50 protein-coding genes and 1 pseudogene are annotated in these 57,602 nt (G+C 56.4%); 29 read left to right on the top strand and 22 right to left on the bottom strand.

The features are described 5' to 3' along the window. The 3 genes and pseudogenes from WNY61_RS18900 to WNY61_RS18890 all read left to right on the top strand — a co-directional run. Positions 1–159: ATP-binding protein (locus WNY61_RS18900; protein WP_342852991.1), on the top strand; the 159-nt coding region annotated here is incomplete at its 5' end. Positions 160–287: 128 nt separating this feature from the next. Then, a pseudogene (locus WNY61_RS18895) lies at positions 288–491 on the top strand (UDP-glucose 4-epimerase GalE); the annotation flags it as partial. A 305-nt stretch (positions 492–796) separates the two neighbouring features. Next, the gene (locus WNY61_RS18890; RefSeq protein ID WP_342852989.1) at positions 797–2,713 is read left to right on the top strand and encodes a hypothetical protein; all 1,917 of its coding nucleotides are present in this window, start codon (positions 797–799) and stop codon (positions 2,711–2,713) included. 4 nt (positions 2,714–2,717) lie between these two features. On the opposite strand, the gene WNY61_RS18885 is transcribed toward WNY61_RS18890, so the two are convergent. The 7 genes from WNY61_RS18885 to WNY61_RS18855 all read right to left on the bottom strand — a co-directional run bounded on the left by WNY61_RS18885 (position 2,718) and on the right by WNY61_RS18855 (position 9,539). Further along, entirely contained in the window at positions 2,718–3,107 is a 390-nt protein-coding gene (locus tag WNY61_RS18885) for a GtrA family protein (protein WP_342852988.1), read from the bottom strand. Beyond that, entirely contained in the window at positions 3,107–4,090 is a 984-nt protein-coding gene (locus tag WNY61_RS18880; RefSeq protein WP_342852987.1) for a glycosyltransferase family 2 protein, read from the bottom strand. The genes WNY61_RS18885 and WNY61_RS18880 overlap by 1 nt, the downstream gene beginning before the upstream one ends. A gap of 228 nt (positions 4,091–4,318) precedes the next feature. Then, on the bottom strand, positions 4,319–4,792 hold the full coding sequence (locus tag WNY61_RS18875) for a hypothetical protein (protein ID WP_342852986.1): 474 nt from the start codon (positions 4,790–4,792) through the stop codon (positions 4,319–4,321). Positions 4,793–5,224: 432 nt separating this feature from the next. Then, on the bottom strand, positions 5,225–5,695 hold the full coding sequence (locus WNY61_RS18870; RefSeq protein ID WP_342852985.1) for a hypothetical protein: 471 nt from the start codon (positions 5,693–5,695) through the stop codon (positions 5,225–5,227). A gap of 248 nt (positions 5,696–5,943) precedes the next feature. Further along, positions 5,944–6,294 carry a type II toxin-antitoxin system YhaV family toxin gene (locus tag WNY61_RS18865; RefSeq protein ID WP_342852984.1) on the bottom strand — a complete coding sequence of 117 codons (351 nt, stop codon included), beginning with the start codon at positions 6,292–6,294 and terminating at the stop codon, positions 5,944–5,946. 159 nt (positions 6,295–6,453) lie between these two features. Next, on the bottom strand, positions 6,454–7,878 hold the full coding sequence (locus tag WNY61_RS18860) for a TolC family outer membrane protein (RefSeq protein WP_342852983.1): 1,425 nt from the start codon (positions 7,876–7,878) through the stop codon (positions 6,454–6,456). 230 nt (positions 7,879–8,108) lie between these two features. Beyond that, entirely contained in the window at positions 8,109–9,539 is a 1,431-nt protein-coding gene (locus tag WNY61_RS18855; RefSeq protein WP_342852982.1) for a glycosyltransferase family 1 protein, read from the bottom strand. Positions 9,540–10,078: 539 nt separating this feature from the next. Here WNY61_RS18855 and WNY61_RS18850 point away from each other — a divergent pair. The 8 genes from WNY61_RS18850 (at position 10,079) to WNY61_RS18815 (ending at position 21,776) form a co-directional block, all read left to right on the top strand. Then, positions 10,079–10,942 (top strand): glycosyltransferase, encoded by an 864-nt coding sequence (locus tag WNY61_RS18850; RefSeq protein ID WP_342852981.1) that lies wholly within the window; start codon positions 10,079–10,081, stop codon positions 10,940–10,942. Positions 10,943–10,950: 8 nt separating this feature from the next. Beyond that, positions 10,951–12,774, top strand: a complete 1,824-nt coding sequence (locus tag WNY61_RS18845) for an ABC transporter ATP-binding protein (RefSeq protein ID WP_342852980.1) — start codon at positions 10,951–10,953, stop codon at positions 12,772–12,774. A 37-nt stretch (positions 12,775–12,811) separates the two neighbouring features. Then, complete coding sequence (locus WNY61_RS18840) at positions 12,812–13,225, top strand: cytochrome c (protein WP_342852979.1); 414 nt, start codon at positions 12,812–12,814, stop codon at positions 13,223–13,225. 388 nt (positions 13,226–13,613) lie between these two features. Further along, a complete protein-coding gene (locus WNY61_RS18835; protein WP_342852978.1) occupies positions 13,614–13,862 on the top strand; it encodes a helix-turn-helix transcriptional regulator in 249 nt (82 codons plus the stop codon). Position 13,863: 1 nt separating this feature from the next. Next, a complete protein-coding gene (locus WNY61_RS18830) occupies positions 13,864–15,198 on the top strand; it encodes a type II toxin-antitoxin system HipA family toxin (RefSeq protein ID WP_342852977.1) in 1,335 nt (444 codons plus the stop codon). Between the two features lie 569 nt (positions 15,199–15,767). Further along, the gene (locus tag WNY61_RS18825; protein WP_342852976.1) at positions 15,768–19,661 is read left to right on the top strand and encodes a hypothetical protein; all 3,894 of its coding nucleotides are present in this window, start codon (positions 15,768–15,770) and stop codon (positions 19,659–19,661) included. A gap of 28 nt (positions 19,662–19,689) precedes the next feature. Continuing rightward, complete coding sequence (gene galE / locus WNY61_RS18820; protein WP_342852975.1) at positions 19,690–20,823, top strand: UDP-glucose 4-epimerase GalE; 1,134 nt, start codon at positions 19,690–19,692, stop codon at positions 20,821–20,823. 14 nt (positions 20,824–20,837) lie between these two features. Next, the gene (locus WNY61_RS18815; protein WP_342852974.1) at positions 20,838–21,776 is read left to right on the top strand and encodes an endo alpha-1,4 polygalactosaminidase; all 939 of its coding nucleotides are present in this window, start codon (positions 20,838–20,840) and stop codon (positions 21,774–21,776) included. A gap of 67 nt (positions 21,777–21,843) precedes the next feature. Here WNY61_RS18815 and WNY61_RS18810 read toward each other — a convergent pair whose 3' ends face one another. Together WNY61_RS18810 and WNY61_RS18805 are read right to left on the bottom strand one after the other, a co-directional pair. Next, positions 21,844–23,082 (bottom strand): hypothetical protein, encoded by a 1,239-nt coding sequence (locus WNY61_RS18810; RefSeq protein ID WP_342852973.1) that lies wholly within the window; start codon positions 23,080–23,082, stop codon positions 21,844–21,846. Then, the gene (locus WNY61_RS18805) at positions 23,082–23,597 is read right to left on the bottom strand and encodes a hypothetical protein (RefSeq protein ID WP_342852972.1); all 516 of its coding nucleotides are present in this window, start codon (positions 23,595–23,597) and stop codon (positions 23,082–23,084) included. Before WNY61_RS18805 ends, WNY61_RS18810 begins: the two co-directional genes overlap by 1 nt. Before the next feature lie 1,652 nt (positions 23,598–25,249). On the opposite strand from WNY61_RS18805, the gene WNY61_RS18800 reads away from it, so the two are divergent. The 10 genes from WNY61_RS18800 (at position 25,250) to WNY61_RS18755 (ending at position 36,276) form a co-directional block, all read left to right on the top strand. Then, positions 25,250–26,461, top strand: a complete 1,212-nt coding sequence (locus WNY61_RS18800) for a polysaccharide biosynthesis/export family protein (protein ID WP_342852971.1) — start codon at positions 25,250–25,252, stop codon at positions 26,459–26,461. Continuing rightward, positions 26,458–27,468 (top strand): hypothetical protein, encoded by a 1,011-nt coding sequence (locus WNY61_RS18795; protein ID WP_342852970.1) that lies wholly within the window; start codon positions 26,458–26,460, stop codon positions 27,466–27,468. Before WNY61_RS18800 ends, WNY61_RS18795 begins: the two co-directional genes overlap by 4 nt. Positions 27,469–27,502: 34 nt before the next feature. Continuing rightward, positions 27,503–28,171 carry a hypothetical protein gene (locus tag WNY61_RS18790; RefSeq protein ID WP_342852969.1) on the top strand — a complete coding sequence of 223 codons (669 nt, stop codon included), beginning with the start codon at positions 27,503–27,505 and terminating at the stop codon, positions 28,169–28,171. Further along, positions 28,168–29,676 carry a GT4 family glycosyltransferase PelF gene (gene pelF / locus WNY61_RS18785; RefSeq protein WP_342852968.1) on the top strand — a complete coding sequence of 503 codons (1,509 nt, stop codon included), beginning with the start codon at positions 28,168–28,170 and terminating at the stop codon, positions 29,674–29,676. Before WNY61_RS18790 ends, pelF begins: the two co-directional genes overlap by 4 nt. Next, complete coding sequence (gene pelG, locus WNY61_RS18780) at positions 29,673–31,091, top strand: exopolysaccharide Pel transporter PelG (protein WP_342852967.1); 1,419 nt, start codon at positions 29,673–29,675, stop codon at positions 31,089–31,091. Before pelF ends, pelG begins: the two co-directional genes overlap by 4 nt. Positions 31,092–31,346: 255 nt before the next feature. Then, a complete protein-coding gene (locus WNY61_RS18775) occupies positions 31,347–32,072 on the top strand; it encodes a response regulator transcription factor (RefSeq protein WP_342852966.1) in 726 nt (241 codons plus the stop codon). Between the two features lie 166 nt (positions 32,073–32,238). Continuing rightward, positions 32,239–33,189 carry a glycosyltransferase family 2 protein gene (locus WNY61_RS18770; protein ID WP_342852965.1) on the top strand — a complete coding sequence of 317 codons (951 nt, stop codon included), beginning with the start codon at positions 32,239–32,241 and terminating at the stop codon, positions 33,187–33,189. 402 nt (positions 33,190–33,591) lie between these two features. Continuing rightward, a complete protein-coding gene (locus WNY61_RS18765) occupies positions 33,592–34,353 on the top strand; it encodes a methyltransferase domain-containing protein (protein WP_342852964.1) in 762 nt (253 codons plus the stop codon). A 92-nt stretch (positions 34,354–34,445) separates the two neighbouring features. Next, positions 34,446–35,810 (top strand): hypothetical protein, encoded by a 1,365-nt coding sequence (locus WNY61_RS18760; RefSeq protein WP_342852963.1) that lies wholly within the window; start codon positions 34,446–34,448, stop codon positions 35,808–35,810. 289 nt (positions 35,811–36,099) lie between these two features. Continuing rightward, the gene (locus WNY61_RS18755; RefSeq protein WP_342852962.1) at positions 36,100–36,276 is read left to right on the top strand and encodes a hypothetical protein; all 177 of its coding nucleotides are present in this window, start codon (positions 36,100–36,102) and stop codon (positions 36,274–36,276) included. 40 nt (positions 36,277–36,316) lie between these two features. Here WNY61_RS18755 and WNY61_RS18750 read toward each other — a convergent pair whose 3' ends face one another. Further along, the gene (locus WNY61_RS18750; protein ID WP_342852961.1) at positions 36,317–36,571 is read right to left on the bottom strand and encodes a hypothetical protein; all 255 of its coding nucleotides are present in this window, start codon (positions 36,569–36,571) and stop codon (positions 36,317–36,319) included. Positions 36,572–36,629: 58 nt separating this feature from the next. Here WNY61_RS18750 and WNY61_RS18745 point away from each other — a divergent pair, with 58 nt between their 5' ends. Continuing rightward, complete coding sequence (locus WNY61_RS18745; RefSeq protein WP_342852960.1) at positions 36,630–36,806, top strand: hypothetical protein; 177 nt, start codon at positions 36,630–36,632, stop codon at positions 36,804–36,806. Between the two features lie 696 nt (positions 36,807–37,502). Here WNY61_RS18745 and WNY61_RS18740 read toward each other — a convergent pair. From WNY61_RS18740 to WNY61_RS18720, 5 genes are all read right to left on the bottom strand, one after another. Beyond that, positions 37,503–37,991 carry a hypothetical protein gene (locus tag WNY61_RS18740; protein WP_342852959.1) on the bottom strand — a complete coding sequence of 163 codons (489 nt, stop codon included), beginning with the start codon at positions 37,989–37,991 and terminating at the stop codon, positions 37,503–37,505. 1,233 nt (positions 37,992–39,224) lie between these two features. Further along, positions 39,225–40,031 (bottom strand): hypothetical protein, encoded by an 807-nt coding sequence (locus WNY61_RS18735; RefSeq protein ID WP_342852958.1) that lies wholly within the window; start codon positions 40,029–40,031, stop codon positions 39,225–39,227. After that, entirely contained in the window at positions 40,024–41,589 is a 1,566-nt protein-coding gene (locus WNY61_RS18730) for an acyl-CoA synthetase (protein ID WP_342852957.1), read from the bottom strand. The genes WNY61_RS18735 and WNY61_RS18730 overlap by 8 nt, the downstream gene beginning before the upstream one ends. Continuing rightward, entirely contained in the window at positions 41,589–42,758 is a 1,170-nt protein-coding gene (locus WNY61_RS18725) for an acetyl-CoA acetyltransferase (RefSeq protein ID WP_342852956.1), read from the bottom strand. The genes WNY61_RS18730 and WNY61_RS18725 overlap by 1 nt, the downstream gene beginning before the upstream one ends. Beyond that, positions 42,758–43,588, bottom strand: coding sequence for an IclR family transcriptional regulator (locus tag WNY61_RS18720; RefSeq protein WP_342852955.1), 831 nt, complete (start codon positions 43,586–43,588; stop codon positions 42,758–42,760). Before WNY61_RS18720 ends, WNY61_RS18725 begins: the two co-directional genes overlap by 1 nt. Positions 43,589–43,718: 130 nt before the next feature. On the opposite strand from WNY61_RS18720, the gene WNY61_RS18715 reads away from it, so the two are divergent. From WNY61_RS18715 to WNY61_RS18700, 4 genes are read left to right on the top strand one after another with little or no spacing between them, the layout of a single operon-like run. After that, complete coding sequence (locus WNY61_RS18715) at positions 43,719–44,720, top strand: DctP family TRAP transporter solute-binding subunit (protein WP_342852990.1); 1,002 nt, start codon at positions 43,719–43,721, stop codon at positions 44,718–44,720. Positions 44,721–44,773: 53 nt separating this feature from the next. Beyond that, the gene (locus WNY61_RS18710; protein WP_342852954.1) at positions 44,774–45,265 is read left to right on the top strand and encodes a TRAP transporter small permease; all 492 of its coding nucleotides are present in this window, start codon (positions 44,774–44,776) and stop codon (positions 45,263–45,265) included. Further along, positions 45,258–46,574 carry a TRAP transporter large permease gene (locus WNY61_RS18705; protein ID WP_342852953.1) on the top strand — a complete coding sequence of 439 codons (1,317 nt, stop codon included), beginning with the start codon at positions 45,258–45,260 and terminating at the stop codon, positions 46,572–46,574. Before WNY61_RS18710 ends, WNY61_RS18705 begins: the two co-directional genes overlap by 8 nt. Beyond that, a complete protein-coding gene (locus WNY61_RS18700; protein ID WP_342852952.1) occupies positions 46,571–47,323 on the top strand; it encodes an SDR family oxidoreductase in 753 nt (250 codons plus the stop codon). The genes WNY61_RS18705 and WNY61_RS18700 overlap by 4 nt, the downstream gene beginning before the upstream one ends. Positions 47,324–47,907: 584 nt before the next feature. Here the strand turns inward: WNY61_RS18700 and WNY61_RS18695 are convergent. Continuing rightward, a complete protein-coding gene (locus tag WNY61_RS18695; protein ID WP_342852951.1) occupies positions 47,908–49,356 on the bottom strand; it encodes a mannose-1-phosphate guanylyltransferase/mannose-6-phosphate isomerase in 1,449 nt (482 codons plus the stop codon). Between the two features lie 436 nt (positions 49,357–49,792). On the opposite strand from WNY61_RS18695, the gene WNY61_RS18690 reads away from it, so the two are divergent. The 3 genes from WNY61_RS18690 (at position 49,793) to WNY61_RS18680 (ending at position 52,715) form a co-directional block, all read left to right on the top strand. Beyond that, positions 49,793–50,941: a DUF4214 domain-containing protein gene (locus WNY61_RS18690; protein WP_342852950.1), complete on the top strand. Its 1,149-nt coding sequence runs from the start codon at positions 49,793–49,795 to the stop codon at positions 50,939–50,941. A 259-nt stretch (positions 50,942–51,200) separates the two neighbouring features. After that, a complete protein-coding gene (locus tag WNY61_RS18685) occupies positions 51,201–51,464 on the top strand; it encodes a helix-turn-helix domain-containing protein (RefSeq protein WP_342852949.1) in 264 nt (87 codons plus the stop codon). A gap of 3 nt (positions 51,465–51,467) precedes the next feature. Continuing rightward, positions 51,468–52,715, top strand: coding sequence for a type II toxin-antitoxin system HipA family toxin (locus WNY61_RS18680; protein ID WP_342852948.1), 1,248 nt, complete (start codon positions 51,468–51,470; stop codon positions 52,713–52,715). A gap of 177 nt (positions 52,716–52,892) precedes the next feature. Here the strand turns inward: WNY61_RS18680 and WNY61_RS18675 are convergent, their stop codons facing one another. The 6 genes from WNY61_RS18675 to WNY61_RS18650 all read right to left on the bottom strand — a co-directional run bounded on the left by WNY61_RS18675 (position 52,893) and on the right by WNY61_RS18650 (position 57,056). Then, positions 52,893–53,189, bottom strand: coding sequence for a hypothetical protein (locus WNY61_RS18675; protein ID WP_342852947.1), 297 nt, complete (start codon positions 53,187–53,189; stop codon positions 52,893–52,895). 454 nt (positions 53,190–53,643) lie between these two features. After that, positions 53,644–53,907, bottom strand: coding sequence for a hypothetical protein (locus WNY61_RS18670; protein WP_342852946.1), 264 nt, complete (start codon positions 53,905–53,907; stop codon positions 53,644–53,646). 2 nt (positions 53,908–53,909) lie between these two features. Next, positions 53,910–54,182: a hypothetical protein gene (locus WNY61_RS18665; RefSeq protein WP_342852945.1), complete on the bottom strand. Its 273-nt coding sequence runs from the start codon at positions 54,180–54,182 to the stop codon at positions 53,910–53,912. Beyond that, the gene (locus tag WNY61_RS18660; RefSeq protein ID WP_342852944.1) at positions 54,133–55,431 is read right to left on the bottom strand and encodes a hypothetical protein; all 1,299 of its coding nucleotides are present in this window, start codon (positions 55,429–55,431) and stop codon (positions 54,133–54,135) included. Before WNY61_RS18660 ends, WNY61_RS18665 begins: the two co-directional genes overlap by 50 nt. Further along, a complete protein-coding gene (locus tag WNY61_RS18655; RefSeq protein WP_342852943.1) occupies positions 55,425–55,766 on the bottom strand; it encodes a hypothetical protein in 342 nt (113 codons plus the stop codon). The genes WNY61_RS18660 and WNY61_RS18655 overlap by 7 nt, the downstream gene beginning before the upstream one ends. A gap of 810 nt (positions 55,767–56,576) precedes the next feature. Beyond that, positions 56,577–57,056: a CIA30 family protein gene (locus WNY61_RS18650; RefSeq protein WP_342852942.1), complete on the bottom strand. Its 480-nt coding sequence runs from the start codon at positions 57,054–57,056 to the stop codon at positions 56,577–56,579. Positions 57,057–57,602 lie beyond the last annotated feature (546 nt).

Genomic DNA, 57,602 nt, shown 5'->3' with positions numbered 1-57,602 from the left:
AGCGTGTTCGGTGATGCCAAGATGACCACCGCGCTCCTCGACCGCCTCACACATCGTTGCCACATTCTCGAGACCGGAAATGACAGCTATCGGTTCAAGGCCAGCTCGGCGACTGCCAAACAGAAACGAAAAGAGAAAGCAGCATTGACGCCATCATAAAGCAAAGAACATAACAACTGGGTGGGTCAAGTCTCGGTGAAAATGCCGGGTCAGTTCTCGGTGACAATCAACATCTCGTCTTATGAGAGAGAACAATTATGCTGCGGAGCATGTTCGACCTTGGCAGCGGCAGCGGCAGCGGTTTTTCGGTGCGCGTGGTGCTGGATCACAGCCGCGCTGTAACCAACCAAGCGGTGCCGCATAAGATCGGCGCGCGCCGTCCAGGTGACTGCACCAAACTTGTGTCAGGCTCTCCTCGCGCAATCAAAGAACTGGGCTGGCAACCTAAGCGCTCAACTTTGGAACAGATGATCGCCGACGCTTGGCAGTAGCAGAAATCCGGCCATTACGAGCACTGACCCCTTAGGCAGGCGCATCCAATCTCTATCATCGCATATCCATTGTCAGAGCGTCCCCCGCCGCCTACACATTTGAGACAAAATACGGGGGAAGTGCATATGTGGAATTCGAGGTACGTATCCGAGATTGATTATACGTTCGGTCATTTTCCCCTTTTGTCCCCGGACAGCCTAAAGCCCGCAGCCCTGCTGGCGAGCGACAAGCATTCCGTTCCAGAAAGTCCCACAGATCTGGAGCTGGACGCATGCAACATTTTGAGTAGCAATTAGGGCTCTTGATGCGACCAGATTATCTGCATGGTCTTTTTGACCGTCCTCATATGCGCAAAACAGTCCTTTATGTTCTGATATTTCTACTAGCACTGTGGCATGGACATTTTTTCCTAACCGGTTACCGGCTGTCAGCTGACGATGTCTATTTCACCTATATTGCGCTGCAGGGACCCAAAACCGTTCTGGAAACGGCCCGCTGGATTGCCGAAGGGCAAGGACGGGTCGGATTTCTCTATCTTCAGCCCATCAATATGTTCGCGGCGCTGATGTCTGAGGTATTTATCTGGCGCCTCGTGTTCGTCACGCTCTACTTCTCCACGGTCTGGCTGATCTTTGTCTATGCGGGCAAGGTGCTCAAACTTTCCATCGCACCGTTTTCTTTTCTTATTTTCCTCGCTCTGCATCCCTTGGGTTTTGAACATCTTCCACCCACCACCTACCCCTTACAGAACACTCTGCCTTTTCTGGTATTGGTCAGCTGTCGCCTTGTTGCCCTGTCTTACGGAGAACGGGGGGGCTGGAGCGTACTGAACCGCTTGCTTCAGTTCGGGGCCATGCTGGCCACCGAATTTGCTTTGCTTTTGGGCATCGTCATGGTTGCCGCAGAGGTATTTGCCAACCACCCCTTGTCCCTGCGCCGCCCTCTGTCCTGGCTGCGCGCTCTTGTGAAAGATGTACGCGTCTGGATTGAGATCGTCACTCTGGGTTTGGTAGTGGGCGTCTATATTGCATATCGGCTGGCGCATCCTTCAGGGTATGAGGGAAACTCTCTCGCAGGGATCGGCAATCTCAGCGCTCTGATCGGCACCACCTGGCACCATATCAATGATGGGTTGGTGCTGCCGCGCTTCAGCAGCCGCTTTCTAAAGGTGCCGCTCTCGGTCTGGACCGGGACTGCCCTGTCAGGCCTGGCCATGTATGCCGCCATCCTTTTGACCCTTCGTATCCCCTTTGGCAAAAAAGTCTCTTTGGCAGCAGTCGCGGCGTTTCTGCTGATCAGCATGATCTTTGTAACGCTGCCTGTCAGCGCGTCGCTAAAGCAGCAGGGCTGGTGTCAAGGAACAGGCCATTGCGCCTATCTCGACAGCCGCACCAGCATTCTAGGGGTGGTCTTGCTCTTGGCCGTCGCCGGGGTAACCGCCTTACAGCACAGCCCACACAGAAGGTTCGGGGAGCTCCGGCGCCATCTGGTGGCCTGCGTAACTGCAGTGATCTTTGCTCTGGGCGGCCTGCACCACTGGCATGTCGCCCAAGACATGCTGCGCTACGATAGAGTTTGGAAAAGCGCTCAGCTCTTGGCCTGTACGCCAAACTTAGTTCCCGAAACGCCCGCCCAGCTTTATGATCTCATCGACCCCGGTCATGTGGTTCCTTTTCACGAGGACGAGGCCCCCCTGCGGTTCTGGCCCCTCTACCTCGAGACCGTCCGCCGTCAAAGTGACTGTTCAGGCACGCAGGTGCTACAGCGCAGCCTCGCGGGGAGCTACCTCCCTAATTTAAGGCCGGAAGATCTGCAGAATATTGGCGGGGATGAAGGGTCGAGGTATTTAGGAGCTGGCTGGTCTGAAATCGAGGATTGGGGCGTCTGGAGCCACGCAGAAAAAGCGGAGCTGATCATCATCCCAAAAGGGTTAGAGCCCGGGGATCAGGCAAAATTGCAGCTCGATGCGCATATGTTTCTGGGCCCAGACCGGAGCGCGCAACGCCTTATCGTCACACAAAACGGCCAAACACTTTGGGAAGGCACGCGCGGCTCAGAAGGCCAATCCCCTGATCCGATCTTCCGCCTCCTGCCTCACGATCCTGCACAGGAGACCATCACCCTGACGCTCATATTGCCAGATGCCCATGCGCCCCCAACTGGCGGGGATACCCGCACGCTTGGTATTGGTTTAAAAGGACTTCTCCTACATAGGCCCTGATAGATTATCGGGGCGCGTAGACCCAGAATTTAAGCAAAAGAAACGTGATGCCAGGGGTTACACAGGCGATAAAAAACCCGGCCCAGCCTGATGCCCATCCCAACCCTTCTGTGACCAAGGCCACCCAGAATGCATTGAGCACGTAGCCCACCGCCACCACCACGGCAAAACGTAGCGCCAGCCTGCGGCCCGTCCCCGCCTGCTTGGAAGACCCCGCGAAACTGAACCACGTATGCCCCACATACGACAGGCCGACGCCGACTAAAAACCCTATAGCGTTGGCGACTTGAGGCGATACGAGTGAAAGCATGACAAGGTAGGTGCCTACATGCACCCCGGTGGCCAATGCCCCTACGCCTCCAAAGCGCAAGATTTCCCCAAGAAGATGGCGCATTAGGGTTTATGTTCCTCGGCGTCTGCCGTCTCAAACTGAATCTGCTCGCGCACCAAATAAATAGGCCGTGCCTTCACCTCGGTGAATATGCGCGCTAGGTATTCGCCAATAATGCCTAAGTTGATCATGATCAGCCCGTTGAAGAACAACAGCACCGTGGCGATCGTGGCAAAGCCGGGCGTATCGCGACCGAACAACAATGTATCAATCAAGATATAGAGCATGAACAAAAGGGCCGCGGCCGCGACCATAAATCCCACATAGCTCCACATTCTGAGCGGCACGGTGCTGAAGGAGATGATCCCCTCCATCGCCAATTGGAACAGTTTTCGAAACCCGAACTTACCGCTTCCCTCTTGGCGCGCGGGGCGCACAAAATCGATCGTGGTTTGGCGAAAACCAAGCCAGGCAAATATTCCCTTCATAAAGCGGGTGCGTTCTGGAAGGCGGTGCAAGGCATTCACCACCTCACGGTCCATCAAACGGAAATCTCCGACATTCTCTGGGATTTCCACATCAGACATTATTCGAAGCAAGCGATAGAACATACGGGCCGAGCCGCGCTTAAACATCGTATCCGAACTGCGTTCAGCCCGGCGCGCCAACACAACATCAAACCCATCCTGCCAATGCGCCACCATTTTTGGCAACAGCTCAGGCGGCTCTTGCAGATCCGCGTCGATTGGGATGACAGCGGCACCGCGCGCCAGATCCAGCCCGGCGGTCAACGCTGCCTCTTTACCGAAGTTCCGCGTCAAGTCGACGACCCGCACGCGCGGATCTTTCCGTGCAATACCTGTCAGTGCAAGAAGCGTGGCATCGCGCGACCCGTCATTGACACAAACGATCTCGTAGGGGAGCCCAATATCATCCAGTATCGGACGGACCGTGTCGAAAAAACGCTGAATTACGTTTTCCTCGTTGTACATAGGCACAACGAGGGACAATTCCGGGGCGCCCATGCTGTCTGGAGTGTTGGTCATTGAGAACCTAATGTCTGAATACGGTCACCCAAGGCAACACGCTGAATGCTAAACTTCCCCGACAGGCTTAACAAAACCACACCCCCAACATCTATAAATAAACGACCCTAACCCACCACATCCCCTCAGGAAGGAAAGAAGCTCTCTGTTTGGAAGGCACGTGGGGGCCGCGTCTTGCGTCACGATGAGGACGGATGCGCTGTACCGCTATGGTCAAGCACTTGGGTATCAGCTGACTGGCAGCTGGGCCGTCAACCTGGAAATAACCTTATCTGCCAGAATGATGAGCAACCTCTCACTGGCGTCATCCTGTGCTGCAACAGACAACGTTCCTTCGGAAGAGTAGGATGTGAAAGAGTCTACTTTTCCAGAGGTAATCACATCCCCATTCGTCTCATCGATCAACTGATAGCTCACATTTCCTACTTTATGAGAAATGTTCATGTCGCTCACATCTAAGCCTTGATCATATATCGAAATATTATACCGCAGGGTTGTGCTGGCACCCAGATTGCGGCCCAGGCGCCGCTCAAAACTGCGGGTAAAAATATACTCCTCCCGGTTTGTAGGCGCCACCAACTTAATATTTTCAAGATCTCGACCCAGCTGAGAGCCAGAGGCATAGGTCGGCTCAAACCCACAGGCCCCGAGGCCCAAAATCATGAAAATGGCTATAAAATAATAGCTTACCCGACTTCGCATTTTATCACTCCTGTGCAGAATAGCCCGTTCGTGTAAGCGTCGAGGCTAAAGGAAACTCTTGCCTTTCCAAACGCCTAGGCCTTTTTGGGGCATGCATTCACCTTCTGTCTAAGCAAACTCACAATGTGATGACAGCGCAAAACACCCCCGGCTATAGGCATGGGGTCCCTGCAGTCTCGGTCTGCACTGATGTTCGAACCTATCTCTCGGCAGTCTAAGCGCGCACCTTTGGCGGCTCTTCAACGCGCAAGGCCGGCGGCCCCCGAAGAATGACAAAGTCCTTCAGAGGGCAGAGGCAAATCTAGCGGAGCTCCAAAGCCAGCTCGAAACCTTCCAAAAGCACCGGCACTCTCCCGCATCGCTTTGGGATGACTTCCAAGCAAAGCAACATAGACCTTACGTATGAAGACCCGCTGGAGGTATAGAGACTGCTCAGGGTTCCAGGGGGTCTTTGGCAGCGGCTTCGCGCGGGCGGGGGTCATAGAGCGGAATAACATTCGCCGCACGGCTTGGAACGATGCGGCGCCGAAAATTGGCATAGCGTTGGGCAGCATAATTTATCCCGAGGCCCAGAATGGATCCCAACCCAATGCCCGCCAAATCCGCGATAAAATCGAGAAAGTCACCTGATCGTCCGACAAAGGGCTGTATGATTTCAATAAGAGCGCCATAGGCTGTGGCCCCCAGAATTACCCGGGAAAGCCCCTGAGGATAGAGAGCGGCGCAAGGCAGGACCAAAGCTGCGAAGGCCAATATATGGTGATCCTTATCGCTGCCAGCCACATCCGGAAGGCCCAGGGGAAAGAGCGTCAGGACACCGATGCAAATCATCAGGCTCGTCGTCAACCACAAGACAATTGGGCGGCGGGACGGGGTCAGAGCAAGCGCGCGCAAACTGGACATGAAAGCTCAACCTATCGTTAAAAAGCGCCGGGCTGCGGCAACAGTGCGTCTTCACGCGGGAATGACGGCGCATATGAGCGCCTTTAAGCCTCCGTATTTATCACGCAGGTGTTGAACTTTACAGCCACGGGAGAGACACTCGGCAATTGCACGCTATATTGTGTGGTTCAGCTCTGCCCATGTATCATAAGCCAAGAACCAAGCACGCCCATGGAAACTGGTGCCCTCGCAGGCCAGCGTTGCATACGCTAAGGGTCAGGTGCCCCCTTAAGAGCTTCCGCGAAACGCTCCGCTGCCCCCATGGCTTCTTTCATGAGCGCATCGAATGTCTCTGGTTGGTTTCCACCGTCCAGCATCCCTCTAAAGGTTGCATCGGCATCAATTTTGCGACCATACGCCCGCAAGGTCTTCTCATCGTTCACCCATGCAAGCACGATAACCTTTGCATCACTGTTGAACCAGTAGAACAGCCAATACTGCTGAAAGAATTTTGATCGAAACCAATGCATTCGGTGATCGTCGAGAGTACCTCCCTGTCGGAAGACCTGGGTGCCCGGATCGATTGATCGGCCCGTCGCTTCATCTCTGAAGACAAACACATTGCAAACAGGATCCTACCGACCTCGCGGCCGGCAGGATCGCAAGCTACATACCCTCCAGCGCGCAATCGTCCTCCCAAAAAATCCTTTGGAGGCGTTCTGATTGCGTGGTTTTGTGGCCGTGGCCCAAGCCCAACCCTAAGGGTCTGCCCTTAGACTTCAGTTCTTTTGAATTGCCCGCAGCACTCGGTCGAGCGCTTTGCCCTGCTTGGAATATTTGGCGGGGCCGTCCTTGACCAGATTGTAATAGGCCGCAGCATCATAAAGCTGCACGGGCAGGCGCAGATCTCGCGCCGTGAGCTGCCCGGTGGCGGCCAAGACGGCATAGGCCGCGATATAGAGATTGGCGCGTGCAGTGACCCGCGTCGATTCCGCGTCCAGCAACACTTGCTCGGCATCCAGAACATCCAATGTGGTCCGGGCGCCTAGCTTTGCTTCTTCCCGCACCCCCTCAAAGGCGGTCCGTGCCGCGCGGATCTGCCGGTCCGAGGCTTCAAGTTGCGCCCGTGCCGAGGTCAAAGACGCATAGGCATTGCCAACTTCCTGAGAAACCTCGCGGCTCACAACATGAAGATTGGCGCGCTGCGCATCCTGCTGGGCCATGGCCCGCCGTACGGCTGAGGATAAAGCGCCACCTTGATAGATCGTCTGACCGGCCTCCACCCCAACACTGCCACTGCGATTGTAGCGCTGACTGTCAAATGTCTCGGAAAGACCGTAGTTCCCTTGCAGCGTCACCCGAGGCTGCATCGCGGCCTCGTTTGAACTGACCGCCAACCGTGCGGCCGCAACTTGATGCTGTGCTGCCAAAACGGCGGGATGGCGGCGGACCGCCAGCGCCTTGGCAGCCTCGATATTGCCACCCACATTGGGCAGCTGCGGTGGGGGGCTGAGATTGCTGGGTCTGCGCCCGACCACATTAATGTATTCCTCGACAGCGCGCAGCAAGGCGCCCTCGGCCCCTGCCAACCCGCTGCGGGCCTGTGCCAATTGTGCTTCCGCGAGAGCGACATCCGTGTTCGTCACCTCCCCCACTTCAAAACGGTCGCGCGCAGCACGCAACTCTTGGGTCAAGAGACGTAGGTTGTTGTTGCGCAGCGCCACAACATCCGAGGCCTCAATGACCCCCATATAAGCAGCCACGGCGCGCAGCAGCACCCGCTGTTCGAGGTCAAGCAACGTCTGGCGGGTGGCCAGCACCGTCTCTTTTGTCGCCTCAATCCGGTATTGGCTTGCGCCAAAATCATACAGCAGCAGCTCCCCGATCAGATTGATCGACGCGGTCAGAGCGTCCGTGGACTGCGAGGGCGCGAGACTGGAAGCCCGCGTGTTGCCAAAGCTCTGCGTCAACGCTCCGGCCCACCGCAGCACCGGCTTGAGCGCGGCTTTGGCGCTGGCCACATCTTCATCAGCGGCGCGCAACAAAGCGCGGTTTTGATCCAAGAGCCCCGAATACTCATAGGCGCCGACCAGAGCGTCCGCCAAGGTTTCGGCCCATAGGGGACGCGGCATCAACAGCGCCAGCGTGAGGGGCAAAGCGACAACTGCGCGTCGCAGGGACCGTTTGAAATGAGGTATGTTCATTGCTCGTTTTGCCTTTTGTTTGCGCGCAATCACGTTTTCCTTAACGGGCGGATGCGCTTTTCTTGCCCTGATCGTTCACAATTAAGGTCCTCAAAGGTCCGGCTGCCGCTGTCAGTGTGCTGTGCCGTGCCTTCACGTCCAAGTAATGAGAGGTGATGTGACGCCAGTGATCTTGGGAAGGACTATGCCATATCTGCGGAAAGTTTGCATTTGATATCTGTTGCGTCGCCTCAGCCATTCTTGTGGTTCAACACGGCCTCAACGTCATGCGCCACATCATCCCAAGTGCGCAGCGCGCTTGTGCTGATCTTCTGCTCCAGAACGCGCCGGTGCTCAGGGTCCGCGATGAGCCTGTGGCAGGCTTCATAGATGCTGCTGATGGACTGGGCATCGCAATATTCCACCAAATCTCCACCGACCTCAGGCATGGAGGAATTATCCGCCACCACCGCGGTCTTGCCAAAGGACAGGCTTTCACCAATCGGCAGGCCCCAGCCTTCGTAAAAGCTGACGGTCGCTGTAAAAAGGCAGTTCTCATAAAGAAACCCAAGCTCGGTATCGCTGGGACGTTTGGCAAATTGCACCCATCCCCCTAGGTTGCCGGTGGCCGTCATCAACTCTTCAAAGTCGTCATTATACCAGCCCGGCTTGCCCGCGAAAACAAGCTTGGGCACATCAAGCCCCGGGGTTTGAATAAGGCGCTGCCAGGCTTGCGCGAGACGCCAAAGGTTCTTGCGCGATTCCATCGTGCCCACGACCAAGACAAAGGGTGTCTTGGTCAAGTTCAGCACAGATTGCTGCAACCCCTGCAAACTGCTGAGACGCGATTTGAACGGCTTTGCAGGATCCCTTACCCGGTTGGAATGCACCACGTTGAACTTTTGCGCCAAGGGCACCACGTCAATGGGGCGTTGCTGCCCGACTTCATCCATAAAGCGCTGCAGGTCGCGGGCCGTGTTTTGCGAATTCGCAATGAAGCGGTCGCAATACCCCAAAGATGCCAGCAACCAATGGTAAAACTCGCCCGAGAAATCCGCCGCAATATGCTCAGTCGCAATGATCGGGATCAGATCATGTACCAGCTGGTAGATCTCAAGGCTCTTGTCGTCCTTCAAGCGCTGCAGGGCGGGCTCCAGCCCATCGATGTTCCAAATCGCGCCTAGAATAATCAGTTGATCGCCTGGCTTCGCGGTCTGGCTCACGTCCTCTCGAGAGAGCTCTGCCGCCCCCTGTGTTTGGAGCGGCGCGCGCCGCGTTTTGAAGGTCTCCCATTCTTCAATGCTCGAGCCCATCTTGGCAAAGTAGCGCTCATGTCCACGCGCCGCGTGATACGCACGCACCTTATGATAAAACCAGTACTTTAGGGGCCTGTTGCGATAGCGCACCAAGGTGGGCGCAGCATCATGCTGAGAGCGTGCCTTCTTGCCAAAGAAAACCCGCCCCAAATCATCGGGAGAAAACTCTTCCATGTCCCTAATAAAGCTGGAATCGATGGCGACATAGGCGCGCCGCGCCCGGTCCCAATAGCTCAGCCGCACATTGTCGGCCCCCAAGCGGGCGACCATGCGGCGGATGACCTCAAAAGAAACCCTTTGAATGCCCGACACTGTGGTCTCTTTCTCCACGTAGATCAGAATGTCGGTCATATCAAAATAGTACATGTCGGGTTCTCTTCCTTGACTCTGGTGCTTAACGCCCAAGAAAGGTAGAGCACCGCCTTAGTGACGCTCAGTGAAGAACAAGTTAAAGTTCCTCAACCCCAGGGACGATGTTAAGAGGACTTATGAGCCCAATATACTATGACCTTTCAGAACAATTTCTCTCTTCTGGCGTCAAGTTCAAATATTACGGCATTGCGAGAACCGTGATGGAAGTGGGGTATGAGCTCGCCCGCTCCTCGGCTGACATACGCTTTGTGGTCTTCTCGCCGGCACATGATCGCTTCTTTGAGGTCGATCCAAACATCGGTGCGGCCTCTGAAACAGGCGTCTGCGATCCTAATATCCCGGCCGCCGCAAAGCCCATGCGCATTCGCTATAGTTTTCCCGAGCCTCATCCGCTGCGCGATGCAATCTACCCGCTTGTACGCACAGTTATAAAACGTATCTGCCTCAGCAGATGGCGCCGCGCGGTCCCCGAAGGCAGTCTGCGCGAAGTTGATCTCTCAGACCAAATCCTCGTGTCCCTCGGGCGGCCTAAAATGATGGCAGATTACCTCGTCGCGTTGGACAAGCAGAACATCCGCCCGCGGTTCTATCCGCTGATCCACGATATGATCCCGCTGCATGAGTTTGCGCACCCGCGTCAAAGCATGTTTGCGCGTAATTTCGCCCATGACAATCGGATCGTCATCAGTCACGCCGAGAAGGTGATGACCAATTCCCGTTTCACAAAGACAGAAATCGAAGAATTTTCTGCCTCCGGCCATCTGCCCGACCTCCCTCCCGTTGTGCCCGTCCCCCTGCCACATGAGCTGCGCGAAACAAACGAGACGGTCGATATCGACATCCCCGATACCCCCTATTTTTTAGGCGTCGGGGTGATGACGGGACGTAAGAATCTTGAGTGCATTCTGCAGGCGATGCTTCATCTGCACAAAACAGGCCGCCCTGTGCCGCTGCTTGTCTTGGCCGGCGCCCATAGAAAGAGAACTGTCGCATATCTCGACAGGCCAGAGGTGGCACCGATCAAAGATAAAGTGCGCCTCCTTTTGAACCCGAACCAAGCGAGCTTGCGCCTTCTTTATCAAAAAGCCCGCGCGTTGATTATCCCAAGCCACATGGAAGGCTTCGGTCTGCCCTTGGGTGAAGCCCTATGGCTGGGAACCCCCGGCCTGTCCGCCACGGCCCCGGCGTTGCGTGAAGTGGGGGGAGATTTGGCAGAATACTTTAATCCAAACGATCCCACAGCGCTCGCGGCCCTTATCGACAAAATGCAGACTGATCCCGCGGCATATGCCGCAGCAAAAGACAAAATTCTGCGCAACCATTCCTCACTCCGGACCTGGAACAACGTTGCGACAGATATCATCGCCACGGTATCCGCCGGCTCCCAAGAAGCCTGAAGCATACCATGACCGACCAAGATCATACCGCAGCAGCGCAAACCGACACGGCGAAAGCAGCGCCCAAAGCCAAAAAACGTGCGCCGCTCTTCAACGACCAAGATAAGGACAATATCTCCTGGTTCTGGTCCACCTATCTTAAACAACGCGCGCCTTGGTTGGGCCTGGTCATGGCGATGATCCTCGTTCAGGGCTTTGCCTATCAGCAGTTTATCGCCCTCACTGAAAGCGGGTTAAGGGTGATCTTCGATGAAGGCACTGTCGCAGGGCTGGTAAAAGTCTGCGGCATGGTGCTGGCGATTTTTTTCCTCCGCGCAGTGATGTCTTACTGGGTTCCTAGGCTCTCAGCCTGGCTGGCCAGCGACGCGGTGTTCAAGATGCGGCGCGATCTGATTGATCACATGATGACATTGGATCTGGCGTTTTTTGAGCGGACAAAATCGGGCGATATCATCTTGCGGCTGGTCAATCAGGCGCAGGATCTGTCGGGCTTCATTGGCCAGACCACAGTTAACGCGGTACGCGATACTGTGACCATCATCGCCGTCTCAGGGTATCTGATCTGGAAAAACCCGGCTCTTTTCATGCTGGTGATCATCGTCATGCCCACCATCACCATTGTGGTTCGGCGGATCTCGCAGGGCATCAAAGGCACACAAGCAAACGCCGAGAATGCGATGGGCAACTACATGTCCGGGATCGAAGAGATGACGAACGGCATGCGCACCGTCAAAATCTCCAACCAAGAGCCCGTGGAAAAAGCCCGCCTCAACAAAGCGACCGGTGAAATCAGGGACCTCTCCATTCGTCTGCAAAGACTGCAGGCGATGATGAGCCCCACCGTCGATGTGTTGGCCGCGATCATCTATGTTTTGATCATCGGGGTGGGCGGCTACATGGCCCTCAGCCCAGGATTTGAGATGGATGGCGCTGGCATCATCGGTTTTATGATTGGCATGGCATTGATTTTTGACCCTGCGCGGCGCCTCACCGCCTTCTTTGTCAGCATGCAAGCCAGCTTGATCATTCTCGACAGCCTGCGCTCTCTTTACCGTGAAGTGCCCAGCATCACCAATGCGCCGGATGCCAAAGAGACATTTAACGCTGCGGGCGATATCATTCTGGATGATGTCACCTTTCAATACTCTGAAAAACACCCCCTGTTTTGCAACGTGAACATGGTCTTTGAGGGCGGCAAGGTCACCGCCATCGTCGGGGCAACCGGATCCGGTAAAACCTCGGTTCTAAGCCTCATCGCCCGGCTTTACGATGTCAACGAAGGGGTCGTCACCATCGGCGGCGCGCCCGTCAAAGAGTTGCGCGTCGACAAGCTGCGCCAATCGTTTTCTGTGGTGGCCCAAGACATCGTCATCTTCAACAGCTCGATCTGGGAAAACATCCGCTACGTCCGTCCTGAGGCCACCGATGCAGAAATCTGGCGCGCAGCTGAACTTGTGGGTATCGACCAGTTAATGCGCGATCGCGGCGACGCGCCCTTGGGCCCAAAAGGCTCCCAACTCTCAGGGGGTCAGAAACAACGTATCGCCATCGCGCGAGCGTTTCTGCGCTCGGCCCCAATCTTGCTGCTCGATGAGGCCACATCCGCGCTTGATCAGCGCACCGAAGAAAAGGTGCGCGACGCCATTCGCGAGCTCAGCAAGGATAAAACCACCATCCTCGTTGCCCACCGCCTCTCAACCGTGACCCATGCCGACAATATCTATGTGCTCGATGAGGGACGGGTGGTCGAAGAAGGCACCCATGCGGAACTGATGGCCCAAGAAGGCCTCTATGCCGCTATGTTCAATGCGCAGCGCAGTAGTTATGGTTGAGCGAGCTTCGTTTGCTTCGCCACGTAAAGGAATAGATATGCCATCGTTCAAACTGCCTCTATTCCTCTTGTCGAGTGCTGGTATCGCGCTCGCAGCCTGCGCAATACCTTCCATGCCAGAAGCACCCGATGGCGCTAAATTCTACGCGGAAAACTGCGTTTCGTGTCATGGAGCCTCAGGAAAAGGAAACGGGGCTTTAGCGGCGGATCTTGATTCAGCTCCTGCAGACTTGACCCTCCTGGCCCGCAAGAACGACGGCACTTTTCCCCGCGCGTGGGCACTCAGCTATATCTATGGGCACCCAGAGCAGCGCAACATGGAGCGCACCATGCCACAGTTCGGGGGAGCGATGGCACATGATACGGTGCCGGTCGAAATAGACGGCATTCTTACACCAACACCGCGTGAGCTGGCAGGATTGCTTGTCTATCTGGAAAGCATCCAGCGTTAAGGAAGCAATCGGGCTGACACGCACCGTGAGCGCCCCGCATCTCCAGCTGTCGTCAGAATTCGGATAAAACAGTCATCAATCCGCTGCGGAATTGCCGTTGGTGTGTAGACGCTGCCAATGATGCCGCGGGCCGACGTCTCAGCCGACCCACGGCATCCTCGTCTTTTATCACCCTGTCAGTCAGAAGAGCATGCAAGTTCATGAAGGTCATTCGGTCTGGGCCAACGTGTTCAGGAGCCTTGGCGATCATTTCGCTGGCCGATTTGAGATTGAGGAAATGAGATAGCTTATGGGCTATAAAAATAACTTATAGTCTATAGGCGATATTTACATATTTTAGCTTAGGAGCTATAAATTGGCAATATCGCCTTGGAGCTTTCAAAATACCATGAGCAATACATCCGCATATCCCGTCCGCAGTCTGCGGCAGGCAGGCACAGCTTTGCGCGCGCGGCGGACTGCGCAGGGCATGAGTCAAAAGCAATTGGGCAAAATTACAGGCACTGCTCAATCCACCATTTCGGACATTGAAAACGGCGTTGTGGCAGCGAGTCTCGATGTTTATTTGCGCCTACTGGAAGCCATGAGCGCTGAGCTTTCGGTGTCAGACCGTCTGTCCGGTCGAGACATAAACTGAAATGGCGCACATTCCCCGCACCGGTCGCACCGGTCGCAACAGACGCCAAAGTAAAACTGCTGTATGGTACGAGAGATCCAAAGTCGGAACACTGACACGGGGAGCGGATGGCGCAATCGGCTTCACCTATGATGTCGACTGGCTGGAATCCGACACCGCCTTTCCTGTTGCCAGCGTACTGCCGCTGTCTAAGGCAAAATGGCATGGCAATCCGGTGGTTGCAGCTTTCGACAACCTTTTGCCCGATGCAGAAGGAGATCTGCGGGAGAAGATCGCCGCACGCGTCGGCGCTGCCGGACAGGATGTATACTCACTACTGTCGGTATTGGGGCGCGATTGTGTGGGGGCGCTTCAGTTTCTACCGATAGGGGAGGACCCAGCAGAACAAGACATGTTGTATCGCATCATCTCGGAAGAGGAGATGGTAGCGGACCTCAAGAACCTCGCAGCAGCGCCACTCGCACAGGGCGTCGACGATGATTTTCGGATTTCCATCGCCGGTGCGCAAGAAAAGACAGCCTACCTTCAAGTGGATAGTCAGTGGGCCAAGCCGCGCGGCATCACACCGACAAGCCATATTTTTAAGACGCCTATGGGGGTGCTCCCTGGTCCGGACCAACTCGACCTAAGCGACAGTGTCGAGAATGAATTGTTTTGTATGACCCTCGCACGCGAAATCGGGTTGCCTGCCGCGCATGTCGAAAAGATCACCCTTCCCGACCAGCTGGCTCTGTCGGTTGAGCGCTTTGATCGGGATTGGCGAGGGGACAAACTAATGCGTCTGCCCCAGGAGGATATCTGCCAGTCATTGGGGTATCCCTCCGCAAGAAAATATCAGAAGGCCGGTGGCCCTGGTATCGGGCAGATAATGGAGTTGCTGCGGGAATCCGATACGCCCATCGAAGATCGAGAGACATTCTTTCGAGCGCAAATCTTCTTTTACCTGATCGGTGCCTCGGATGGGCATGCCAAAAATTTCAGCCTCCATCTCGGGCGCCAAGGGCGTTTTAGGCTGGCGCCTCTCTATGATATCTTGAGCATCGCCCCGATCGTGCGTGCAGGGCGATCACAACGGAAACGCTATCGGCTCGCCATGTCGATCGACGGCCACTACGGTATCGACGAGATAGTACCTCGCCACTATGAAGCCGAAGCGCGCGCTGCCGGACTGCCCAAAGGCCGCGCTTTGGAGCTATTGTATGATATGGCAGAGCGGCTTGACGCCGCGCTGGATCGGACCCGGCTCAAGCTTGGAAAACTGGTGCCGGGCACTGTCAGTGATCCGATCGAAAGTGATGCCATGGAGCGAGTCACGCAAGTCAGGCAGCTGCTTTAAGGAACGAGGCTACATCGAATCTGGAGACCGTTGTTTCCCCTGATGCGGCCAAAGAACTCTGCACCCGGTTTCTCAACTCGACGAACAAGGCAGCTTTTCTCCGGCACGTGAAAATATGCATTTCCAATGCAGTTTCGCCCGAAGGTGTCTGGACCTGTCGCAAAGGACGCATCGTGGTGCCTGAGAACCTCATGTATTTTTGAACCTGAATACTGTGATATGGACCCGCTTTATGCTGGAGGACCCGTTCCATCTGTACGCGCTCTTCCAGCGGTGTGGGGTTGCTCTCACCTAGGGTCGGAAATCATTTTGCCATTGTTCAAGTTCAAGCGGCGTGGGTGACCAAACCTCTCCAGGGTGTTCTTGAACCCGAAGACAGACATCAAAAGGAGGATAGCCTGCGCACCAAAGGGTGCATTTCTTCAGCAAAATCCCCCTTTGTGATAAGATTGCCAGCTTTGCTCTAAGCCCTCTGCACAATTGCGCCTCAGACATCCTCCGGCGGATAATAAGTAAAACCCCAAGGCGCCTACCTACAGGGCGCCATCACCCCGCTAGGAGACAGCAAAATGTCAGTTCAGATCGGCTCAAAAACCGTCAACGGAGACATGGGTGATTGGACCGGCAGCAGGCCCCTGTTTACTGAATCAAGGTCAGGTGGGTATTCTCTTTACGGCGAGACTTGGCCTGATGGTGTGATCTTCGCAATCAGTGGCACCGCCCCCATTGGAGCAAACACCACAATCTGGCTTGATACCGATCTTGACCGATCAACCGGCCACCAAATTTGGGGGTTCACGGGGGGGGCCGAATACAACATTCAAATCGCGTCAGACGGAACGGCGGCACTCTACTCGGGCGGCGCAGGCGAGACCTTTGTTGCCCCGCTCGAAGTGCAGTACAACTCCGACAGAACCGTGATGGAAGTTGCACTCCCTTCTTCCGTGTTGGCATTGCAGGAGTATCTGCGCGTCTTTGCAGATGTAAATGATCAGTATTTCCTTCCCAATGACTATTCAAACATCGACCTGATCGTCGGACCAGGCGAGCAGTCCGGGCCTGCGCCTGTTGCTGCAGGGCAGTTCACGCTAGACGGCGACTTGGCCGATTGGACCGAGAATGCGCCGCTTTATACTGCAGACGATGGCACAGCACTGCATGGAGCGATCTCAGAAAGCTACGCTGTCTTTGCAATCAATGCCCCCGTTCAGATTGGCCAGAGCACGACGATATGGCTCGACACAGACCTTGATCCTTCCACCGGATATCAGATCTGGGGCTTTGCAGGCGGTGCAGAATATAACATTGAGATTGCTGCAGATGGCTCTGCAGCTCTTTACAGCGGTGGCGCGGGGGAGGTCTTTGTGAGCGATCTCGACCTGCGTTACAATGCCGACCGCACCATCGCAGAAGTGGCTGTGTCCTTGGCCGATGCAGGTATCACCAATGCGGTTCGTGTCTTAGCGGACGTGAACAATTCGGTTTTTCTGCCGGGGGATTATTCAAACACAGACCTTATTGTGGGTGACACCGTTTCACCGGCTCCTGTCGTCTTTGGGCCCTATGTAATTGACGGTGTTTTGTCCGAACACCCGGCCTCAAATTTGCTCTATGCAACGGACGACAATGGCGCACAGATTTTTGCCGATGTTGTGGAGGAAGGGGCCGTTATTGGCCTCACGTCAGACACAGGGATCGGGGCTGGCACAACCATTTGGCTGGATACCGACTTAAGCCGGTCTACAGGTCATCAGATCTGGGGCTTTGCGGGCGGCGCGGAATATAACATTGAGATCGCTCAGGACGGGACTGCGGCTCTTTATACTGGGGGGGCCGGCGAGGTGTTCGTCTCAACCCTCGATATCCGCTATGCCGAAGGTGGGCGCTCAGCTGAAATTGCCTTGCCGCGCAGTTTTGCCAGCTTTGAGACCCAAATTCGCATATTTTCCGATATCAATAACTCTGTGTATCTTCCAGGGGACTATGCAAACGGAAATCTAATTGCCGGCACGCCCCCCAGTTTCCCAGGTACGCCTGATGTTCGCGTTGGCATTGTCTATTCAGAAACAACGGCTGCGAACTATTTTAACATTACGAATTATGGACAATTGATCATGTCCGCCCAAAACCAGGCCATGCAGTCAGGCATTCCCTTCGATCTTCTGGACGAAACCGCCCTGACCGATGCCGCACTTCTAGCGCAATATGATGCTTTGGTCTTCCCCAGCTTTGCCAATGTCCGCGCCGATCAGGTTGATGAGATCACCCAGGCGTTAAGCCTTGCTGCACAAAGCGGCACTGGCCTAATCGCTGCAGGCAATTTCATGACCAATGATGAGACCGGTGCTGCGCTGGCCGGAAACTCCTACGCACGGATGCAATCCCTTCTAGGGGTCACCCTCGAGGGGTTCGGCGCGACACAAGGGGTTGAAGTGGTCGCAGGAGATGCAAGCCATTCAATACTGGAAGGCTATACCGCAGGCGCCTCGATCGACCGCTATGAGACATTGACCTCATACCTGCACTTTAAAGATATCACGGGAACTGCCGAAGTCTTGTTTGATCAAGTTCTCACACAAAACGGTGTCAAAATCTCAGAAGAAGCCGTTATTGCCACAGAGCTCAACGACAACCGCAATGTGCATTTCGCCACAGATGCGGTCATTGGCAACTCCAATATCTTGCACGAAGCCATAGACTGGGTCGCCAAAGATGATCCGGGCACGGCAGGTATCGGGCTGCAAATGTCACGCGGCTCATCCCTCTTCTATTCGCGCAACGACATGGACCAAAGCCAAGAATACTATGACGTGGCTGTGTTGGATGAAGGCATCTACGATCGTCTCGTACCGATTTTGGCGGACTGGAAAGAGCGATATGATTTCGTGGGGTCTTATTACATAAATGTAGGGGCAAACCCGCCAGATCAGCAGACAGATTGGTCCGTCTCTCTGCCCTACTACACTGCGATCCTATCCATGGGGAATGAGATCGGCACACACAGCTACACGCACCCAGAAGACACGAACCTTTTGATGGGCGACACCCCTGAGCTGCTGGACTTGCTCGCGCGCATCGATCCACGCGATCCTGATAGCCTCAATCCTTGGGAGTTATCCGTGTCAGAACAGGAAGTACTGAACAACTCCTTCCGCTTCCAGTTCGAGACCTCTACGCTCGAAATCGCCCAAAGGCTCGGCATCGATATCACGGGGGCGGCTGTGCCAGGTGCTCCCGAAACCCTTGATACGTCGCTCGAGATTATCCGATTTTTTGACTACCTGTCGGGGGGGTATTCTGGCGAAGGTGCCGGCTACCCAGGTGCCTTTGGGTACCTCACTCCTGACCAAAAAACAGTGTATCTTGCGCCAAACATGAGTTTCGATTTTTCGCTGGTCGACTTTCAAAACCTCTCCTTGGAAGAGGCCGCGGCCGTTTGGGCCGCGGAGCTTTTAGACATCACCAACAATGCCGACACTCCTATCATTGCTTTCCCATGGCATGATTACGGGCCGACCGAATGGTCATTTGATAATGAATCCTCATCCTACACTTATGAACTGTTTGATGATTTTCTGGCCTTGGCACATGCATCCGGAACCGAGTTCGTAACAGGCCAAGATCTCGCTGAACGTATTGAGACATTTGAAGCCAGCGAACTCACACTCAACCGGACAGATGACAGCATAACTGCGCAGATAATTTCCGGGGATGCCGCGGGACGTTTTGCGCTCGATGTCGGCGAACAAATCAGCGCGGTCTCTGGCTGGTATGCATGGGAAGGGACCCAAGTCTTTCTGCCGCAGGGCGGTGGGCAGTTTGAGATTACCCTAAGGGGAGCGGTCGAAGATGTAACGCGTCTGACCGCGCTTCCGGATCGATCAGAATTGGTGTCGCTCAGCGGTGATGGGCGTAATCTTCTCGCTGAAATCATCGGCGGGGGTGATCTGTCTCTCAATCTTGGCGCAGATTGGGGGGATGGAAATGTCATTATCCGCGGTGCGCTCACGGCCCATCAAGTGACGTCTGAGGGGATGATGCTTGTGTTGGGGGAGGGGCTGAACGTGCTGTCGGTGGACTATGTCGAGGGCAGCACAGCAGGTACATCCGCCAATGAGATTATGATGGGTGGCTCTGCAGATGACACGCTTAGCAGTCAGGGCGGCGCGGATGTACTACTGGGCGGCGCAGGAGAGGATGTATTTGTCCTTAAAATGGAGTCCGCTGGCACGAAAGTTTTGGATTTCGACCCCCTTGCGGAAATTATTGTATTGGATTGGCGCTCTGATGCAGCCGCATCCCCTTGGCAAACCCAAGACGACATTCTGAACGCATTTGTAGATTACGATACAGGCACAAGACTGACCTTCGGAGACGATTATCTTGTCGATCTTGTGGGTCTTGAGCGTGCCCAGCTCGATACGCAAAATTTCCAGTTCAATGATGGATCATGGATGCTGTGATTGGCGGCATGTGATGAAGGAGAGCACAATGAAGAGGCGCATTCTCACCACTGGTGGGGCTGGATACATCGGCTCACACACCACAGTCGAACTTTTGAAGGCAGGACATTCGGTTGTCATTCTTGATAACTTTGAAAACTCTGATCGTGACCGGGTTGCACGAATTCCCTTGATTGCAGGCACCGCCGATGTGCGCCTGGTGGAAGGCGATATCCGCGATGCGCAGTTAATGGCGGATGTGCTAAAGCGCCACAAGATCGACGCAGTGGTGCACTTTGCTGGCAAAAAAGCTGTGGCTGAATCAGTTGCCAATCCACTGCTCTATTATCATGACAACATTACAGGTGCGGTATCAGTGCTCTCAGCGATGCGAGAGGTCGGGTGCAAAAAGCTAATCTTCTCCTCTTCAGCCACGGTCTATGGCGACACTGAGATGCTTCCCATCTGCGAGACAGCCCCCACGTCTGTCTCTAATCCCTATGGGCGGACGAAGCTCATGATCGAGGAAATCATTGACGACACCGCAGCTTCTCTGGCCGATTTTCAGGCTATTTCGTTGCGCTATTTTAATCCGGTTGGCGCCCATGCGTCCGGGCTCATCGGCGAGTGCCCCCGCGGCGTGCCAAACAATCTCTTTCCCTATATCGCCCAAGCAGCTGCAGGAATAAGAGACCACATACAAATCCATGGCAGTGACTATGAGACCAGCGACGGCACAGGCAGTCGTGATTACATCCATGTCGTTGATCTTGCACGCGGACATGTCGCTGCGGTGGAGCATTTATTTTCAGCCTCGGCGGATTATACACCTCATCGCAAAGTCAACCTGGGCACGGGTCAGGGCCATACGGTGCTGCAAGTGCTTCACGCATTCTCCAAAGCTTGTGGGTTTCCAGTTCCTTATAAGATGGGCCCGCGTCGTCCGGGGGATGTTCCAGCCTCATTGGCAGACCCCTCGCTTAGTCTTGCTTTGTTTGGCTGGGCGCCTAAGCTCGGTCTCGAAGAAATGTGTCGCGATCATTGGAATTTTCAAAAACGTGAGCGTGACAAGTCGAACAATGGTATGCGTATGTCCTCGCTCGCACATCAGATCATATCCGATCACGCAGCAGCAGCGGAAGCATATCTCCCGGCGCATGGCGGCCGAGACATCCTCAATTGAAAAGGTTTCTCGGCATGTTTGTTGCAGCAGCGGCTTCCCTGACCTCTCTGCCTGGCCTCGCCTGCACAGAACCGGCTGATAGCAGAGCCCTGCGCCTCACGTCGGCGCTCAAGTCCGGTTATGGTGTTCAATACTGGGGGGCTTCGTTCCAAGCGGAAACACTGGCACAGGCGCCACATGGTCTCTTGATCATCGAAGCGACAAAAATAGGCGCAGCTGATACGTCGGATGGGCGTGAAGTCACCTTCACCCCAGAAGAAATGGAGCGGATACGCCGCCAGGGCAAGCGGCCCGTATTGGCCTATCTGAACCTCACGGAGGTAGAGCCTTGGCGCGATTACTGGCCTGAAGACGGGAAAACGCCCCCGTGGCTTGGGCCAGAGACATCGAGCGGTGACAAGCTCGCTGCGTTCTGGCGGAGCGAATGGCGAATAATACTTCGGCAGCGTGTCATCCGCTTGATGAACACTGGCGTCGACGGTCTTTTTCTTGATGACGCCCTGAATTACTTCGTGGCGGGCTCTTTGACAGACAAAGCGCCAGACATGCCGTCAGATGTGCCCGCAGCAGCTGAGGTCATGCTATCTCTCGTTCAAGATATAGCAGCCCAAGCGCGTACAGTGCGCTGTAACGCTCTGATTATTGTTAACAATGGCGTGTTTGTAGGCCGAGATGCCGGGTCGGAAAACCGAGCTGCATTCAACAGCTATCGTGCTGCAATCGACGGCATTATGATCGAAGATGGGTTTGGCGGCGCAGATACCCCAGTTCTGCATACAGCTTTGCAAGAAGACTACCTTGCCAAAGGCATCCCAGTTCTCTCACTGGACTTTGCCTCTAAGGCACAAACCGAAGACATGGTGAATAGAGCGCAGGTCAAAGGGTATGCGCCCTATATTGTTCTGGATGGCAGCTTCTCTTCGCTTGAACCGCCTGTCCCGAGTGCGCCTTAGCCTCGAGCTCACTGGTTATTGAGAAGCGTCCCGCGGCGCCGAAGAAGACCTGCTTTGCAACAGGCCCTTAAGGGTCAAGCGCATCGCCTGCCAGTTCCTGCAAACGGTCAAGATACTCCGTACCCTGCAGCCTTCGCGCGAGGGAAAGCCATAGCGTCTGGTCATGGGGCGTTTGCACGCCCCGCTGCAGAGCAACAAACGCCTCATCTGGTCGCTGCCGTGTCAGCGCCCATGCTGCGTCCACCAGAGGGGCATTTTCAAGATACTCAGGCGTCAACCAAAGCTGATAAGGCAAGAGCGCGCCCTCGCCATCATATCGTATGAGAGGCAAAAACACGTTCTTTGGGGGTTGTTCCTGTACCGGCATTTGCTGCAACAGATGTTTGAGAGGGCCAATGTCACCACTTCTATCGGCGTAAAGTATAACGGCCTCCCAGCCCTCGGTTGTCACCGAGCCGAAGGTCACCCAAGGCTGGATCATCAAGCGCGCAGCGTCGTAAAGCCTCACTTCCGTAAATGCTTTTGTCAAAAGAGCTCTGGCATCCGGCACTTGAGAGACCACGGCTGCAGCGAATGTCTTTGCAAGACGTGGCCGCGCCGTCATCACCTTGGCAATAGACATCATCATGGCTGGCCCATCTGGCTCTGAGAGTACAGTGGCCGTCGCTTGAATTAACAGATCGGGCTGCTCTGCGCTCAGGGCAATCGCAGCAAAGCGTTCTGCTAAAGCCGACCTGTTCTGTCCTGGCAATAGCAAAGCGGAATGCGCCACGTCCAATGCCTGTAAAATCGCACCATCCGCCGCCATGAGATCAACCAACCGGATGCGCTCTGAAGCCGTCAGCTTCGTCAATGGGACAGTGGAAAGGACTGTGCGTTCTGCAGCGCTATCGCCAAGTCGGCGGTAGGTATCCGCTAACTTCTGGCGCTGGTTGTCGTTTGGCGAAAGGCTTTGAGCAGCGGCAAGGTAATCTGCTCCCTGTCGCAGATTGCCGGCGCGAAACGCAAGATCGGCACGGGCAGCCGCAATACTGGCTGTCGGTCCGGTGCGCACTGTGAGGTCTGCCAACAATCTATCGGCCAATGCGCCGTTGCCTGTGGCGGCCGTCAACTCTGCTTGCCGAAAAGCAAGAGGCGGTGAAAGAGGGTCTTTTGCTGCATTGAGCAAGCTCAGCGCCTGGGTTTCAGACAATGAGGTCAGTTGTGCCTCTTGATCCAGCTCTCCCTTGGGCACCAGAAAAAAAGCAGCACCGACCCCAAAGACCACAAGCATAACAAGGGGCAACACGAAGTCACGGTCCCGCATCAAGGACACCCTACCATCAAGGTTAGCCCCCTTGATGTTGCAAGATGGTCCGGCACCATAAATTGCCATAAATTCGGCCCCGATGAAAAGACGGGCAAACGGTCCTGCGCAAGGCGGATTTCGGGTTTGAGCGGCGCCCGGGCGGTGATCTGACCTGTGCCTTCGACCAGAGCCGTCGTTCGGCATCCGTCACGGTGCACGCGTTCCAGCTTTGGACCCGCCTCGACCAGTTCAATTGCTTGCAAAGCAGCATCTGGGATGCTGTGCTTCGGACCTAAAGCAATCACAGGCGTCTCAATGGCCGGATCCAACGCGATGAACAGGGCAGAGCCCAACCGCCAAGACCCCAACACCCCCCTGCTGCGGCCCATATCTAGGGCTAAACTTCCCGGGCGATCAAACCGCACTGTGTGCAAGGCACCGCGATTGGCGATCCGCCATACATGAGACCCGAGAGGCTCGATCTGGGTAGAAACGGCACCCTTCAGCAGTTCAGCGTATTGAACCACACTCATTGCGGCCCGGTCTTGTGACGCATGAAGCGCCCGCACCTGTATCACAGCTGCCCGTCCGGTCTCTGTAAGCAAATCTTGTGCCCGCACCACGAGCGTATCTGGCGCAAAAGGCCACGGCCTCTCACTCCGTGCGACCGCTGTGGCACGCGCATAGAAGCCCGTTGGGTCGCCAAACCCTGAAGGTCCGATAAGCGGGGCCACTGCAACTTGATCAGGCAGGGGGGATGCGCCCCACCCTCCCTGACTTGCGGACAAGAGCCGAAGAACAACAGGTGACCCAAAAGACAGAAAACCGTCAGCCTTTGTAAGAGGAAGACTGTGGACATGGCGTGCCTTTTTCAGAGCCCTTGCTGCAGCGGCAGCACCGGGCTCATCGGAGAGCTCCTGAAAAGAAGGCTCAGGCCAACCAAAGGTGACGGGGGCGCCTTCTGCTTCGAAGATCTGGCGGGCAAAAGCATAAACCGGGATGCCGAGAGACGCCCCTCCCGAAGGCGGGGCACGCAGTTGCCATCCTTCTGCCAGCAGCATTGAAAGCGCGATGCGACGTCCCTGAAACATTGCAAGATCCGGCACCGGAGTGGGACCTGTGCCAGTATAAGACAAAAAAACACGCGCCAGATCGACTGCGGCGGCAGCCCCTTCTGCGCGATCGGCCAAAAGCTGGTCCGAAAGCCACGTTTGAATGCCGCGCTGAAACCCAAGTACCCGGGGCGCGCCATCGTTTGCGCTCATCCGCACAATCGGCACGCCCCCTGAGGGAACCACGGGCGCCACGACCAACCCCGGTGGCACCTCGAGCAATCCGTCAAGCGGCTTCCAGCCTCGGGCAGTTTCGATCTTATCGCGCGCGCCATCATGCAAGATGGCCGCCCGGGCCCGGTCTACACCAAATTGATGCCAAAGGGGGGCGCCCCCCAATTCACCGATCGCCACATGAGGCAGCGCTCTACCACAGTCCCTTTCTTTTGCAGCAAGCCAATCCGCGACCCTCTGGGGGGCGGGCACATCAGAAGAAAACCAGCTTATGACACCGGCGATAGGGGCTGTATCAAACGTAGCAGGAAGGGGTGATGCGACATCCACATAAAGAGGAAACAACCCTTTTAGAGCCAAAGGCCCTGCCAGATGGCGCGCGATGCGACTTGTTTTGAAAGAGGTCTCTTCGCGCTGGTCGACCAGCGCAATCACGCGGTTCGGCAAAAACCGTTCCCCCGCGCAGGCGGCTTCGGATGCGCGTGGAGACCACCAGAGTGCGAAAAAGAGTGACACCCCAAGCCAAAAGTACGCCATCGATGCACCTTTCGAATTATAACTTCTGCATGAAATGGGCGAGACCCACCTTATGGAGGATTGTGGAAAGAATAAGGCAGCAGTAAAATGTAAAAAAACTTTTTGTTTAAGACGTTAGGGCTTCCCTTCGTGTCGAAAGGACCAGCATGCTAACCGCGACGCTTTCCAAAGCTGGCCTGGGCCTTGTTGCATTGGTTGCAGTGGGTGGCATCGAAAACTTGCCAGCGCTCGCCACTCGAATTCCCGACACAACTCCTTTACTTCACTTGGCGGCAACAGACCACACAACACCGGTCCTTGCCAGCCGCACCAAGCCTGATTTTACAGTTGCAGCGGCGCGCTCTTCAGAAAAACTGCCAAGCGTGAGTGAAACTCTTTTCACTAAAAAGTCCTGCGATCACAGCACCTCAGAAACCGACCTCGTCGTCTCCGGGGACCGCCTCACATTGCGGGTCTTTGCTCAGGCAGCAAACAGTACGGAACGCTTTGAGCGACGTGATCTTTCTGGCACCTTCACCGTCGATGCGGCAGGAGAAATTGCGGTGCCCGGCATCGGCCGCCTGCCCATTGCCGGGCAAGGACCCGCCTGTCTGGAAGGGCCTGTGCGCACAGCGTTGGCAGCTGAAATGGACATCTCGGCAACGGTCACAGCCTCATTCGAGACGCGTCCGCCCGTCCTCATACAAGGCACTGTAATCTCGCCGGGAAGCTATGAGTTCACCCCAAACCTCTCCGTGCGCGCGCTTCTGGCCAAAGCCGGCGCAGATGGGGGCACGGCAGATACAGCCCTATATCGCACGCTGGAGGCCCGCAGACGTGAATTGCGAACCTTGCGGGCGGGGCTCATGTTACGCCATGCCCGTCTGACGGCACAGCGTGCCGGCGCGCAAGATTTGAGCCTTCCGTCGGATCGGGTCAAGTCACTGCACACTCAGCTGGGGCGCGACAGAGTCCATGGAGAGACCGCCGTTCTCCAAGCCGCTCTGGCTGAAACAGCTTTGCGCAAAGCGCGGGATGTCGCCATACGCGCCGATCTAGAGAACACATTGGAAATCGCCAAAACACGGCGCAATTCAGTACGCGCACGCTACGCGCTGCTAAGCCGTCAGCGCGATCAATTGGAGGCCGACATCGGTGAAGATTGCCGCGGACGGTGCGGCACCAGTCGCAGATATGACGAATTGCGGTTTGATACCCTCAACGGACGACTTGGCGACCTTGATCTTACCGTGGAAGATGCAGAAAGCCGCGTCAGTGAAGCCCGTCATGCTCTTGATCGCCATGACCGTGATGTGGCCTTTTCTTACGCGCAAGCGGATAGCAAACTCGCCCTTTCTGTCGCTGAAACCCTGGCCGAGCGCAACGCGCTGGACGCTGAAATTGTCTCCGTCGACGCCCAAATCATGGACCTTGGTGGTACAGCCGATAGCACTATTCGCGTAGAACGGCGCCGCGGATCGCAAATCCAGACGCTTGAAGTCCACAAAGATTTCCGTCTACTGCCCGGAGACCTTGTCATCGTCGAGCCGCCCGACGATACAATTCTTGTCTCTGCTGAGGGCCATCAAGAATGAGCGCTACGCGACTGCAAAGCGACACCGTTCACCGAACTCCCCGCCCCCGCGAAACCTTCCAACGGGGGTTGCTGGGGTCGGTTGTTTTGCTGCTGATCATCGCGGGTGCGGAACTGCTTTTTCTTGAGCCTGGTTATTTTAACAGCCTAGCCTTGCACCCCTTCTGGATTGTGATCGTCATTGCCGCAATGCAAAATGGCGTCGCCGTGGGGGCCATCACCAGTGTCGTTGCCACCCTCTTGGTCGGCCTGCCCGAACGCCTCATCGACGAAAGCGCTACCGTTTACGCAGCCCGCGCAGCGGTGCTTCCTTTACAGTGGTTTGTCGTCGCCCTGATTGTCGGCTTTTACCGACAAAAAGAGATCGAAGAGACGGATGGGTTACGGGCCGAGGTAATGCGCCTTGAAAAGATATCCGGCAGCCTTGCTGAAGAGGTGGAACGCATGGACAGCATGGTGGCGGCTCTGGAAAGCAAAGCCGCGTCGGGTGTGGCCCCAGAACCCGCCACAGCTCCCAAAGAGGATCTTTTCCACCGTGCTTTGCCCGAACTTGCAGCGTTGGCAGGATCGTATGGTGCAGATTTACCGCATAGTTTTGAAGACGCTGCCGACGCTCTGTTCGATGGCCCGGTGGCCTTGGTCGTCTCGGCCCAAGGGCGCGGCGAGTTTGTGATCGGAACGACACCCGAAAATGAGGGTGACGCCACCACTTTGGCCCAGTTAATCACTAAAAATCTCGAGGGCAAAAAGGGCCGCTCACATACGATATTGCTCAAAGACCTGGGGGGTTCTCAGGAAGGCGCGTTGCGGGTCGCCCGCCAGAAGCCCAAAACAGACAACGATATGACGGCCCTCGTGATCTTTTACGCTCCTGACCGCGAAAGCGCAGACGCTGCGACAGCCCGCATAGAGATCATAGCGGAACTGTCTCGCATCGCCATCGAGCGCCTGAGCCGCGAATTGGAAGCGCCGGAAAGCCAGCAGGCTGATACTTGGGATCGTGAGTAACCTCATTCCTTTGCAACGGGCCTGCGCAATCTGCATGACGCTCATTGGCCTGATCACAGCTCTCATTGCGCTCAAGTTTGGCCTTTGGATCGCAGTGGCTCTATATGCCAGCCTCGCCACAGCTCTTGTCAGCATATTGATGATCCGCGACCGGTCAGCCGCCCTGTTTTTTGCGACCTCCGCGGTGACCTTCGGCCCGCTTTGTGGTCCAGTCTTACTCTTGGCGACGAGCCCATTGCGTTGGACCGCGCAGCCCACGAAAGACCCGATCCTGTGCAAACCGACACGCGCGGAACGTATTGCTCAAGATATTGCCCAAGGGCGCCGACCGCTGATGCGCGACCAAGCCGTACTACCTCTTGTGACGGTATTCTCATCTGGAAGCTTACGCGACCAGCAAGCCGCTTTGGCGGCCATTGCACGCTACTTCACGCCAGAGTTGCGCCCCGCTTTAGACCGCGCTCAAGTCTCTGATATCCCCGCCATACGCGCTCAATCTGCTGCCGTCTTAACACAGCTGCGTGACATTTACGCCGATCGTGCGCGCAGGGTGATGGCGAAAGAAACCGGTTTGAGTGCTTCTGCCCTGGCCGCCGAAATCCAAATGATTTCGAAGTCGGGATTTGTGGACCCACAAACATTGGTGGACCTTGAGCAGATCGCACATAGCGCTCACACATGCCCGAATAGGGGTCAAAAATGACCGCTCAAGGTGAGGTGGATGTCTGCATCGTCGTCGAAGGATGCTACCCTTTTATCACAGGCGGCGTTTCTTCTTGGCTTGACTGGCTCATTCGCGCGCAGCCCGACCTTACATTTGCGATTGTTGCGATCACTGCAGATCATCATCCCCGCGAAATCAAATATGAACTCCCCCCAAATATCTCTGATTTTCGTGTTCTACCATTGGCCCCTGAGGCACGCCGCCCACGTATTGGCCGTCCTTTACTTGACGGTCAAAGCTATGGTGACGCTCTCCAACGCTTTTGGGATGCCGCCGATGTGGATGCTTTTGAAACACTTTGCCAAATCGCGACCACCCCCATAGGGCGCACCCTTCCCGCTTTGCCTTGGCACGAGGTGCAGCCCGACCACGCTGATTTTATCTCCTCACAACCCGCATGGGAGGCGCTCAATATCTGCGCGCGCGCCCTCGCTCCGGAAGCCTCCTATAGCGATACATTCTGGGCTTGGCGCACCCTCGTAGGAGGCTTGATGTCCATTTTATCCGCCCCCCTCCCCCGGGCAAAAATCTATCATGCGATATCGACAGGTTATGCTGGACTTTATGCCGTTCGCGCCGCCCGCGAGATGAACGCACGTTCGGCCATAACCGAACACGGCATCTATACCAATGAAAGACGGATTGATCTGTTGATGGCCGATTGGTTGGAGGATCGCATTCACAAAGGATTTGCCGTTCATGACAGGCGCCGTGACGTGCGCGATCTATGGACCCAAATGTTTGATAGCTTTGCCCAAGTCGCCTACGCGCAGGCAGATCGCATCACCACGCTCTACGGAGCGAACCAGACCTTCCAGCGCGCTTTAGGCGCGCGAGATGAGCAAATGTCGATCATTCCCAACGGCATTATGTTGGAAAAATTTGAAGGGCTCTGCCCTGTGCAAAATAAAGCCCGCCCTACCGTCGGTCTTATCGGGCGGCTGGTGCCCATCAAGGACATCGAAAACTGCATCCGCGCCGCCGCGGTCATCCGCCAATCTGTACCAGATGTGGAAGTCCTTATCATCGGTCCGACCGACGAAGACCCAAACTATTTTGAGGCCTGCAAGCGCCGCGTGGCCGAACTGCAGTTGGAAGATACCGTGCGCTTCACGGGCCGAATGAACATTTTTGACATCCTACCCTCTCTTGATGTCATGCTTTTAACCTCAATCAGTGAAGCCCAGCCCCTTGTCCTGCTCGAAGCCGGTGCCGCGCGCATCCCTTGTGTGGCCACCGATGTTGGATCGTGCAGAGAAATCTTGGAGGGCACGGCAGATGAGACCCCTGCCCTCGGGAGGGGCGGCTTTGTGGTGCCCCCCATGGACCCGGACGCTCTTGGTGCAGCCGTCATTCGCTTGCTGTCCAATGACACTCTGCGCAAATCCTGTGGGGAAGTGTTGCGCAAACGCGTAGAAACCAGCTTTACCTCTGAAATTTCATCCGGGGCATATGCGGCCCTTTATCGCGAGCTGTCTCCATGAGACGTCGCTGGATAAACAGGTTTCATGGGGTCATGGCCAAAACGGACTGGTGGCTCGATGGGCCGCTTCTGAGCCCAATACGCAAAGTATTAGAAGCCCTGATCGTCGCCGCAGGACCGTGGGTTCTCGCTGTTGTGACGCTGGCCTTAATAGGACGGACCGCTGAGCGGTGGCTTGCCCCAGAGGCTTTGGAAGATATCCGCCTTACGGTGGTATATGCCTTTATGATCGCCCCTATGGTGGCGGCCCCTCTTGGAGTGACCGCGGCGCGTTTGATCACCAATACCGCAGAGCCGCCTCATCACGGTTCCGCCCTAGCAGCACTTATGCTCGTCACCTGCGGGCTTGCAGGTATCACCGCCCAAGCCTTGGCGGCATTGGTTGTATTTGCCTTGCGGCTGAGCGATCCGGAGCTCGCGCTGGCCTTTGTCGTCTTAACTTCTTCCTCCGCTATGATGTGGACAGCATTTATCATCATGAATGCCTGTCGGCTTCGCCCGCATCTGGTTTTGTCATTTGCGGCCGGCATGGGGCTGGCCCTGACATTATGTCAATTCAGCATCCAGTTCTCCATCAGCGGCGCCCTTCTCGTGTGGTGCTTCACCGCCGGGATCGCTCTCTCTTTTGCGCTTTGCTTGGCTCCGTTCTACGCTATTGATCTGCCCCCCGCGTTACTGCGCCAGACAGTCGTGGACCTGAGGAAAACCGCCGGGACGACCTGGCCCCTCGCCGCCGGCGCATTTTTAGCAATCGCAGGGATTTGGGCCGATAAATGGATTGCTTGGGCCGGCCCCAGTGGCTTGGTTTCAACAGCCGGGTTTGCACATTCTCCGACGTATGACAGCGCTTTGTTTCTGGCGCATCTTTCAGCCGTTCCCGGGCTCGCTGCTCTGACTGTCCATTTTGAAAGCCCTGCCCGTCATGCAATGGCACAATTTCAAAGTACATTGACCCAGGGCGCGTCGCTAAAGGCTGCAGAACAGGCTGGTGAAGCGCTGTCTGCAAAACTCTGGCGGGGTATTCATCGCACCTTACTGACGCAACTCGCCCTCTCTGGTCTGCTTCTTTTATTAGCCCCCGCAGCCGCTTCTCTCGCGGGCCTACTGCTCGACCAATTTTTGATCTTGCGAACTGCCCTTATCGGCTCGCTGCTCCACATTCTATTTTTATCGACCTCAGCGGTGCTCATTTTGTGCAATCGCAAACAGGCCTTCCTGACCTTACAGCTGTTGTTTCTGACGACGAACGTGGCAGGCACAGCGATTCTATCCGCCGTTTATGGCACGACCGCGCTTGGCTTCACGATCGCTTCCGCCCTCGCCAGCATCGTGGCCACCATATACGCACACGCTACACTGCGCGATGTTTTACGGCATTGTTATCTTACCGGAAACGAAGCGCTCTTCTATAAGTAAGAAATAAAATACATAAATAACAATGTATTAGTTACAGGTTCTTAAAGTGCACAGATCGCAATGCGGTCAGCCTTGCCCACCCAACCCCGCGTTCATGTTGATTTTTAAGCCTTATTATGGGCATAATGACGCTACAGTCTTAGCCAATTTTCATCGTTATCCGATACTTTTAATAAGCCCCGTAGATCCGATTACAGTGGACAATGGCACTCGGCTACATTTCAGAACGTCCGCCGCGTCCAAAGGTATTTATACATGTCTGCTCAGGAGCCTCTCATTGTACTGCTCGATACACTGCCATTCAGACGGGCGGCATATGCCAATCAGCTGAACACTTGGGCTGAACCGAATGGCTTTATTGTTCGAGAAGCCAGTGATCTGGAACTCAATGCCTGCACACCCGCCCTCACGCTCATCGTTTTAGGATCGCAGCGCATTGGCAGCGTCGAGGGGCGCGCACGTATTGAGGCGGCAATGCGCCTGTCAAACAAGCCGGTTGCCGTCATCGTCGACACTCAATCCGCTGAATGTATTAATGTCGCGCTGGACTTGGACCTGCATGGTGTCCTGAATGCCTCAGAGACACCCGAAGTTCTTTCCGCAGCGCTTGGGTTTATCATCGCAGGGGGGCGCTATGTCCCACATGTGCGGGCCTCTGAAGCGGCCCCCTCTGAAATGTCCTATTTGCCGCAACCTGCGGAGGCGCCTTTGGGGCCGATCCAATTACTTGGAGCAGAAAACCCCGACAATCCTGACCTCACCCGCCGTCAGTACGAGGTGCTCTACGCCCTTGCAAATGGCAACTCCAACAAAGAAATCGCCCGTGATCTGGAGCTATCCGAAGCCACGGTAAAAAGCCACGTGCGACAAGTCATGCGCAAACTGCATGTCGACAACCGTACACAAGCCGCCTTGCTCGCTCGGGATCTCTTAAGCCCGCCAAACGCACAAAACCTCCATGCGCAAACGCCGCTGACATAACCCCAGCAAGAGCCGCAGATCGCTTAGGCGCGCACCCCCAAAGAGTGACCAAGTAACCGCCAGCTGATCCACATCCCTGAGGGCTAAATCCTACCTTAATGAAGACACATTCTATCGCTAAATCTTTAACGCGAATGTGAACGAAATCAGATACCAAGGTAGCCCTATGTTGATCTCCGTTGTTGTGCCGTGCATGAACGAAGAAGCGTCAATTCCTGGCTTGATAGACCGCCTTGCGCAGGTGATCGCCACTTATGGAACACGTGCAGAAATTGTGCTGGTCGATGACGGTTCTACAGATGGAACATGGGCCGCGATCGAGCGCGCCCGCACGACTTGCCCTTGTTTGCGTGGCATCAAACTATCCGCCAATCGCGGCCACCAGATCGCACTGACGGCGGGTCTTGAAGCCGCCCAGGGCGAGCGCATTTTTATGCTCGATGCCGATCTGCAAGACCCCCCTGAATTGCTGGGCGACATGATGAGCTTGATGGACCACGGCTATGACGTGGTCTACGGACGCCGCCGCGAACGACAAGGTGAGACACTTTTCAAACGTGCAACAGCTTGGGCGTTCTACCGCACACTGAACGCAATGTCCGATGTCGATATTCCCCATGACACCGGAGACTTCCGTTTGGTCAACCGCAAAACGCTTGATGCGGTTTTGTTGATGCCCGAGCGCGCGCGTTTTGTTCGCGGTATGTTTGCCTGGGCCGGCTTTCGTCAGATCGGCATCGAATACACCCGCGCGCCGCGCGCGCTCGGCGAGACGAAATACCCTCTACGCAAGATGATGCGGTTTGCAGCCGATGCAATGACGGCCTTTTCGACCAAGCCTCTGAAGTTCGCAACCCGCATGTCCTTCGCCAGCCTTGGGTTTGCCGCACTGATGATGGTCTATGTGGTCTATTCGTTGATTATTTATCAAACCGCCCCCGGCTGGGCCTCTGTTGTGTTGGCCATCAGCCTGTTTTCAGGGGTGCAATTGCTCACCTTGGGTATCTTAGGGGAGTATATTGGGCGTCTCTATATCGAGGCCAAAAACCGACCTCTCTACTTTGTGTCTGAAGATACGCGCAGCGCCGCATTACTTTCCTTGCGTGAAGTGGTGTGAGGGCGTGTTTCACTCCAACCGGATTTTCTCATTCGCGCTCATAGGGGCCCTAGTCGCCGTTCTTTACATTGGGCTCTACCTCACCTTCCTGCGCTTCGGTTTGGGTTCAGGGACCGCCAATGGCCTCGCATTCAGTCTTGCCGTAATCATGCAATACGTCGCGCAAGCGCGATTTACATTTCGTCGGCAGTTAAGTGATGCCCGCCAAATGATACAGTTTGGACTGATGGTTGCAGGTGGTGCAGTCACCTCTGCGCTTATCACAGGGATTGTAGCGCCCTACTTCATGCTGCCCTCTTGGACCGCAGCTCTCATAGTGACACTGATCTTACCCCTTCAAAACTTCGTTTGTATGAGCCTATGGGTCTTCCCCAAATCTCCAGAGCAGGAGGCATAACGCATATGGCACATGTCTATTCCGATACTTTCTACGACTACATCAACCAAGGGGCGCGCCATTCTGCACAACACGTATCAGCGCTTTTAGCCCCCTTGCTACAACCGACATCTGTGATTGACCTCGGCTCAGGACGTGGCGTGTGGCTCGATGAATGGCGCAAGACAGGCGCACAAGTTATCTTGGCGGTCGACGGCGACTATGTAGATCGCGATCACTTGGTCATTCCACGCGAGAACTTTATGGCAGCCGATCTGACAAAGCCGGTCCACGTCGACCGCCGCTTTGATCTGGCACAAAGCCTCGAGGTCGGGGAGCACTTGCCTCACGCTGCTGCCGAAACTTTAGTCAACAGCCTCACCCGTGCTTCTGATCGGGTATTGTTCTCAGCGGCGGTTACGGGCCAGGGAGGCGAGTTTCATGTCAATGAGCAACCCTTGTCCTTCTGGCAGTCGCTGTTCGCCGCCAGCGGCTATACCGCCTACGATTGCGTCCGACCCCACCTCTCAGGCAATCGTAATGTCGAGCCATGGTATCGCTACAACACCGTGCTTTATGTGAATGAGGCAGGCCTTAAGGGCTTGTCGCAATCGATTACCCAACATCGGGTGCCCGAAGGCGTATCGGTCAAAAATGGAGGGGATATCCTATGGAAACTTCGTCGCCTTGTCGTGTCACGTCTGCCACAAAACACCGTGACGCGGATCGCTCAAACCCGTGCTCGGGTCCTCGCCGCGCGCGTTGACGATAAAACTGGTGCCATATGACACTCGCACCAGATTGCACCGCATACGCCGCTCATCCCCCAAATGCCCTGTCTAAAAGTGCCGTCAGGCACCCCCTCCTAAGAGCGTTCTGGGTGACCCTATTGGCCGTCTGCGCCGTGTCGCTCCCCAACCTCACAGACCCCTTTATTCGTCACGATGATTATCCTGCGCTTTTCGGCGAAGCGGAGTTGTTCTGGCGCAAAACACTGCATGAGGGACGTTGGCTTAATTACATCTGGCATCTACGCGGCATAGAGACCCCCGCATGGCTGAACTTTGCAGTCTACCAGATTCTTTGGGCCCTTCTGACCGCCGCTCTCGCTGTCGCTGCCATGGGACGCGAAGGACATCCATGGTTCATAGCGGCCTTGTCGCTGTTCATCTTGGGATCAGCTCCTGCCACTCTTATTTCGCTTTGGTTTAACACGCTGCTGCCCGGCCTCGCAGTCGTCACGCTATATGCAGTGTTAGGATGCTGGCTATCGCAACGCAGCCTGCGCGCATTGCTCCCCATCTTCGTCATCATCAGCTTTTGGGCCTACCCCACCTATTCGTTGATCCTGCTGGCTGTATGCCTCATGCACACGCGCGATCGCTCCTTGGGCGATCTGATGGGGCTGGTGGCACTCTTTATATGCAGCTTTGCTGCCGCCGTTTTACTGACATACGCGGTAAACTGGCATGTTCACGGTGTATTCGGTGTGCCGCTCGCAGACTGGCGGAATGCAGCACCTGCCGGTGATCTAAAAGGTATGATCACCAACCTGGCCTTAGTGAAGGATACATTTGAGCTCCTGTTGACGGTCGGCTCCTATAATTTTCTACCCGCCGCCTATTTCCATATAGGTTTATTGCTCATTGCAACGTGCGTCTTGATCAAACGAGCCCCAGGCGAAGCGCTCTATTTGCATGCTGGACTATGGGTCGGCATGGCCTTGATGGTGGTGCAAGCTCTCAAGCTAGGTGTCGTCGTACCAGCACGTGCATTTAGCTTCGCGTGGCTCTATTACGCTGTGATCGTCGTGCGCGCGACAGCCCTGCTCAGTGAAAGCCCTAATCTGGCCGGACGTCTGATGCGCAATCTGACGCTGCTGGTGGCGCTTTCCTATCTGTTGCAGACGTTTCTTCACTACACCGGCCACCGTCCTTGGCAGGCCGAAACGAGTCTGGTGGGCGCTACATTACGGGAGATAGACCCGGTTACCGAACGACCGGTCCTCGTCTACGGCGATGTGCTGACATTAGATAGCGCGAAGGCTGCCCATCTTCAAAGCGACCTCGCGCTTGGTTTTCGGATGCAACAGTTGACCGGCCACCGGGTTGTGCTCTGCCATAGCGCGCCAAAAGCCTGCTTGGACATTTCGGACTCTCGCCAAGCCGAAGGCTTGCCCGCCGCTCTAAAAATGGAAGTCCAGGCCAGCAGAGGAAAAATCCTCCTAAAGGGACCCTCGATGTGAGCAAAAGAGCATAACCACCTTTTCGATGTCCTCGGCATAAGGCACCCCCCACACGAGGCGTGCAGGAACCCTTCTATGGTTGCCGATCGGGGTGGAATAGGCTTCGAAGCGACAGCTCGATCATCTTTGGTCAGCCTCCTTCATCGAGAACAACCAGCGCATCTCGATACGCCTTATGAAGCGCCCAATAAATAACACAAAGTTAACAATATATTACTTTTGAGCGACAAATTTTCGTCTCACCCCACGGGTATACCTATTCACAGAACACATGCAAAAGGAACAGACCATGAAATTTTCTCTGAATATGAAGCGTTTTTCCCGGGACGAAGATGGCGCAGTTACAGTCGACTGGGTTGTGCTCACAGCAGCGATTGTCGGCTTGGCGATTATCGCCTTCGGCGCCATCGAAACTGCCACGTCCAATCTTACGGTTGACATCGCATCTGATATTGCCTTGCAGTAACAAAAGGCTTTAACTGCTTGTTATTCAGGGTTGGTATCTCTCAATACCAGGGCGTTTTCCCCTCCAAGGAGCGCCCGGCACCCTGAACGGCCGCGCCGATTTGATTGGCGTGGCCTTTTCCATGCAAGTTTGACGCATGCAAAGGGGCATCAAAATGTTCTTGGATTTTTAACAGCATGTCCGCACAATCTAATTTTTTTTGCCGCAGTAGCGCTCTCACTCTCACCTCCGCTGAGAGCAAAATCTTGCCCAAATAATATCCCAAAATCACCCCTATAGTTGCGACCTTGGACAAAATTTTGCCCCTAATCACCACTACTTTAGCGTATCAAATCATGTAAAAGGGCCACAGCATGAAACACTTTGTAAATGTGAAGAAATTTTTCAGCAACGAAGACGGTGCAGTCACAGTGGACTGGGTTGTCTTGACCGCTGCTATCGTAGGTTTGGCGATTGTGGCGTTTAACACAATCGGCGATGCAACATCGGATATGGCGTCGGACATCGCATCTGATATTGCCTTGCAGTAATAGCAGTCGGCTGATTGAACGCCCCACCTTCAGCAGTCACTAATTTGAAAGGCCATGCAATCTTGCCAGCGTGGCCTTTTGTTTTGCGCCCAAAGATCCCGGGGCGAACGGCACAGCCAACAAAAGGTTTGCTCTGCCGGAAAGCTGGGGGCCGATGAACGCCCCCTATGAGACGTACAAGGGCTACGTAAAAGCACCTCGAACTCGTTTTCTTGAGCTCTGAAAATTTGGCACTAAGTTCCTGTTCAGGGGCGAGTGCGCTTTTCTTCTCCCCCCCAAGTTGGGGCGCACATAAGCATGGTACGCCCTAAAAGATGTGGCCGGGACGGGCAGCTCTGCCCGGCTACATCCCAGTCCCACAATCTTCATAACCGCCCCCCTTAAACAGAGCGGACCTGTCGTGAGCCGCCGCCTCACTAGGTCTCTGCGATCACGTCAGTTCAAGGCTTCTACAGCAGCCTGGAAACCTACGGGCTCTTCCGAGTTTGGTCCATTCGGCGGGCCCCTGCAGGCGCCAGCGTCACCTTAAAGAGGGCGGTCCCAGCCCGGAGCGTAGCATCAATATTCGCCTGTATCAGCGTGTAGGTCTCCCCCGGCACCCAGGCGATTAACCCACCCCCCAAAAACCACTCTCACAACAAGTAACGTAATTGCTTCAATTAACCGGTAAATCCTGCTGTTCGAAAGCACGCAGCCTTAGAGAGGTATTGCTATCTTCAAAGCGCGGTTCAGAGCGGCAGATTTTCTGGCATCGTTCTTGATGGATTTCAGCCAGGCCTCGCATCCCTCACCTACATCGCGGCAAAAACGGTCCGCGTGAAGTTGAAACGCCAAGTTCTTGTGCGTGCAATGCTCTGTTGCGACCTGGGTAAAGTGAAACCGAGAGAGAGCATCGATAGCATCCTTTCGCCGACCATTGTCCGCGTCACATCCCTGATAAAGCAGGGCACATTTCAAAGCATAGCATTCAGCCCCTGAGAGAAGCGCATGCTGCCCTGACAAAACATTTGTTCGATACTTCGGCCCAACCCACCTATCAAACCACTGAGCATATCTTTTCTGCGGTTTGGCCTCTGGATTTTCTATAGCACCAGCCATGTCAGGAAGGCTCAGAGCAAGGCACAGCGCCGCAGGCCAGTTTTCTGCTTGTAGGCACTGCTTAAGAGAAGCAACAAAGACCTGCACGTAAATCTCCTACCTTGGATGCTCTAACCCGCATCTGGGGCATTCCAGCGTGGCTTCTGTCCAGCTTTCACCATCCGCCTGATAATATCCATGGCCCATAATCCAGCAAATCGGTCGAAGCAGCCAAGACTTCGCCCCCCGTGTCCGGTCCGGCTCTTTCCAGGTAATCCTTGCCATTCCTGTTTCCCCTAATCTAAGCGCGCGCCGCGATAGGTGCGATATAGGCAGCTTCTCCGTAGCCGCTGTCGAAAGCCGCCGTAGAAAGCAGAGCCAATACTCTAACGATTGCCCGCCAAACGGGTATTTCCTGCGCGACTCTTATCAACTTTGATCCCAGCCTCTCTGCAAACGCCCAGATGACCAAGGCCGTATAGGACATGATGCTCTCTGCCAGGCGAGGACTGCAAGAGAGAACACCCACTTCATATCCTCAAGACAGTTTAGCATTTCAAACAGCGCTCTAGGGTCCAACGGCGTGCCCCTCATGGCATCACGCTTTAGCACGATATCGCTTTTTGCATTGCCGGTTGGGTAAACCGTTATGCCGGCCGTAGACCGCATCAAGCCGTCGCGCCCCAAGACGGCCATCCTGCGCGCTTTTGCTGAGAACACCATCACATCCAAAGGTCCAAAATTTTATTGAATGTTCAATGGATAAATTCATATAGAGGAACGGACTGTTGGCCGATCTCGCACTACCCAAAAACCTTAGGAGCTTTGACCCATGAAAATTTTCATCGTGATAACAGCTCTGCTCCTCTCCGCTTGTACCTCTTATGAAAAAGGCGAACTCCCGTTGTTCCGCGACCCACAGACGGGTGAAATGCGGCCTTGCGGCCACATCGGGCCGCTAGGAGACTGCAAGCACTACATGTGAAGACGGCTTGGCGGGATGCCCAATAGGACGCCCTTCAAACTTACCCTCTCCAGTGCAAACAACGATGTTTCCATCGTCCGAAGCGCGCACAAACGCACCCTGAACCTGAATGTAATCACTAACTAAGATGGTTCGGATCATGGGTCTTTCCCCTTGGCAACTATATGCCCCGTTCTAAGGCGTCTTCGGATTGCAGTAAACTCCACAAAAGGTGATGGTGGAGGCCCATAAGCGGCCTTGGTGTCGCGTGAAGACCACCAGATTTTGCAGTTTCCGTGACACAATTCGGCGTAGAGCACCTATTTGACGCCTAAGGCTGGTCGTGCAGGGTTATAGTGATGCGGTCCCTTGAGCTTTTAAGACAACAAGAGGACTTCAAAAGTCACGCACACCCGGTTCGCGCCCAAAGCCAGATTGCCAATGCTTGGCGGACCCTCAAATCCCACAGAGATCCCGCCCCGCCCGGCGTCGCCTGTTAGAAGAATTTCAGCGGCGTCATCTTCCAAGGTCGGATGCCCCTCCAACTTAGTGCGAACCAGACTGCCCAGACCTTTGATGGTCCGCAAACGCAATCCTGTTGCATCCGAGCACTTTGCCAGACCTTCCTCGAGCAACTCATTGGGTCGGATGGTCGCAAGAGTGGCGTTAGGGTGCTCCACCGCCCCCATAGAGACTGGATGAAATAGCGTGAAGCCTGTCTCCGCATCGGCCTTCATGTCAAAAAGCGCACCTTCCAATACCCAGACATCAACGGTGTGATCCATCGATAGCACCGTGCCCTCGGCCAGCAGATGTCCCGCATGAGGGCTTCCATTGCTGTCAGTCCAAAGACCGTGCACGTGGGCGAATGCTGCCCCGTCCCGCCGTCCCAGATGTGAGCCCGCTCGTTTGATCGTCGCAGATGTCAGCACCGTCTGCGCGCTATACCACGCCACATGGCGGTCGTCCGGTGCTGGGGCAGGACGCACGAATGTCAGCTTCTCCACCGATACGTTATCTAAGTCAAACCAAGCGCCGACTTCTCCTACGGCATCAACCATCGCTTGCAACAGCGTCAAGCCCGCCTTCAGCGTGACGCGCTGGTGTACTGCAATGCAGGACACTGCAGTAATTCGATCTGCAGCAACTGGACCGGGATGGATCAAGGTCCGCCCCTCAGACATCCGCAATCTCCCCCCGCGCGGTCAACTCGGCCCGGATCAGCTTTTTGGTGATCTTACCATAGCCCGACTTAGGCATCTCCTCCCAGAATACGACAGTTTTAGGCGTCTTGTAGCGCGGCACCAATGGGGCCAGCCACGCCAGAAAGGCCGTGGGATCGGGTGCTTCCCCTCGTGCGACGCAGACAGCGATACCGACTTCGCCCCAGGTCGGATCCGGCATCCCCAGCACGGCACATTCGCTGATGGCGGGGTGTTGCAAGATTTTCTCCTCAATCTCGCGCGGGTAGATGTTGGAGCCACCCGAAATATACATGTCAGACGCCCGGTCTGTGAGATAAAGGAACCCCTCAGCATCCATATGACCAAGATCGCCGGTGAGGAACCAGCCATCTCGAAACGCTTTGGCGTTCGCCTGGGGATTGTCGTGGTACCCGGCAAATACAGCCGGGCCAATAACGGCAACCTCCCCGGTCTCACCCGGCATCACCTCACGTCCTTCAGCATCCTGGACCTGCACCTGCATCCCCGTGCGGGCAAAGCCGCAAGTGCCGATGCGCATGTTGGTATCATCCGCAGAATGATGGATGGGGGGCAACACGGTGATATTGCCTGTGACCTCGCCCAGCCCAAAATACTGCACTAAGACGGGCCCCAGCACTTCAAGTGCGCGGATTTGATCCGCGCGGTACATTGGGGCCCCCGCATATATCACATAGCGCAGGCTGGAATGGTCATGTTCATTCACAGAAGGATGCTCGACCAATAGCTTTACGATCGTAGGCACAGTGAATGCATTTGTGATGCGCCATCTCGCAACCAGACGCCAGATCTCGGCGGGATCGAATTTGCCCCCACCGGGAAGAACGGTCTTTACCCCATGGGCCACTTGCGTCAGCTGGTGGATCCCTGCGCCATGTGACAGAGGTGCTACCACAATAGAGGCATCTTGAGGGCCCGTCCCCGGCATCAAATCACACAGATGGTTGGTCACGACGAACGCCAGCTGGCCATGGGTCAGCACTGCGGCCTTTGGTTTTCCGGTTGTCCCAGAGGTAAAGAAAAACCATGCCGGATCGTCGCGGTCCACGGGGGCTGGGGTGACTGTTGCCGCCGCAAATTCCATGACGAGCCCGTCGTAATCGTCATGTCCTGTACCGCCGATACGCACGGTGAAGTCCAGACCATCGCAGGCGGCAATATGCTCTGCAAACTCAGCCCCCACCAGCAATCCCTTCGCGCCAGAGGAGGCCGCAAGCCAAGCGACATCTTCTGGGGTTTGACGAAAATTTGCAGGCACCCAGACACAGCCAAGTTTCCAGCAGGCAAAGGCGGCCTCAAACATTTGATTGCAATTGGCAGATTGCACCAGCAACCGGTCGCCCTTGCGCATTCCATAGCGGTCCCGAAGGGCGGCAGCAAAAGCTGTCGCGCGCGCCTCCAATTCAGACCAGGTCCAGGTCGCCTCTCCCCAAACAAGGCCGATGTCTTCCGACTGTCGCCGCGCGGCATCGGTCAAGAATTGCGAAAGGTTCATGACCCGGGCTGAGATAGGCTGCATTAGGTCACCCGTTCGAGGATCGAAGCATAAGACGCCACAGCGGCCCCGCCCATATTAAAGACGCCAGCGAGCTCAGCATCGGGAACTTGCATACCTCCTGCTTCGCCCATCAGCTGCATCGCCGCCATGACATGCATTGAAACGCCGGTCGCTCCGATGGGGTGTCCCTTAGACTTCAGACCCCCTGATGGGTTCACCGGCAGACGCCCGTCTTTGGCGGTCCAGCCTTCGCGGATCGCGCGCGCCCCTTGACCCGGCTCGGTCAGCCCCATCGCCTCATATTCCAAGAGCTCCGCGACAGTGAAACAGTCATGCGTTTCCACCAAGCTCAGGTCATCAAGCGCTACGCCGCTGGCGGCGAAAGCCTGCTCCCACGCCCTGCGCGCGCCATCAAAACGGGTGATCTCCCGGCGCGACAGCGCCAGAGGTTCGTTGGTGTGGCTCCGCGCCCGAAAGCGGATTGCCCGCTGCAGCTCAGCCGCAACTTCAGGCGCCGCAAGCACGATCGCCGCGGCCCCATCCGACACCAGCGAACAATCGGTACGCCGCAATGGGCCTGCAACCAACGGATTCTTCTCTGAGACAGTATTGCAAAAGGCGACATCAAAGTTTCGCTGCATATGGGCGAATGGGTTTTGCATCCCATTATGGTGGTTTTTAGCAGCGATCATCGCCAGTGTTTCGGACTGATCGCCATAGCGCTGGAAATAATTTCCGGCAATCTGGCCGAAAAGCCCCGCAAAGCCGCCGCGCACCTCTGCCTCTTCGCGACGGTAAGAGGCGCCAAGCAAGATATCACCCACTTCCACGCCCGGTGTGGCGGTCATCTTCTCAGCGCCGACCACAAGTGCAATTTTGCCCCGGCCGCTTGCGATAAAATCCATTGCCCCATGCAATGCTGCGGAGCCTGTGGCACAGGCATTTTCGTAACGGGTGGCCGCCACACGCGAAAGGGCGTCATTGCCCATGCCGACCAAGGCGCCTTGGAAATCCTGATCTGAAAAACCATTGTTGAACACGCCCACGAAAATACCGTCGACGTCCCCAGCGGCGACCCCCGCATGCGTTAACGCAGGACCAGTGACCTCCGCCATCAATGCCTCCGTGTCCGGGGCATCACTGCGGCCAAAAGCGCTATGGGCCCAGCCCACGATATAAGGGTCGCTCATCATAAATCCTTCGGTGAATTTGAAAGTGGCATTCGTCGCGCCAGACGGGCTTCAATGTCTCGCGCTTCATGTTCCAGCAAAGCTGCCAGTTCTGCGTCACGGGGCGGCTGCATTCGGCTCTCAATGGCGGCAAGGGACAAAGCCCCGGCAACGGACCCATCAGGGCGCCGCAAGGCCATGCCAACGCCCCAGCTGCCAGCCACGATGCGGCCGGGGTTTAACGCAAACCCGCGGGCGCGTGTCATCGCCACGTCACTGCGCAGCAGTTCAGCAGTGTAGTTCGGGTAGTCCGAGACCAGCCTATCGGCGTTGTCCGCCAACAGGGCTTCAATTTCCGCATCGGGCAGCGCGCTTAGCATGGCCAGCGAGCCCGCCCCAATCCCAAGAGGATGCTGCGCGCCCGTTTCCAGTGCATGGGTGCGTATCGGAAACGCGCCCTCCTCGCGGTATAGACAGACGGCGTCGGACCCGCGCCGCATACTCACAAAGGCGGTGTCGCCACTTGCTTTGGCCAAACGCACGAGAGCATCGGCAGCCGTTTCCAAAAGTCCATGGCGCGGGGTCGCCAAGATGCCGAGCACATAGCTTTCCTCCCCCAAATGATAGAGCCGCGTGGACCCGTCCTGTTCCACCAACCCGCGCCGGATCAACGCAAGCATCAACCGCCGCACCGTGGGTTTGCCCAGACCAGAGGCCGCGATCAACTCCGACAGCGCCACCCCCCGCCCAACGGCGCGGCCTGTAATTTGCAGCAGCGCCAAGGCGCGATCCACCGCTTGGCTGCCGCTGGCGGGCGCTGACTGTTCGTCATTTCTCACAATATGGACCACGATCTCTTCATTCGCCTTAGCATGGCCCTAAAGACCTGCGCATTCTAAGCACGATTGCAAGAAATATCTTGCCCGAAACGTCGAACTCTGTTCCACATTGTGGTTCAATGAGGGAGGAACCACCGTGAAAATGATTTCAAAGGCCGCCTTGGCCGCAATTTTAGCCACTACAGTTTTGTCCGGCACCGCCGCAAGTGCCGAAACCCTACGCCTGTCGCATAACACTGGCGACACGACAACTTGGCACAAGGGTGCCGAGAAATTTGGCGAGCTTCTGTCCGAAAAAACCGACGGCGCCTACGATGTTCGCGTCTTTCCCAATGCGCAGCTGTCCGGCGGCGACCAGATGAAACAGGCCGAAATGGTGGGCCGCGGCGCGCTTGATCTCGTTGTCACCTCGGCAATTAACGTGACCCCCTTGGTGCCTGAAATGGCTGTCTTCTCGCTGCCCTACCTCTATGCCAACTACGCTCAGGTGGATGCGACCACCCAAGGTGCGCCGGCAAAGCTGCTTGAAGACATTCTGCGCGAAAAGGGCATCGAAGTGCTGGCTTGGGGCGAAAATGGGTTTCGCGAAGTCACCAACAACGTCCGCCCGATCAAAACCCCCGAGGACATGAAGGGACTCAACATGCGCGTGGCCGGGCCCATGTACATCGACGTGATGAATGCCCTCGGCGCCAACCCCCAGCAGATGCAATGGGGCGAAACGATGACCGCACTTCAGCAGGGCGTCGTTGACGGGCAGGAAAATCCAATCGGGGCCGTGATCATTCCCCAGCAGGTTTTTGAGGTGCAAAAACATCTGACCGCTTGGCACTATTCCTATGATCCGATCTTCCTTGGGGTCTCGGCCGAGATTTGGGCAGATCTGGATGCAGACACCCAAGAGATGATGCGCGCGGCGGCGACCGAGGCCATGGAATATCAGCGCGAAATCACGCGCGAAGGCACCGCGGAGGGCATCGCATTCCTGCGCGATAAGGGAATGGACGTCTACGAGCCTTCCGACGAAGAGCTAACCGCCTTTCGCGAAGCGACCAAACCTGCGTTCGACACTTGGGCCGCTAAAGTCGGTACCGACATCGTCGGCAGCTTTCAAGACGCGATCGCGGCGACACCCGCGAACTAAAGCTAAGGCACGGCCCTTCAAAGGGCCGTGCCGATCCGGGGAGGGTCAAAGCCATGCGGTTTTTGCTGCGAGAATTCGAAAAGATCATCTGCGCCCTGCTGTTTGCTGGCATGACGCTCATCGGCTTCATTAACGTCGTCGTCCGCTACGCCACGCATTATTCCTTTGCAGCCTCAGAAGAGCTGCTGACCAACGGCTTTCTGTTGTTGACCGTCTTCGGCGCTGCAATTGCCGCACGGCGGGGCCAGCATTTGGCGGTAACGATTGTGCAAGATTTTTTGCCCCGCCCTGCCGCCCGGGCAGTGTTCGTGCTTTCGGTGATCCTTTCAGTCTCGTTGCTTGCAGCTTCCGCTTGGTTTTCTGGGGCCACCTTGATGAACCAACTAGAGAGCGGCATCCGAAGCTATGCCCTCGGCGTGCCCGCATGGTGGTATCAAATCGGCCTGCCCTTTGGCTTTGGCCTTATCATTATTCGCTATCTGCAGCATGCGGCAGAGACGTGGCACCCGCCACAGCAAACACCACAGGCGACCCCAAGTGTCTGACCTCCTGAATATGGGTGCCGGTACCCAAATGATCGTTGCCTTCTTTGTGCTGATGGCGCTGCGCGTGCCGGTGGCATTCGCGCTCGGCTTATCGGCCATGTATGCGATGTGGCAAATCGGCTTCGGCTTTGAGCTTGCAGGAGACCTGATCGCCACTGGCATCGCCAAATACGCTTTGCTGGCCATCCCCTTTTTCATTCTCGCAGGGACGCTGATGGGAACGCTGGGAATTGCCGAGCGCATGATCCGTTTTTTCCGCATCCTGATCGGCAACCTTCCCGGTGGCATGGGCGTCGTCGGCACGGTGGTTTGCCTCTTTTGGGGGGCTGTTTCAGGCTCTGGCCCTGCCTCTGTGGCGGCTATTGGCCCTATGATCATCAAAGGAATGGAAGAAGATGGCTACCCCCGCGCCGCGGCTGCCGCTCTGGTCTGCACGGGGGCTGCCTTCTCTATTGTGATCCCGCCCTCCATCGGCCTCGTGATCTATGGCGTTATCGCCGAGACCTCGATCTCCGCTCTTTTTATCGCAGCAATTATACCCGGCCTCTTCATGGGATTGCTGATGCTGGTCGTTCTGCCCTTCATCAAGTCGTCCAACCGGGAGGGGCTGGACAAGCTTTCGCCCGCACCCCCCAGCAACGGTTACTGGCGCGATCTAGGGCGAAGCTTTCGCGAGTCCTTCTGGGGCCTTATGACGCCTGTGGTCATCCTCGGCGGTATTTATTCCGGTATTTTCACCCCAACCGAAGCGGCCCTGGTCGCGACAGTTTATGCCATAGCTGTCGGCGCCTTTGCCTACCGCACGCTGACAATCCGTGCCCTCTATGACGCCCTAACCGAAGCCGCTTCATCCTCCGCCGTAGTCATGCTGGTGGTCGCCTATGCAAGCCTGTTCGGTTGGGTCGTAACCGTCGAAGACCTCGTTGGACAATACTCCGGCCAGTTGCTCGGCCTGTCGGACAATGGCGGGGTGATCTTGATGGTCATCATGCTAATCCTACTGATCGCAGGCATGTTCATGGACCCTGTCACGGTGATGTTTATCTCTCTTCCAATTTTTATGCCAGTGGTGCGTGAATTGGGATGGGACCCGGTATGGTTCGGCGTGCTGGTGATGGTAAACCTTGCCATTGGTCTCATCACGCCGCCCGTCGGGATCAATCTTTACGTCGCTGCAAACATCACGCGACAGCCCTTGGAGCGCATTGCGCGTGCCGCATTGCCGTTTCTCGCCATCAGCGTCATCGGCCTTGCCATCGTAGCGGCGGTCCCTGCCCTGTCCCTATTTCTGCCTGAGGTCCTGAAATGAACGATACCGTTGCTCTCGTCACAGGTGCCGCACGCGGCATCGGTCTCGCGACTGCGTCTCTTTTGCACGCGGAGGGCAGACGCGTCGTGATGCTTGACCGCGATGCGGATGAGCTTGCAACTGCGGCGGCCACCCTGCCCGGCGCTTTGTCCCTGACCTGTGACGTGTCGATCCCCCAGCACGTCGCGCAGTCTATTGCAGAGGTCGAACACACATATGGGCGCCTCGACATTCTGGTAAACAACGCGGGCGTTGCGGACTTTGGACCGCTGGCCGAAACCGATTTCGCCTGCTGGCGGCGTGTTATGGATACAAATCTTGATGGCGTTTTTCTGATGTCGCAGGCCTGCCTGCCCCTCTTGTCGGTACGCGGCGGCGCCATCATCAACATTGCCTCGATTTCAGGCTTGCGCGCCTCGACGTTGCGCGTTGCCTATGGCACCTCCAAAGCTGCCGTCATCCATCTCACCAAGCAGCAAGCCGCGGAACTGGGAGAGGTCGGAATCCGTGCAAACTGCGTTTGTCCCGGTCCAGTGGAAACAAAACTTGCGCTGGCCGTACACTCTCCTGAAATACGTGCCGCCTACCATGACGCGATACCGCTTAACCGATATGGAACGGAGCGGGAAATCGCAGAAGTCATCTGCTTTCTAGCCGGCGAGCGAGCCAGCTATGTTACAGGTCAGGTTGTGGCCTCCGATGGCGGGTTTGATGCAACCGGCGTCAGGCTGCCTGCGTTGAGGGTGTGATTCACAATGCCATTGAGGGGCCCGTAGAATAAGGCTGGTAACCCCGGCGAAACGGCCGAGGTTGGGCTTTCAATCGTCAGTCTCCCAGGATCGCTGCATCTACACGGACGGGGATCTGAGGCGCCAAACAGATAGCGCAGCGCCCTCAAAACCCATAACCTCGAAGGCTTTGGCAAAGGCTTCTTCGTTGTAGAAACGGCACCTACCCACATTGGTCAAACGGTAGAGTCGGCCCTTAACAGAACTGCCGCCCCCAATTCGGAGGCGGCAGATGCAGTTTCGAAAATGGAGCTTACTTCTGCTGTGGCTTGTCGCCAGGCTTAGGCGGGCTTTTCTTAGGCTGGGGTTTAGGTGCAGTAGCCATCTATCGTTACTCGCGTTTGCAAGGGTCGACACCATGTCGATCCTGTCACAAGTATTGCGCTGAACAGGAAAACCGCAAAGGTCGTTTCCTGTCCGTCGCGTCGCATTTGGTGCGCTGTGCGAAAATTGGCCGAGGACCTAATACTCAACACGATTTCCTAGGCCGCAAGAGATCCATTCCTTCTGGCGATAAGGCAAGCACCCAGCCCCTCTTCTGCCTGTCAGCCTTTGGCGCCCTGCCCTCTGGCATAGACATCTTCATAGCGGATAATGTCGTCTTCGCCGAGATAGCTCCCGGTCTGCACTTCAATGAGCACCATTGGCACCTTGCCGGGGTTCTCCATCCGGTGGGTCGCGCCCAAAGGAATATAGACAGACTGGTTCTCGGTCACGAGCTTCACCTCTTCTCCGATCGTCACCTTGGCCGTGCCTTCGACGACGATCCAATGCTCTGAGCGGTGATGATGGCTCTGCAGGCTGAGGGCGGCCCCGGGATGGACCGTAATGCGCTTCACTTGAAAGCGGGAACCCGACACGAGACATTCAAACCAGCCCCAAGGGCGAAAATCCTTCGGAAGCGTTTCAGCTTGAGAGGCCCCTTTGGCCTTAAGAGCCGCGACCGCTTTTTTGACATCCTGGGCACGGTCTTTATGCGCCACCAGCACCGCGTCGGGCATGGCCACCGCAATGATGTCGCGCAACCCGATGCCAACCAATTGCTGGCTTGGGTCTTCGGCGCGCAGCATTGTGTCATGACAATCGATGGCCGTGGCGGAAGCCGAGGCCACCACGCCCGCCTCATCCGGACCGGTCTCGCGCCAGACCGCATCCCAGCCGCCCAAATCCGACCACGCCCCGCCATAGGGAACAACGCTGAGGTTTTCAGCTTTCTCCATCACGGCATAGTCGATGGAGATATCCTCTACCTGGCCCCAAGGCCCGGGCGCCAGCCGGGTGAAACCAAGATCTTGCTCGGCCTGGTCTACAGAGGCGCGCACCAAAGCCAACATCTCAGGGGCATGCGCCTCAAAGGCCGCAATGATCGTCTTGACCGAGAAGAGGAAAATTCCCGCATTCCACAAATGCTGCCCCCCGTTGAGCAGCGCCTCCGCGGTGGCGCTGTCGGGCTTTTCCACAAATCCCTTCAGCGGCTGTGGCTCAGAGGCAAAATCAGCCGAGGGCGCTTGGCTCATTTCAAGCCAGCCATAGCCAGTCTCTGCCCGGTCGGGGCGGATGCCGAAGGTCACCAGCTGGCCCTCAAGGGCTGCGATGGTCGCCGCCTGAACCGCCGCGCGGAAGCTTTCCGCCTCAGGGATCACATGATCCGAGGGCGCCACCAGCATCAGCGCTTCGGGCGCGCGGGCGGCAAGTTCCAGGGCGGCAGCAAGGATCGCAGGTGCGGTGTTGCGCCCCTCGGGCTCAATAAGAATGCCGGCAGGTGCTATCTCCACTGCGGCCAATTGTTCTGTCACCACAAAGCGATAATCCGCGCCGGTCAGGATCACCGGGGCCGCAAACCCCTCCCCAGCCAACCGTTTGGCCGACGCCTGAAACAAGCTGCGCTCCCCCATCAATTTGGCAAACTGCTTAGGATAGCTTTTGCGCGACAGCGGCCAAAGCCGGGTGCCAGACCCTCCGGCCAACAGGATTGGGTGCACAATATGGGTCATGAAAATATCCTTTGGACGCGCAAGTTAGCAATGAAAGACAGCCTGGGGGCCGGCAAACCAATCATAATTCCCGCACAGCCGTACTTCCAGCCCCGTTCATGGACGCGCGGTTCAAAGCCCACAAAACAAACACACCCGTGCCCCTGCGATGACACATCAAATTTCCAACTTACCCGCACATGATCCGCACGAGGAAGCAGCTTTGCCTTCAGCACCCCCCAAGACCCCCTTCGGCGACATTGCGCCAACATCCGCGCCTGGGTCCCCAAACCCGCGTCGCTCCCTTGCTCCACCACCTGCGCCGGAGTACTGAGCACCCCCAATAAAAGGCAAAGCGGCTTATGCTGCTTTGCGCACCTCCCGGGTTCTTTCTAGGCATCCGGTTCTCCTCCACCAAAACGATCCGTTGCAACGCATAAAAAGAGGCCCTCACGACATGAGCTATACCTTGGCTGACTATAAATGGGGCTTTGGAGAACAGGGGCATTCGGGCGGCACCGTCACCTGGAGTTTCGCCTCCCCGGGCGCCGGCTCTGCCTTCGCGCGTGACATATCAAACCCGCTCTACCAAGCGCTGATCCGCGATGCGTTTCAGGCGTGGGAAAACGTCGCAAACATCAATTTTGTCGAGGTGGCCGACGGCGCTCAAAGCGATCTGCGCCTCGGCTGGGACAATATTGACGGGGCTTACGGCGTGATCGGCACGGCGCAGTCCTACCTTAGCAAGACAAGCTCGACGCTCTACAGCGTCACCGAGGCAAAAATTCGGTTTGATCTGGCGGAAAACTGGTCCACGAGCAAAACAGCCCCCGGCGGGGCCGTGAACCTCTACACCACGGCCCTGCATGAGATCGGCCATACCATGGGTCTGCTGCATACCGATGATCCTGACACCATCATGTATCCCACCCTCAAATCCCAGCCCGATCTGACACATCATGACATCGAAGGCGCGCAGCTTATGTATGGCGCAAGACTGTGGGGCACCGCGCAAGACGATCTGCTGGTGGCCTCAAAGGCCGCGGATGTCATCAATGGCCAAGCCGGCCTTGATACCGTCCGCTTTGAGGGCGCCCTGAGCCTCTACAGCGTGACAGATGACAATGCGCTTAATATTGAGGTTTATGCGTCTAACACAGGCCTCACGCAGGAGTTGCAAAACGTCGAACGGCTGCAGTTTGATGACGGGTCTCTCGCCTTTGACACGGATGGAAATGCCGGCACCACCTATAGGCTCTATCAAGCTGCCTTTGATCGCGCTCCTGATCCTGAAGGACTGGGGTTCTGGATCCGGCATTTCGATATGGGCACCGTCACCCACGAGGAAATGGCAGGCCACTTCATTGCCTCCGAAGAGTTCGACACCACATATGGCGGCGCGGCAAATGTCGACAACGACGCCTTCCTGACCCTCCTTTATAATAACATTCTCGACCGCGACCCGGATCACGCCGGTTTTGATTTTTGGCAGGATCAACAAGACAACGGTCTAAGCCGATCTGTGATGCTGCAGCATTTCTCAGACTCGCAGGAAAATATCATCAAAGTCGCCGCGGCCGTCGATGACGGCATCTGGTACGTCTGAGCCCCCGCGCGCGGCACCTGTTACAGCCGTAGTCAAAGAGGCTTCAACGACCTAACCGTCAGAGCCGGCTGCCCGACCTGGCGCGCACTGCCGCCGTTGCCAGGCCAGAAGCATCAGGACGTTCCTGTGAGAATAGAGCCTCATTGAATAATGATACACACTTGTAGCATTTCTCCAGGATTTTTGCAAAAGATACAGGATGGTAACATTGTGCATTTGACTGCACCAAAGTTACCGATCTGTATCAAAGGTATCTGTCATGGAATTGAAGCCCGCAGAACAACGTCTGGCCCGGCAGTTTGGCGAGCACGTCCGCGCCCGCCGCAAGACGCTAGGCTATACTCAGGATGATCTCGCATCCATGATCGGAACCAACAGACGCTTCATCAGCGAACTGGAGCGCGGAAAGGGCACCAGCTATCTTGGCCCATCCCTGGCGGCCGCCGAAGCCCTGGGTATCAACATTTCCATCCTCTTCGAAGGGCGCCGAATTACGCCATCTTCCTCTCTTCCGAAGGCGTAGCCCATGGACATCTTCTTCGAAAAATACCTGGTCGGCAGGATCGATACGGCGGCCTCTCCATCACCAGTATTTCGGTACGATCCCGCTTGGCTTTCCCTGCCCGGCGCCTTTCCGATTTCGACGACCCTTCCCATGATGGAGCAGCCCGTCGGGTGGGACATCCTCGCGCCATGGCTGATCAACCTCCTGCCGGAAGACGCGGACGCACTCCGTATGATGGCCCGCATCCTCGACGTTTCACACACCGATGTCCTGGCCCTGCTCGAACGGGTCGGCCGGGATACATCAGGGGCGCTTTCCTTCGCTCAGAGGGGCACCCCCGGTGATACAGTTATTCCAATCAATACGGACGCCGCGCTCGAGAAAATTCTGAACGAACTGCCAGCCAAACCGTTCCTGGCAGGCGAGGAGGGGGTCTCTATGTCTTTAGCGGGCGTGCAGACGAAACTCTCTGTCCGTCTGCTCGAAGACGGCCGGCTTGGCATCCCCGTAGATGGTGCTCCTTCCAGCCATATTTTGAAGCCAGATAACCCGGGCCGCCTCTGGGGCAGCGTACACAACGAGGCCTTCTGCTTGACCCTCGCTCGCCGCGTCGGACTGTCTGTGCCGGTCGTCACCACAGGACAAGCCGGAGAGCGACAATTCCTCCTTGTGGAAAGGTATGATCGAGCACCGGATGGAGACCTGCTGCGCCGCTTGCATCAGGAAGACTTCTGCCAGGCCCTCGGACTGCCGCCTGGCGCCAAATACCAGCATTCGCAGTATCGCGGTCCGAAAGCTAACTTTTCGCGCATGATGGATCGACTCCGCGAAGTGGGTGGCGGCTCTCAGGTCATGCAGATGTGGGACATGCTGGTGTTCAACGTCCTGTGCGGGAATACCGACGCCCACCTCAAGAACCACTCCCTGCTTCTGTCATCAGAAGGTGTGACACTCGCCCCCATCTACGACGTGATATGTGCTGGGGTCTGGCCTAATATCACGCGGAACCTGGCTCTCGACATAGGTGGCAAACGCGTAGGCGACTACATCGAAGAGCGCCATTGGAGCCGCGAAGCAGAGGCCTGTGGTCTCGCACCAAGACGCGCCTTGGCCCGCGTAGAGTATCTGATCCATAAGGTTCGGAACGAACTGCGCGCAACGGAGGGAGATATCGCAGCCATGCCGGCAGGAACCCATGGGATCATAGAGAGCGTTGCGGAGGATATAGACCGCAAGTGCAGAACACTCTTGAACACCCTGGAAAAATAGGTCGCGGCGTCATTCCAAGGGGTGACAATATCTGAACCCGAACGGATAGCGCCGCCCCTTTCGGGGCGGCGCTATAGACATTTCCTCATCAACATTTACCGTAGGGGCGGGGCCATTTGGTGGGAGCCATTTTGCTTCATGCCCCGCAGTCAGCAGGGGAAATCGACTTAAGTGAGCTTACCGGCTGTCGTTACCCTGACCATAGCCGCCATAGATATAGCCTTCACCTGGGCTGCGCAGATCGCTGCGGCTGCTCAATACGGCATCGGTGTTGAAAGTCCCATCCGCGGTGCTGAAGGTGATGTCATTCGCCTTTGTGGATTCACCAGGTGCGAGCGTGCGGGTCTTGTCGCCATAGACCGCTTCAGCGCCAATCGACGTATCTAGGCGGAGGTCGTTGTAGTAGGTCGAGTTGTCGGCCGCGGCGGCGGTGGAAATAAGGGCGGCGGCAGCTGTTGTCATAACATGTTTCATAATCAGTTCCTTTTATGTTTGACCTTCATCGCGTGGTCATCGTTCTGGAAAAGGAACGTAGCCGGGGACGTGTTTGTTTCCGCAGTGCAGCGCACATGGTCTGTGCATCACCGAACATCTCGATCGAACGACATGAATGATCGGAGTGACCGCACTCGAGATGGGCATGGCGCTCGTGTCGAGCGACCAAGCATTCGACATGCTAGACGGGATTCCAGGATGGCGCGGCCGAATTTAGATCCCGTCCTTTTCGTAGAATACTTCGGCCAGTGTAACTTTCTTCATATGACGTTTCTTGCGGTTCAAATTGATGATGCATCAAACCCCTTCGCGCCCAGCGTCAAAAAGCCGGACAAACATCGCCCCCTCTCCCGCAGACCCAAGTCTTCCGAACCGGGCCACTATGCGCCGCCCCCGACCCGTCGCAGCTTTTAGCGCAAAGATCGCCTGGCGCTCATAAGCTGGGCGAGAACGCGATGGCGTTCTCTTCCTGGGGCTGCAGTGCGTCCGGTGAGATCTGCAGCCGGTCGCAGACCGCGTGCAAAAATTCCTCATAGCTTTCTTGAGACAGCTCGCCCCTCCCTATGATCTCCCCATTTTGCGCCAAGACGATCCCCCACTCCGGCCCGGCCACGGTAAAGCCCCCCTCATGGTCCATGCCAATCGCGATGCGCTGCGCAAAGACAGACCGTGCCGCGCCGCGCAGCGTCCGGATCATGTCTATGGCGCGAAGGCGTCTTGGGAGAGCTGCGCCTTGATCCAAGCGATATCGTGGGCGATCGCTTGGATCTCCTGCCCCAGCATCCGCTGCTCTCCCGTCCCAGCTGTCTCCTCTTTCAGCGTCAGGGCTGCCTGTTCGAGCGCGCGGCTGTGCCGCTCCATCTCGTGGCGAATGCCGCTCAGCTCCGAGACGAGCGCCGTGATCTGTCCGGCCACCTCCCGCTCAGCGTGCTGACCCAGCACCTGCTGAAGAAGATTGCAAAGGTCTTTCATCAAAGCCTCGAGGGGCGCTGTCGCCTGTGTGTTGTAGAGTGCTGTGGTCATAAGAAAATGTCTCCAATCTGGTTGTGATGCGGTGTAAAGCCCGGCGGTCAAAGGCAGCGAGGCAGGTCTCGATCAGGCTAAGGGCCGTGGTCCGCGCCAAGTGCTCGCGCAAACGACGCAGCTCTGCCGCGAAACGGCACGCGACGGTGGCAAAGCGCTGCGGCGCTTGCGCGGGTCTGGGCACGGCGGGGTGGCATGAAGCCAGGTCGCGCTGCGGCGCTTGGGCCCTCCCGGCCCAGCTGGGCTCGGCCAGGGTCCAGGCATCTTTTGCGTACCGGGAGGCATTCCAAGCCGCGCGCCGGCGCCACTGCGCCGACAGAGCACTTCGTACACACAGTTGGGGCAAAGCTTTCTTTTCCGGGGCACCTGTCCCCAGACATGTGCCGTGCAACACAAGCGGATGCGGGTCTGTTTCTGAAACCAAAGCGATGGCTCCCCCCGGTCTTAGCTCAAGGTGACACTTCACCGCGGCCCCCACCTTTGCCATCAAAGACAAGAACCCCGCCCGGTCCCGGCCTTGGCGGGAGGCTGCGATCCTCTTGGCGCCCTGCAACATGAAGAGCTTTGGCATCGCCGTGGTGAACTGCTCGTTATGCCGCAGTGCTGCCGCCACCCGTTTTTCCAGCCAGTCAGGTCCCGCTATCCCACGCGCCTTTTCTGGGGACCTCGGGTTCTCCCAACCAAAGGTCTCGTTCAGAAAATCGCCCAAAGCATCCCAAGCATCTCGGCTGCCCTTCATTGGCGGATACGGGTTATAGCTGCGCAGTTCCCCGGCTGGCGTCCAAACAAAACGCGGCATCACAATGTTGATTTCCAAACGCCCAGTATGCGTATGAGTGCCCGCAAAAACCGGCGGGCGGGTTGGCTCAGGCACTCCGGCAAAGGCCATCTCTAAAAAGAGATCAATCGCCGCTGCTCCCGCCTTGCGCGCGGTGACCTCCCCCGCATTAAACGCGGCCACATCAATATCAGTTGGGGCAAAGGAGAGGGTCGCTACGCGGTACTTCCGCTCGAAGCGCAGGGCGGAAATCGCGCTCTGTACGATGCTGGGCTGGCCCAGCAGAAGTTCAGGCGCAGGCTCTCTGACCTCCAAAACCCGGGCCTTCCCGACGGCCTTCATCACCTGACTGTCAAGCAAATAGGCACTGGGCTGATGCGGGTCTGTAGGGTTCTGATGAGGGGACCAACCGATCAGCATGGCGATGTCCGGGCAACAAAAGGAACCGGGGCCAACATCACAAGAAGCTGCTCGATCCGGTGCAAGCGGGCCAAAATCACCAAGCCGCCGTCCTGCGCGGCGTCCTGCTGATCTGCGATGTGCTCCAGCAGCGTCAGACCTTCTTCAAGCAGCCCGACCATCTGCATGACCTGCACCGCCGAGGCCCCTGCCCTGGCGCCAAGCCCCACATGCCTAAGGTAGTCCGAAAGACTGCGGCCCGCGGCGGCGGCCCTTTGCATCAGCAGCTCTTTCTCTGCAGGTGACACATTGACCTTCAGCCGTTCGGGTCTTTTGGTTTTGTCACAGGGTGGCATTGCAGTTCTTTCAAATTGGGCCCAGCCGGGGGGCCTTGATCGTCGGCATGCCTCAAAGCCTATGTTCTGGTAAAACTGATCCAAAGAAAAAGCGCGGGCATCCCGCCCAAGAGATGTGGATAACCCATTCGCCCCCTCGCCCAAAACTTCCGCGGGGCGAACACCGCGGGCGGCCTTAAGCGGCGGCCCGGTTCGCATCGGTCAGGTGCAAACCCCGGACAAAGGGGGGCTCAAAGGGTGGTTCAAAGTGGACCCTCAAGAGACCAACGGTTGGTCAAAGCTCTATGTAAAAGGCGCGAACGCCTGATCCCCGGACAAAGGGAGCGGGTAGTCCAAGATCAAAATCTATCGCATCCTAAGCTGAGAGAAGCGCGCAAGGACCGCGACAGCGCACCCGGACAAAGCAGGCTTCAAGCCTACGTCAGAGGGGCGCGGACGTGCCGCATAAAAACGAACGCATGGACCGCAGCATCACCGCAGCCGGGCAAAGGTCATAAAGATTTTGGCAGCAAATGAGACGTCTGAACGGGGCACCTCCTCAGGCGTGCTGCTCCGGACCCGTCGATGATTTTGCCCTGCCGCAACATACTCTTGGCATGGCGCGAGCCCAGTTCCGCTAGAGTGATCGAAAGCGAAGCACTGACTGTCATCTCCTCAACCACGCGGAACGTGGCCGACACGGCCGACACGGCCGACAACAACGCGCATTGCCCATCGGCACAAACCACACCTATCACGACGGGTTCGCGCCGCAGCAGGTGACCATCAGATACCGGTGGCAATGCGGCAAGTCTGGCTGCCTGTGCGCCGTTAAGTCGTGGTGTAAAAGCCGATGCTGGAGACCGCGACGAGAGCCTCGCATTCATGTCCTATCGCTAATATACCGATGCGCCTCAGACATGATGGGTCAAACGCTGCGTCCACCCGATGTGCGCTCAAGGAGGCGAAGGGGATCTTCACGTTTCGCCATTTCGGTTCGCTCACGAAATCAGCGCGATAAGACTGCCAGGGTTTGGTGAGTTGAGCGGTGCGCAGACGGATGTCGTAGGTGTCGCCGTTCCCCCAGACGGCCACCTCTAGCCCCTCCCACGCGCTCACATCCAATTCCGACCCATCTTCGCGCAGATCGAATGCCATCTGGATAAACCCGCCGTTGTTTTCCAGCGAAACCTCGCCGCGCAAAACAGTCGCTTCGCGTCCCTCAGTGATCTCTTTGGTGACAGTCCCACTTGAGACACCGCCCATGACAGTGTCGGAAACAAATTCCCACTTTGGGTCCAGCTGCATCATCTTTAAGGTTTCTCCCGTTCGCGCGTATCCTGACACACGCTTATGGACAGGCAAACTTTAGAAGTGCGTATGCTCTGGCCTCTACGTATCATTCCACATTCATTTGAGGCCACCGGTTTTTGATGGATTGGTGATTAAACGGCGCCGACTTGGACGCCTTTGCGCGCAGGACAGCTGGACCGCGGCAAAGATCGCAGAACGATCAAATGACCTGTTTGAGAACGTCCAAAAAATCTTAGACATACCAATCGCCGAAAGCTAAGGCGCAGTTGTCGCCCTGCTTTGCTGGTGAGGCTGGAACCCCTTGCCCTATGAAAGCTCTTCCCAGATTGGCACTGTCTTCATGTGGGTCTCGACGACTGATCTGACTTCATCACACATCGGCAAATTAGGCGTTTCTGCATCCCAATGCTCTATAGCTCATCTTGATATAGACCTACATATCAATCGAAACATTTGATCTGCTTGGTGGACGGGCCCCTGTTTCACCGGACACCTAAGCGGTTTCGGTTTTGGCCTTGATGAACTCGCGAGGCGAGCGCCATC

The organism is Sulfitobacter sp. AS92, from assembly GCF_038900015.1.
Classification (GTDB): Bacteria; Pseudomonadota; Alphaproteobacteria; order Rhodobacterales; family Rhodobacteraceae; genus Sulfitobacter.
This window is presented reverse-complemented; position numbering and strand designations above follow the sequence as displayed.

What these genes read in the sequence shown, in the direction of transcription:
- WNY61_RS18855 (WP_342852982.1), bottom strand. Translation starts at nt 9,539, where the DNA reads ATGTACTATTTTGATATGACCGACATTCTGATCTACGTGGAGAAAGAG.
- WNY61_RS18790 (WP_342852969.1), top strand. Translation starts at nt 27,503, where the DNA reads ATGACGCTCATTGGCCTGATCACAGCTCTCATTGCGCTCAAGTTTGGC.
- WNY61_RS18745 (WP_342852960.1), top strand. Translation starts at nt 36,630, where the DNA reads ATGAAACACTTTGTAAATGTGAAGAAATTTTTCAGCAACGAAGACGGT.
- WNY61_RS18675 (WP_342852947.1), bottom strand. Translation starts at nt 53,189, where the DNA reads ATGAAACATGTTATGACAACAGCTGCCGCCGCCCTTATTTCCACCGCC.
- WNY61_RS18650 (WP_342852942.1), bottom strand. Translation starts at nt 57,056, where the DNA reads ATGATGCAGCTGGACCCAAAGTGGGAATTTGTTTCCGACACTGTCATG.
- WNY61_RS18815 (WP_342852974.1), top strand. Translation starts at nt 20,838, where the DNA reads ATGTTTGTTGCAGCAGCGGCTTCCCTGACCTCTCTGCCTGGCCTCGCC.
- WNY61_RS18680 (WP_342852948.1), top strand. Translation starts at nt 51,468, where the DNA reads ATGGACATCTTCTTCGAAAAATACCTGGTCGGCAGGATCGATACGGCG.
- WNY61_RS18875 (WP_342852986.1), bottom strand. Translation starts at nt 4,792, where the DNA reads ATGCGAAGTCGGGTAAGCTATTATTTTATAGCCATTTTCATGATTTTG.
- pelF (WP_342852968.1), top strand. Translation starts at nt 28,168, where the DNA reads ATGACCGCTCAAGGTGAGGTGGATGTCTGCATCGTCGTCGAAGGATGC.
- WNY61_RS18700 (WP_342852952.1), top strand. Translation starts at nt 46,571, where the DNA reads ATGAACGATACCGTTGCTCTCGTCACAGGTGCCGCACGCGGCATCGGT.
- WNY61_RS18805 (WP_342852972.1), bottom strand. Translation starts at nt 23,597, where the DNA reads ATGAGTGTGGTTCAATACGCTGAACTGCTGAAGGGTGCCGTTTCTACC.
- WNY61_RS18670 (WP_342852946.1), bottom strand. Translation starts at nt 53,907, where the DNA reads ATGATCCGGACGCTGCGCGGCGCGGCACGGTCTGTCTTTGCGCAGCGC.
- WNY61_RS18845 (WP_342852980.1), top strand. Translation starts at nt 10,951, where the DNA reads ATGACCGACCAAGATCATACCGCAGCAGCGCAAACCGACACGGCGAAA.
- WNY61_RS18880 (WP_342852987.1), bottom strand. Translation starts at nt 4,090, where the DNA reads ATGACCAACACTCCAGACAGCATGGGCGCCCCGGAATTGTCCCTCGTT.
- WNY61_RS18730 (WP_342852957.1), bottom strand. Translation starts at nt 41,589, where the DNA reads ATGCAGCCTATCTCAGCCCGGGTCATGAACCTTTCGCAATTCTTGACC.
- WNY61_RS18810 (WP_342852973.1), bottom strand. Translation starts at nt 23,082, where the DNA reads ATGCGGGACCGTGACTTCGTGTTGCCCCTTGTTATGCTTGTGGTCTTT.
- WNY61_RS18695 (WP_342852951.1), bottom strand. Translation starts at nt 49,356, where the DNA reads ATGACCCATATTGTGCACCCAATCCTGTTGGCCGGAGGGTCTGGCACC.
- WNY61_RS18710 (WP_342852954.1), top strand. Translation starts at nt 44,774, where the DNA reads ATGCGGTTTTTGCTGCGAGAATTCGAAAAGATCATCTGCGCCCTGCTG.
- WNY61_RS18665 (WP_342852945.1), bottom strand. Translation starts at nt 54,182, where the DNA reads ATGAAAGACCTTTGCAATCTTCTTCAGCAGGTGCTGGGTCAGCACGCT.
- WNY61_RS18890 (WP_342852989.1), top strand. Translation starts at nt 797, where the DNA reads ATGCGACCAGATTATCTGCATGGTCTTTTTGACCGTCCTCATATGCGC.
- WNY61_RS18755 (WP_342852962.1), top strand. Translation starts at nt 36,100, where the DNA reads ATGAAATTTTCTCTGAATATGAAGCGTTTTTCCCGGGACGAAGATGGC.
- WNY61_RS18690 (WP_342852950.1), top strand. Translation starts at nt 49,793, where the DNA reads ATGAGCTATACCTTGGCTGACTATAAATGGGGCTTTGGAGAACAGGGG.
- WNY61_RS18860 (WP_342852983.1), bottom strand. Translation starts at nt 7,878, where the DNA reads ATGAACATACCTCATTTCAAACGGTCCCTGCGACGCGCAGTTGTCGCT.
- WNY61_RS18725 (WP_342852956.1), bottom strand. Translation starts at nt 42,758, where the DNA reads ATGAGCGACCCTTATATCGTGGGCTGGGCCCATAGCGCTTTTGGCCGC.
- WNY61_RS18765 (WP_342852964.1), top strand. Translation starts at nt 33,592, where the DNA reads ATGGCACATGTCTATTCCGATACTTTCTACGACTACATCAACCAAGGG.
- WNY61_RS18685 (WP_342852949.1), top strand. Translation starts at nt 51,201, where the DNA reads ATGGAATTGAAGCCCGCAGAACAACGTCTGGCCCGGCAGTTTGGCGAG.
- WNY61_RS18735 (WP_342852958.1), bottom strand. Translation starts at nt 40,031, where the DNA reads ATGTCTGAGGGGCGGACCTTGATCCATCCCGGTCCAGTTGCTGCAGAT.
- WNY61_RS18715 (WP_342852990.1), top strand. Translation starts at nt 43,719, where the DNA reads ATGATTTCAAAGGCCGCCTTGGCCGCAATTTTAGCCACTACAGTTTTG.
- WNY61_RS18655 (WP_342852943.1), bottom strand. Translation starts at nt 55,766, where the DNA reads ATGCCACCCTGTGACAAAACCAAAAGACCCGAACGGCTGAAGGTCAAT.
- WNY61_RS18835 (WP_342852978.1), top strand. Translation starts at nt 13,614, where the DNA reads ATGAGCAATACATCCGCATATCCCGTCCGCAGTCTGCGGCAGGCAGGC.
- galE (WP_342852975.1), top strand. Translation starts at nt 19,690, where the DNA reads ATGAAGAGGCGCATTCTCACCACTGGTGGGGCTGGATACATCGGCTCA.
- pelG (WP_342852967.1), top strand. Translation starts at nt 29,673, where the DNA reads ATGAGACGTCGCTGGATAAACAGGTTTCATGGGGTCATGGCCAAAACG.
- WNY61_RS18850 (WP_342852981.1), top strand. Translation starts at nt 10,079, where the DNA reads ATGATGGCAGATTACCTCGTCGCGTTGGACAAGCAGAACATCCGCCCG.
- WNY61_RS18795 (WP_342852970.1), top strand. Translation starts at nt 26,458, where the DNA reads ATGAGCGCTACGCGACTGCAAAGCGACACCGTTCACCGAACTCCCCGC.
- WNY61_RS18840 (WP_342852979.1), top strand. Translation starts at nt 12,812, where the DNA reads ATGCCATCGTTCAAACTGCCTCTATTCCTCTTGTCGAGTGCTGGTATC.
- WNY61_RS18885 (WP_342852988.1), bottom strand. Translation starts at nt 3,107, where the DNA reads ATGCGCCATCTTCTTGGGGAAATCTTGCGCTTTGGAGGCGTAGGGGCA.
- WNY61_RS18870 (WP_342852985.1), bottom strand. Translation starts at nt 5,695, where the DNA reads ATGTCCAGTTTGCGCGCGCTTGCTCTGACCCCGTCCCGCCGCCCAATT.
- WNY61_RS18660 (WP_342852944.1), bottom strand. Translation starts at nt 55,431, where the DNA reads ATGCTGATCGGTTGGTCCCCTCATCAGAACCCTACAGACCCGCATCAG.
- WNY61_RS18825 (WP_342852976.1), top strand. Translation starts at nt 15,768, where the DNA reads ATGTCAGTTCAGATCGGCTCAAAAACCGTCAACGGAGACATGGGTGAT.
- WNY61_RS18830 (WP_342852977.1), top strand. Translation starts at nt 13,864, where the DNA reads ATGGCGCACATTCCCCGCACCGGTCGCACCGGTCGCAACAGACGCCAA.
- WNY61_RS18775 (WP_342852966.1), top strand. Translation starts at nt 31,347, where the DNA reads ATGTCTGCTCAGGAGCCTCTCATTGTACTGCTCGATACACTGCCATTC.
- WNY61_RS18770 (WP_342852965.1), top strand. Translation starts at nt 32,239, where the DNA reads ATGTTGATCTCCGTTGTTGTGCCGTGCATGAACGAAGAAGCGTCAATT.